The sequence below is a fragment of the Verrucomicrobiota bacterium genome, assembly GCA_016200005.1.
Taxonomy (GTDB): Bacteria; Verrucomicrobiota; Verrucomicrobiia; order Limisphaerales; family PALSA-1396; genus PALSA-1396.
The window spans coordinates 1-55,983 of the sequence record JACQFP010000016.1 but is presented as its reverse complement, the minus strand read 5'-3'; the positions used below and the strand labels follow the sequence as shown (position 1 = coordinate 55,983).

61 protein-coding genes and 3 tRNA genes (1 of these 64 only partly in view) are annotated in these 55,983 nt (G+C 56.6%); 54 read left to right on the top strand and 10 right to left on the bottom strand.

Annotation, left to right across the window (positions count from 1 at the left end; genetic code table 11):
* Positions 1-517, top strand: the 3' portion of a protein-coding gene (locus HY298_05075) for an ATP-binding cassette domain-containing protein (GenBank protein MBI3849648.1). The gene continues 284 nt to the left of window position 1, outside the view; 517 of the gene's 801 nt are visible here — the last part of the coding sequence; its start codon lies beyond the left edge, outside the window; the stop codon is at positions 515-517.
* 206 nt (positions 518-723) lie between these two features.
* A complete protein-coding gene (locus HY298_05070; protein ID MBI3849647.1) occupies positions 724-1,821 on the top strand; it encodes an MCE family protein in 1,098 nt (365 codons plus the stop codon).
* A 207-nt stretch (positions 1,822-2,028) separates the two neighbouring features.
* Here the strand turns inward: HY298_05070 and HY298_05065 are convergent, their stop codons facing one another.
* Positions 2,029-3,804, bottom strand: coding sequence for a hypothetical protein (locus tag HY298_05065; GenBank protein MBI3849646.1), 1,776 nt, complete (start codon positions 3,802-3,804; stop codon positions 2,029-2,031).
* A gap of 335 nt (positions 3,805-4,139) precedes the next feature.
* Here HY298_05065 and rpmI point away from each other — a divergent pair, with 335 nt between their 5' ends.
* From rpmI to HY298_05040, 5 genes are all read left to right on the top strand, one after another.
* Entirely contained in the window at positions 4,140-4,349 is a 210-nt protein-coding gene (gene rpmI, locus HY298_05060; GenBank protein MBI3849645.1) for a 50S ribosomal protein L35, read from the top strand.
* 42 nt (positions 4,350-4,391) lie between these two features.
* Positions 4,392-4,763, top strand: coding sequence for a 50S ribosomal protein L20 (gene rplT / locus HY298_05055; GenBank protein MBI3849644.1), 372 nt, complete (start codon positions 4,392-4,394; stop codon positions 4,761-4,763).
* 148 nt (positions 4,764-4,911) lie between these two features.
* Positions 4,912-5,946 carry a phenylalanine--tRNA ligase subunit alpha gene (pheS, locus tag HY298_05050; protein ID MBI3849643.1) on the top strand — a complete coding sequence of 345 codons (1,035 nt, stop codon included), beginning with the start codon at positions 4,912-4,914 and terminating at the stop codon, positions 5,944-5,946.
* A gap of 61 nt (positions 5,947-6,007) precedes the next feature.
* Positions 6,008-7,210 carry a hypothetical protein gene (locus HY298_05045; protein ID MBI3849642.1) on the top strand — a complete coding sequence of 401 codons (1,203 nt, stop codon included), beginning with the start codon at positions 6,008-6,010 and terminating at the stop codon, positions 7,208-7,210.
* 4 nt (positions 7,211-7,214) lie between these two features.
* A complete protein-coding gene (locus HY298_05040; GenBank protein ID MBI3849641.1) occupies positions 7,215-7,418 on the top strand; it encodes a hypothetical protein in 204 nt (67 codons plus the stop codon).
* A gap of 94 nt (positions 7,419-7,512) precedes the next feature.
* Here the strand turns inward: HY298_05040 and HY298_05035 are convergent, their stop codons facing one another.
* The 3 genes from HY298_05035 to mutY form a co-directional block, all read right to left on the bottom strand.
* The gene (locus HY298_05035; protein ID MBI3849640.1) at positions 7,513-8,397 is read right to left on the bottom strand and encodes a TIM barrel protein; all 885 of its coding nucleotides are present in this window, start codon (positions 8,395-8,397) and stop codon (positions 7,513-7,515) included.
* A gap of 53 nt (positions 8,398-8,450) precedes the next feature.
* Positions 8,451-9,158 (bottom strand): superoxide dismutase, encoded by a 708-nt coding sequence (locus tag HY298_05030; protein ID MBI3849639.1) that lies wholly within the window; start codon positions 9,156-9,158, stop codon positions 8,451-8,453.
* A gap of 144 nt (positions 9,159-9,302) precedes the next feature.
* A complete protein-coding gene (gene mutY, locus HY298_05025) occupies positions 9,303-10,430 on the bottom strand; it encodes an A/G-specific adenine glycosylase (GenBank protein MBI3849638.1) in 1,128 nt (375 codons plus the stop codon).
* Positions 10,431-10,503: 73 nt separating this feature from the next.
* On the opposite strand from mutY, the gene HY298_05020 reads away from it, so the two are divergent.
* From HY298_05020 to HY298_04795, 46 genes are all read left to right on the top strand, one after another.
* Positions 10,504-11,463 carry a ribonuclease HIII gene (locus HY298_05020; GenBank protein ID MBI3849637.1) on the top strand — a complete coding sequence of 320 codons (960 nt, stop codon included), beginning with the start codon at positions 10,504-10,506 and terminating at the stop codon, positions 11,461-11,463.
* 204 nt (positions 11,464-11,667) lie between these two features.
* Positions 11,668-11,743, top strand: a tRNA-Thr gene (locus HY298_05015).
* Between the two features lie 44 nt (positions 11,744-11,787).
* Positions 11,788-12,978, top strand: a complete 1,191-nt coding sequence (gene tuf / locus HY298_05010; GenBank protein MBI3849636.1) for an elongation factor Tu — start codon at positions 11,788-11,790, stop codon at positions 12,976-12,978.
* Between the two features lie 94 nt (positions 12,979-13,072).
* Positions 13,073-13,148 (top strand) — tRNA-Trp (locus HY298_05005).
* 14 nt (positions 13,149-13,162) lie between these two features.
* Positions 13,163-13,252: transfer RNA gene (locus HY298_05000), tRNA-Ser, on the top strand.
* A 22-nt stretch (positions 13,253-13,274) separates the two neighbouring features.
* Entirely contained in the window at positions 13,275-13,523 is a 249-nt protein-coding gene (gene secE / locus HY298_04995; protein MBI3849635.1) for a preprotein translocase subunit SecE, read from the top strand.
* 20 nt (positions 13,524-13,543) lie between these two features.
* Positions 13,544-14,092 carry a transcription termination/antitermination factor NusG gene (gene nusG / locus HY298_04990; protein MBI3849634.1) on the top strand — a complete coding sequence of 183 codons (549 nt, stop codon included), beginning with the start codon at positions 13,544-13,546 and terminating at the stop codon, positions 14,090-14,092.
* A 6-nt stretch (positions 14,093-14,098) separates the two neighbouring features.
* Positions 14,099-14,524: a 50S ribosomal protein L11 gene (gene rplK / locus HY298_04985; GenBank protein MBI3849633.1), complete on the top strand. Its 426-nt coding sequence runs from the start codon at positions 14,099-14,101 to the stop codon at positions 14,522-14,524.
* Between the two features lie 140 nt (positions 14,525-14,664).
* Complete coding sequence (locus HY298_04980; protein ID MBI3849632.1) at positions 14,665-15,363, top strand: 50S ribosomal protein L1; 699 nt, start codon at positions 14,665-14,667, stop codon at positions 15,361-15,363.
* A 26-nt stretch (positions 15,364-15,389) separates the two neighbouring features.
* Positions 15,390-15,902: a 50S ribosomal protein L10 gene (locus HY298_04975; protein ID MBI3849631.1), complete on the top strand. Its 513-nt coding sequence runs from the start codon at positions 15,390-15,392 to the stop codon at positions 15,900-15,902.
* 136 nt (positions 15,903-16,038) lie between these two features.
* A complete protein-coding gene (rplL, locus tag HY298_04970; protein MBI3849630.1) occupies positions 16,039-16,428 on the top strand; it encodes a 50S ribosomal protein L7/L12 in 390 nt (129 codons plus the stop codon).
* A 213-nt stretch (positions 16,429-16,641) separates the two neighbouring features.
* Positions 16,642-20,454, top strand: a complete 3,813-nt coding sequence (rpoB, locus tag HY298_04965; protein ID MBI3849629.1) for a DNA-directed RNA polymerase subunit beta — start codon at positions 16,642-16,644, stop codon at positions 20,452-20,454.
* A 58-nt stretch (positions 20,455-20,512) separates the two neighbouring features.
* Complete coding sequence (gene rpoC / locus HY298_04960; GenBank protein MBI3849628.1) at positions 20,513-24,748, top strand: DNA-directed RNA polymerase subunit beta'; 4,236 nt, start codon at positions 20,513-20,515, stop codon at positions 24,746-24,748.
* 134 nt (positions 24,749-24,882) lie between these two features.
* Positions 24,883-25,290, top strand: a complete 408-nt coding sequence (locus HY298_04955; GenBank protein MBI3849627.1) for a 30S ribosomal protein S12 — start codon at positions 24,883-24,885, stop codon at positions 25,288-25,290.
* Between the two features lie 88 nt (positions 25,291-25,378).
* Positions 25,379-25,852, top strand: coding sequence for a 30S ribosomal protein S7 (rpsG, locus tag HY298_04950; GenBank protein MBI3849626.1), 474 nt, complete (start codon positions 25,379-25,381; stop codon positions 25,850-25,852).
* 66 nt (positions 25,853-25,918) lie between these two features.
* Positions 25,919-28,096 (top strand): elongation factor G, encoded by a 2,178-nt coding sequence (gene fusA, locus HY298_04945; GenBank protein ID MBI3849625.1) that lies wholly within the window; start codon positions 25,919-25,921, stop codon positions 28,094-28,096.
* Between the two features lie 27 nt (positions 28,097-28,123).
* Positions 28,124-28,432 (top strand): 30S ribosomal protein S10, encoded by a 309-nt coding sequence (gene rpsJ / locus HY298_04940; protein MBI3849624.1) that lies wholly within the window; start codon positions 28,124-28,126, stop codon positions 28,430-28,432.
* A 4-nt stretch (positions 28,433-28,436) separates the two neighbouring features.
* Complete coding sequence (rplC, locus tag HY298_04935; protein MBI3849623.1) at positions 28,437-29,093, top strand: 50S ribosomal protein L3; 657 nt, start codon at positions 28,437-28,439, stop codon at positions 29,091-29,093.
* 9 nt (positions 29,094-29,102) lie between these two features.
* A complete protein-coding gene (gene rplD, locus HY298_04930; GenBank protein ID MBI3849622.1) occupies positions 29,103-29,729 on the top strand; it encodes a 50S ribosomal protein L4 in 627 nt (208 codons plus the stop codon).
* Positions 29,730-29,736: 7 nt separating this feature from the next.
* Entirely contained in the window at positions 29,737-30,018 is a 282-nt protein-coding gene (gene rplW, locus HY298_04925) for a 50S ribosomal protein L23 (GenBank protein MBI3849621.1), read from the top strand.
* 13 nt (positions 30,019-30,031) lie between these two features.
* Positions 30,032-30,877: a 50S ribosomal protein L2 gene (rplB, locus tag HY298_04920; GenBank protein MBI3849620.1), complete on the top strand. Its 846-nt coding sequence runs from the start codon at positions 30,032-30,034 to the stop codon at positions 30,875-30,877.
* Positions 30,878-30,888: 11 nt separating this feature from the next.
* On the top strand, positions 30,889-31,170 hold the full coding sequence (gene rpsS / locus HY298_04915; protein ID MBI3849619.1) for a 30S ribosomal protein S19: 282 nt from the start codon (positions 30,889-30,891) through the stop codon (positions 31,168-31,170).
* Positions 31,171-31,174: 4 nt separating this feature from the next.
* Positions 31,175-31,528 carry a 50S ribosomal protein L22 gene (gene rplV / locus HY298_04910; protein ID MBI3849618.1) on the top strand — a complete coding sequence of 118 codons (354 nt, stop codon included), beginning with the start codon at positions 31,175-31,177 and terminating at the stop codon, positions 31,526-31,528.
* Between the two features lie 7 nt (positions 31,529-31,535).
* Positions 31,536-32,204: a 30S ribosomal protein S3 gene (rpsC, locus tag HY298_04905; GenBank protein ID MBI3849617.1), complete on the top strand. Its 669-nt coding sequence runs from the start codon at positions 31,536-31,538 to the stop codon at positions 32,202-32,204.
* Between the two features lie 21 nt (positions 32,205-32,225).
* On the top strand, positions 32,226-32,645 hold the full coding sequence (gene rplP, locus HY298_04900) for a 50S ribosomal protein L16 (GenBank protein MBI3849616.1): 420 nt from the start codon (positions 32,226-32,228) through the stop codon (positions 32,643-32,645).
* A 13-nt stretch (positions 32,646-32,658) separates the two neighbouring features.
* On the top strand, positions 32,659-32,856 hold the full coding sequence (gene rpmC / locus HY298_04895; protein MBI3849615.1) for a 50S ribosomal protein L29: 198 nt from the start codon (positions 32,659-32,661) through the stop codon (positions 32,854-32,856).
* Positions 32,857-32,867: 11 nt separating this feature from the next.
* Entirely contained in the window at positions 32,868-33,170 is a 303-nt protein-coding gene (gene rpsQ / locus HY298_04890) for a 30S ribosomal protein S17 (GenBank protein MBI3849614.1), read from the top strand.
* A gap of 16 nt (positions 33,171-33,186) precedes the next feature.
* Complete coding sequence (gene rplN, locus HY298_04885) at positions 33,187-33,552, top strand: 50S ribosomal protein L14 (GenBank protein ID MBI3849613.1); 366 nt, start codon at positions 33,187-33,189, stop codon at positions 33,550-33,552.
* A 4-nt stretch (positions 33,553-33,556) separates the two neighbouring features.
* On the top strand, positions 33,557-33,835 hold the full coding sequence (locus HY298_04880) for a 50S ribosomal protein L24 (GenBank protein ID MBI3849612.1): 279 nt from the start codon (positions 33,557-33,559) through the stop codon (positions 33,833-33,835).
* A gap of 70 nt (positions 33,836-33,905) precedes the next feature.
* Entirely contained in the window at positions 33,906-34,451 is a 546-nt protein-coding gene (rplE, locus tag HY298_04875; GenBank protein ID MBI3849611.1) for a 50S ribosomal protein L5, read from the top strand.
* 3 nt (positions 34,452-34,454) lie between these two features.
* Positions 34,455-34,724 (top strand): 30S ribosomal protein S14, encoded by a 270-nt coding sequence (gene rpsN, locus HY298_04870; protein ID MBI3849610.1) that lies wholly within the window; start codon positions 34,455-34,457, stop codon positions 34,722-34,724.
* Between the two features lie 4 nt (positions 34,725-34,728).
* On the top strand, positions 34,729-35,115 hold the full coding sequence (gene rpsH / locus HY298_04865; GenBank protein MBI3849609.1) for a 30S ribosomal protein S8: 387 nt from the start codon (positions 34,729-34,731) through the stop codon (positions 35,113-35,115).
* 19 nt (positions 35,116-35,134) lie between these two features.
* A complete protein-coding gene (gene rplF / locus HY298_04860; protein ID MBI3849608.1) occupies positions 35,135-35,671 on the top strand; it encodes a 50S ribosomal protein L6 in 537 nt (178 codons plus the stop codon).
* A gap of 48 nt (positions 35,672-35,719) precedes the next feature.
* A complete protein-coding gene (locus HY298_04855; GenBank protein MBI3849607.1) occupies positions 35,720-36,085 on the top strand; it encodes a 50S ribosomal protein L18 in 366 nt (121 codons plus the stop codon).
* A 44-nt stretch (positions 36,086-36,129) separates the two neighbouring features.
* On the top strand, positions 36,130-36,750 hold the full coding sequence (rpsE, locus tag HY298_04850; GenBank protein MBI3849606.1) for a 30S ribosomal protein S5: 621 nt from the start codon (positions 36,130-36,132) through the stop codon (positions 36,748-36,750).
* A gap of 4 nt (positions 36,751-36,754) precedes the next feature.
* Positions 36,755-37,228, top strand: a complete 474-nt coding sequence (gene rplO, locus HY298_04845; GenBank protein MBI3849605.1) for a 50S ribosomal protein L15 — start codon at positions 36,755-36,757, stop codon at positions 37,226-37,228.
* Positions 37,229-37,252: 24 nt separating this feature from the next.
* On the top strand, positions 37,253-38,629 hold the full coding sequence (secY, locus tag HY298_04840; protein ID MBI3849604.1) for a preprotein translocase subunit SecY: 1,377 nt from the start codon (positions 37,253-37,255) through the stop codon (positions 38,627-38,629).
* A gap of 10 nt (positions 38,630-38,639) precedes the next feature.
* Complete coding sequence (gene map / locus HY298_04835; protein MBI3849603.1) at positions 38,640-39,416, top strand: type I methionyl aminopeptidase; 777 nt, start codon at positions 38,640-38,642, stop codon at positions 39,414-39,416.
* Entirely contained in the window at positions 39,377-39,601 is a 225-nt protein-coding gene (gene infA / locus HY298_04830; protein ID MBI3849602.1) for a translation initiation factor IF-1, read from the top strand. The genes map and infA overlap by 40 nt, the downstream gene beginning before the upstream one ends.
* A gap of 2 nt (positions 39,602-39,603) precedes the next feature.
* Positions 39,604-39,717, top strand: a complete 114-nt coding sequence (rpmJ, locus tag HY298_04825; GenBank protein ID MBI3849601.1) for a 50S ribosomal protein L36 — start codon at positions 39,604-39,606, stop codon at positions 39,715-39,717.
* Positions 39,718-39,723: 6 nt separating this feature from the next.
* Entirely contained in the window at positions 39,724-40,119 is a 396-nt protein-coding gene (rpsM, locus tag HY298_04820) for a 30S ribosomal protein S13 (protein ID MBI3849600.1), read from the top strand.
* 8 nt (positions 40,120-40,127) lie between these two features.
* Positions 40,128-40,754, top strand: a complete 627-nt coding sequence (gene rpsK / locus HY298_04815) for a 30S ribosomal protein S11 (GenBank protein MBI3849599.1) — start codon at positions 40,128-40,130, stop codon at positions 40,752-40,754.
* Between the two features lie 29 nt (positions 40,755-40,783).
* Positions 40,784-41,395 carry a 30S ribosomal protein S4 gene (gene rpsD / locus HY298_04810; GenBank protein MBI3849598.1) on the top strand — a complete coding sequence of 204 codons (612 nt, stop codon included), beginning with the start codon at positions 40,784-40,786 and terminating at the stop codon, positions 41,393-41,395.
* A gap of 162 nt (positions 41,396-41,557) precedes the next feature.
* Positions 41,558-42,577, top strand: coding sequence for a DNA-directed RNA polymerase subunit alpha (locus HY298_04805; GenBank protein MBI3849597.1), 1,020 nt, complete (start codon positions 41,558-41,560; stop codon positions 42,575-42,577).
* Positions 42,578-42,588: 11 nt separating this feature from the next.
* Positions 42,589-43,017: a 50S ribosomal protein L17 gene (gene rplQ / locus HY298_04800; protein MBI3849596.1), complete on the top strand. Its 429-nt coding sequence runs from the start codon at positions 42,589-42,591 to the stop codon at positions 43,015-43,017.
* Positions 43,018-43,157: 140 nt separating this feature from the next.
* On the top strand, positions 43,158-44,546 hold the full coding sequence (locus HY298_04795; GenBank protein MBI3849595.1) for an MFS transporter: 1,389 nt from the start codon (positions 43,158-43,160) through the stop codon (positions 44,544-44,546).
* A gap of 52 nt (positions 44,547-44,598) precedes the next feature.
* Here the strand turns inward: HY298_04795 and HY298_04790 are convergent, their stop codons facing one another.
* From HY298_04790 to HY298_04765, 6 genes are all read right to left on the bottom strand, one after another.
* Complete coding sequence (locus tag HY298_04790; GenBank protein ID MBI3849594.1) at positions 44,599-45,918, bottom strand: MFS transporter; 1,320 nt, start codon at positions 45,916-45,918, stop codon at positions 44,599-44,601.
* 297 nt (positions 45,919-46,215) lie between these two features.
* The gene (locus HY298_04785; GenBank protein MBI3849593.1) at positions 46,216-47,544 is read right to left on the bottom strand and encodes an ABC transporter permease; all 1,329 of its coding nucleotides are present in this window, start codon (positions 47,542-47,544) and stop codon (positions 46,216-46,218) included.
* Entirely contained in the window at positions 47,531-48,217 is a 687-nt protein-coding gene (locus HY298_04780) for an ABC transporter ATP-binding protein (GenBank protein MBI3849592.1), read from the bottom strand. The genes HY298_04785 and HY298_04780 overlap by 14 nt, the downstream gene beginning before the upstream one ends.
* 26 nt (positions 48,218-48,243) lie before the next feature.
* Positions 48,244-50,208 carry an HlyD family efflux transporter periplasmic adaptor subunit gene (locus tag HY298_04775; protein MBI3849591.1) on the bottom strand — a complete coding sequence of 655 codons (1,965 nt, stop codon included), beginning with the start codon at positions 50,206-50,208 and terminating at the stop codon, positions 48,244-48,246.
* Positions 50,192-51,904, bottom strand: coding sequence for a TolC family protein (locus HY298_04770; GenBank protein ID MBI3849590.1), 1,713 nt, complete (start codon positions 51,902-51,904; stop codon positions 50,192-50,194). The genes HY298_04775 and HY298_04770 overlap by 17 nt, the downstream gene beginning before the upstream one ends.
* A 314-nt stretch (positions 51,905-52,218) precedes the next feature.
* Positions 52,219-53,580 carry a PQQ-binding-like beta-propeller repeat protein gene (locus HY298_04765; GenBank protein ID MBI3849589.1) on the bottom strand — a complete coding sequence of 454 codons (1,362 nt, stop codon included), beginning with the start codon at positions 53,578-53,580 and terminating at the stop codon, positions 52,219-52,221.
* 836 nt (positions 53,581-54,416) lie between these two features.
* Between HY298_04765 and ltrA the strand changes: the two genes are divergently transcribed.
* Positions 54,417-55,983 (top strand): group II intron reverse transcriptase/maturase (gene ltrA, locus HY298_04760; protein ID MBI3849588.1); only part of this gene is annotated, 1,567 nt, incomplete at its 3' end.

Genomic DNA, 55,983 nt, shown 5'->3' with positions numbered 1-55,983 from the left:
TGTGTTTGAGAATGGCGGACGCCTGTTCAATCACCTGACCGTGGCGGAGAACATCGCGCTGCCGCTGCGCTACCATCGTGATTTTTCCGACGACGAAATTCAGCAACGCTTGAAAGCCATATTGGATTTGATGGACTTGAACGAGCAAGGCCGCTTGCTGCCCAGTCAAACCACTCGCGCCATGCGTCAACGCGCCGCCCTCGCCCGCGCCCTGGCTTTGCAACCGGATCTCCTGCTCTTCGACAATCCGCTGGGCGGTCTGGATCGGCGCCAGGCGCGCTGGTGGCTCGACTTTCTGGCTCGCCTCGCCGCCGGTCACGAGTTTATGAATGGCAGACCGGTGACCCTCGTCGTCACGACGGAAGACCTGCAACCGTGGTTCGATCAAGGCCGGCAGTTTGCGCTGTTGAAAAGAGGACGCTGGGTGCCGTTGGGCGCTCGCGCCGAACTCGCGGCGGGCACGGGACCGTTGCAGCGCGAATGGCAGGAGTTGGTCGGCGACGGAGAAAAGAATTAAACCAAATTCAACAATGTTGAAACCGCTCCACGGTAAGACTGAGACCGGCCGATTCGTTCGCTCAGACTTCGGCTGCACTCAAGAACCGCGCGATTGGAGCGCGGACAGCCATGTCCGCAAGTTTTTTTTTCGCAGTCCAGATTCACGCGGACAAGGCTGTCCGCGCTCCACATTCCACCCTCCGCCCTCCGCCCTCCGCAGTTGATATGGCGCTGCAAGATCTCACCCCGCAATTGCGCACCCGCCTCAGCAAGGTGGAGCGCGTGGTGGGCTGGTTCGTCATCGTGGCGGCGCTGCTCCTGGTGACCGGGTTCGTTTATTACGTTTATCAAACCGCCAAACGCAAAGGCTGGTTTCTCACCCAGGCACCGTATTACACCTTCGTTCAGTCAGCGGCGGGACTGAAAGTCGGCGACCCGGTCAAGCTGATGGGTTTTGACGTCGGCGAAATCACGGAGATCGAAGCGCAACCGCCGGACGATCCGCTCTTCAACGTCTTCATCGCCTTCCGCATCAAGTCGCCCTACTACGGTTATCTGTGGGTGGATTCCAAAACGCGCATCGCCTCGTCCGATTTGCTGGGCAACCGTTATCTTGAAGTCACCAAAGGCCTGGACGGCCATCCAACCTATCGTGAAGAGACCCGCAAAGTTTTTAATCTGTGGGAGAAAAAAATCCTCACCGGCATCTGGGATATCCCCGGCCAGTACCGACCCATCAGCAAAAAATCAAAAGGCTACTGGCTGCAGGCCGACGAATCGCCCGCGCTCAGCGACCGGATCGATGCGCTGGTGAAAAAAATTGAAGCCGCGCTGCCCAACATCCTCAACCTGACCAATCAACTCAAAGACGTGCTGACCAACAGCACGGAACTGACCGCCAATTTGAATCATCTGGTTTCCGAGACTCGGCCGGTGATGACGAACCTCGCCGTCATCACCGCGCAGATTAGCGACCCACATGGTTCGCTCGGTGAATGGTTGATCCCGACGAACTTGCAAGTGCAACTTCAACAAACGCTCGCCTCCGCCAACACCACGTTGACGAACACCGACGCGAGCCTTACTTCACTCGCGGAGAACCTGGACAAATCGCTCATCAACCTCGCCAACCTGACCAGCAACCTGAACGCGCAAGTGCAGGTCAACACGAATATCCTGAGCGAACTCTCCACCGCCATTGTCCACACCGACGACCTGGTGCAGGGGCTGAAACGTCATTGGCTGTTGCGCTCGGCCTTCCGCAGTTCCACCAACCGCCCGCCGCTGCGTCCCATCGCACCCAAGACTGGTAAGGTGCCATGAGCGTGTTGGTTCATTGAAGATTAAGAATGTCCCTACCTTCCAACCGGATGCCGAGTGCGGCTTCCCGGTCGCCTCTGCTGACGGCAGGCGCGGGTGATCGCAGCGCATCGGGTCAAGGATCCTCTTGCTTCATGGGAAAACGAAACCGGGCGGTGGGCTTCGAGACCACGTCCTTCTTTTTATCTCCGCCGGTCCACCCCCTCGGCCTCATTCACCGTCATACCGATACTTGAATCGTCCTTCGGGCGCGACATCACCGCTGACGAGGAAATCCATGATGTCACCGGGATGCTGGAGGTTGTCGGTCCATTTGAAATCGAGATGCAGACGGGCCGAGTTTTTCTGCAAACCGAGTGCCGCGCGCGGGACGGCCAGTTGCAGTTCGTTCCCTTGCACGCGGAATTTCACCGGCCCGACCTTCTTCCAATTCCACCCGCCGTCATTCTTTTCGAGCCTGGTTTTTCCGTCCGCGTCCACCGTCCGGTTCACGATGAAGTCGAAGCCTTCCCAGCCTGTCGCCGGGTTCTGGTCCGCGTCGATCAACAGCCACATCCAGTTGGTGCCGTTGGAAGGCGTGATGATTTCGCGCGTGCGCACGTAGAAATAAACACTCCTGGTATCGCGCGCGACCTTGGCGGCGACGAAATCGTTGCGCCCGGAATGGTTGGTGTAATGCAGACCGGCGACGCCGTCGAAATCACGCGGGGTTGTATCGCCGACGTGATCCAGAAATTCAGGCGCGACCTCGCGCCACTGATCGAAGCCGGCCGCGACGCGAATCGTCTTCGGCGCTGAAGCTTTCGGCAGCGGCGGCGCGCCTTTGAATCGGCGGACGTTGGCGACCAGTTGCCAGTAATAATTATCGCCGTGCCCGCCTTTCATCGGCTCGATGTCGCGGCTGAACTCCTCGTCGAACTGATCCACAAAAACCAGCGGGCCGCCCGGCTTGCCAAAACGTCCGGCGATCCACTCGTTCCAACCGGTGACCATCGTGAACGGCGGTTTCAGATCGAAGACGCGCTTCCATTGCTCCTGAAAGTTGTAGCCGTGATTCACCGCGCCCGGTGTTGTGTCCTCCTTCCCGTCATGGAAGCTGCGCCCGCGGGCATCGCCGGCGCTCATGTTGGTGACCTTGCCGTCTTTGGCCCGGAGATTCTGCGCGACGGCGACGTTCACCTGCTCGGGCTTTCCCGGATCGTCCGTATAACCGTAGGGCTGCGGGTAGGTCGATTCCCAGTGCCAGGCGAGCGGCGTATTGGTCAGCGTGAACGGCCAGTGAGCGCGCCGCAGCGTGAAAAATTTCCGCAACTCATCGTTTGCGTCCGCCGGGTCGCAAATCATCAACGGCTTGCCTTGCCAGCGAAACCATAACTCCGGGTAAAGTCCCGGCTGGTAAAGATCCTTGTAGATGCGCAGCGCGGTTGCGCCGGCGCTCGTGTTGACCATGAAAGCAATCTGCGGTGTCCGACCGCCGGTTTCGCGGACGTGGCGGAAGACTTCGCAGAGGGCGCGGTAAACGTTTGGATATGACTCGGCATTTGTCGTGTCGAAAATGAGCGTGTCGATGCCCGCGTCCGCGAGCAGTTGCGCATGCCGACGCAGCACCCACGGATCGGTGCTGCGGTAGTAACCGTAGAGCGGTTCGCCCCAATAATGACTTGTGCCGATCCCGCCCCAGAGTGGTGAATCCAGTTTCTTCGCCGCTTCAGGATCCTGCGCGAAGATTTTGGCAATGTCGAAAGGTCCAGGGACGTTCGGACTTTTCCGCGCGACTTCGTTGTGCCAAAGGAAATAGAAAATGCCAACGAAGCGATCGGCTTTGGGCGGCCCAACCTCATCGGGCATGGGCAGCTTGCGTCCCAGCGCGTCGGTCGCCGGCCATGCGGTGGTGGGCTGGTTGGTGCCAAGGCCGGTTTGGGCCAAGGCGACGGTCGTGGCGGTCCCCCAGGCAATGGATAGGAGAATAAGAGGAAGCAGTTTCATGTTCGCGTCGAGTCTCACACAATTCCGTTGCAGCCTCAACCGCGCGTTAACTAAATCTGGTCCCCGTCGTGGCTGGCGACACACGGCTAAGCGGGAAAGGCTTCCCTGAAGTGCCGGTTTCCAAACGGCTCTATCGCCGACTTCCAAGTCGGCAGGGCGACGAAACTCGTGCGGCCCGCGGTTTAGGGAAGCCACGACACAGCAAGCTTGGAAGTCTGCGGTGCGGCGTCGGTGGCAGGTTGGGGGTTTTCGTCGGCAATAGTTCAAAATACCGCTTGATTCGACCTTGAGCGCAACCTATAGTGCGCGCTCTTTTTGAGAGAGAGATTACTATTATGCGACGTCCCAAAGGTATCAAAACGAAAAAGTCCGTGGCGAAACGATTCAAAATCACCGGCACCGGCAAAGGGATGCGGATGCGCTCCGGCAAGCGACATCTGCTGCAGACCAAAAGCCCCAAGCGCCGTCGCAGTCTCGGCACGGCGAAACTGGTTGACCCCACCGACACTTATCGGATCACGCAAAATCTGCCGTTCAGCCACTGATTTTTCTCTCCACCATCAACTCTCAACGCTCAACCATTTAGTATGCGAGTCACCAACGCCACCGCCTCCCGCAAACGCCGCATCCGCACGATTAAAGCCGCCAAAGGCTTTCGGATGCGCCGCTCGAAACTTTACCGCTACGCCGCCGATGCGCTCGACCACGGACGCCAATATGCCTATCGCGACCGTCGCCGCAAGAAACGGGAATTCCGTTATCTGTGGCAGATTCGCATCAACGCCGCCACTCGCGCCGCCGGTCTGACCTACAGTCGGTTCATAGAAGGACTGAAAGCCGCAAAGGTCGCGCTCGACCGCAAAGTTCTCGCTGACCTCGCGGCGACGGATGCCGCTGCGTTCGGCGAACTCATAAAGGTTGCCCAGGACGCGCTCAAGGCCAAAGGCGTGAAGGCATAGGTGCGTTTCAAATCTCGAATCTGCGATTCACGGGCGACCAAAACGGTCGCCCGTTTTGTTACAGAGCGCGAACACAGCAGCACTCCGTGTCTGACAGGAATTTTCTTGGTGTTCATTGCTCTGTGCTGTCGCTAACATTCGGGAAATTATGGCTGGACTGATCGACCAAATTGAACCGCTCAAACAAGCCGCGCTGGCGGAATTGAAGTTCGCGCCCGACCTCGCCGCGCTGGAACAGGCGCGCGTCAACTACGTCGGCACGCACGGCAAATTCACGGCATTGATGAAACAACTCGGGTCGTTGTCGAAGGAGGAACGGCCTGCCGCCGGCAAACTCATCAATCAGGCGAAGACCGAACTGGAAACCGCGCTCGCTGAACGGCGTGACGAATTGGAACTCAAAGCGGCGCTGCCCAAAGAGCCAACCGATTTCACTTTGCCCGGACGCCGCCGCACGCTCGGCAAATTGCATCCGCTCACCCAGGTGACCGAAGACATCGTGCGAATTTTCCGCAAGATTGGTTTCGTGGTCGCCGATGGTCCGGAGATCGAAGACGAGTATCATTGCTTCGACGCGCTCAACACACCCGCCGACCATCCGGCGCGCGACGCGCAGGATACGTTTTACCTCGCGCCCGTTGCTGGCTCTCAACCCTCAACTAAAAACTCTCAACTGTTGCTGCGCACGCACACGACCTCAGTTCAAATCCGCACGCTTGAAACGCAACAGCCGCCGGTGCGCATCGTCGTGCCGGGCCGGGTTTATCGTCGCGACAACGCCGATGCCACGCACAACCCCACCTTCCAGCAAATCGACGGCGTGTATGTGGATAAGAACGTCACCGTCGGCGATCTCAAGGGGACGGTGGAATTTGTGTTCAAGGAATTGCTCGGCAGCGACGTGAAGATTCGTTTTCGCCCGCACTACTTCAGCTACACCGAGCCGAGTTTTGAAATCGATTTCTCGAGTCCGCTCGTCAAGAAGATGGGCAAGGATTGGCTGGAGATCGCCGGTTGCGGGATGATTCATCCCCAGGTGTTTGAAAATGTTGGCTATGATCCGGAAGTCTGGACGGGTTGGGCCTTCGGTTTCGGCATCGAACGCATCGCGATGATTCGCTATGGCATCAACGACATCCGGCTGTTTTACGAAAATGACCTTCGGTTTTTGAGGCAATTTTGAATCAGGGGCGAACATCTCGTCTTGACCGTCCGACTAACAACGGCAACTATTTGCCCACTTTATGGGACTTGCAGAGCGCCGCGCACTAATCGAAGCGATAGAGAAGAAACGTGGATCGAAACTCATCGCCTACGTCACGAGCGACCGCCCTGGGTTTGCAGCTCAAATAGCTGGTGATGTTGTTTCTATCATTCACGATCACATTCTTGGTTTCAACGAAGCCGAGCGAAGCAAATTAGACCTCTTCCTCTACAGCCGTGGAGGGCACAGTGACGTGCCTTGGGCACTTGTTTCGATGTTCCGACAGTATTGTCACAGGGGATCGTTCAGCGTTCTGGTTCCTTATCGGGCGCACAGTGCCGCGACAGTGATCTGCCTTGGGGCAGATGAAATCCTGATGACAAAGAAGGGTGAACTCGGGCCAATCGACGCGACAATGGCCAGTGGCCCTTACAATCCAACCGAGGGAAACACGCCGAATCGCCTGCCGGTTTCCGTAGAAGATGTAAACGGATATTTTGCGCTTCTCGACCGTGTTGGATGCGAGCGCCCGTCGGAAAAAATGGAAGGGTTCAAAGAAATGACGCGGCGAGTACACCCACTCGCACTCGGCGCTGTCAACCGCCTACTCGAAGAAACGAAACTCGTGGGATTGAGACTGCTCAGTACCCGCGCGAAACCTTTCACGGAAGAAGAGAACCACGAGATCATTAAAAAACTCTCGTCTGAAGTGTACTCGCATAGCCACGCGATCAACAGGGCAGAGGCCGTCAAATATTTGGGGTTGAAGCATGTCAAAGACGCAGAGACGGAGGAGCTCGAAACGCCTCTGTGGGATCTATATCTACAGTACCGAGAACTCTTCCAACTCGAAACGCCTTTCTTACCTGAAGAGCATCTGATCGCCAACGGCTTGGAAGAACACTCTTGGGATGACCTGCCATTCGCGATTATCGAGAGCTTGGGCCGTGTTGACACGTGCAAGAAAACCGTGCGTGTTCGACGGCTCAGGGAGATTCCTCCAACACTGAACATCAACCTGACGAATCTGACGTTGCCACCGATAAATCTTGGGAATCTTCAGTTCCCACAACCCCTGGATCAACAACAACTTCTGCAATTAGTTCAACAGATTGTTCAGGCATGTGTGCAGCAAAGCTTGAACTCAGCCGCACAAAATGCTGTAATTAACTTGATACGGTCACTGCCGCAAAAAGGATTCGAACTTGTCCAACTTAATTCAGGGTGGAAAATTGAAAGGTAATTGTATGACTCTTGAGAAGACATGGGCAGCGTCGTCGTTAGAGCAGTCGGAGACCAAGAACACCGATTTGTCCAAACTTGCGGGAAAATGGAGCGCGCACGTGCGCGTCACAATTTCCAACCCTGTCGTCGTGCAGCAAGGCCCCGTCGAGCAACATCTTCATATCAACTCGCAAGTCGTTTCGCATCCGTATAAGCAGCCCGCGTGATATGTGCCGGATTCACGTTTTAGATGAAGGCGCGGCAGCATGCCGCGATTGGCAATGCGGCGCGACGCCTTTTCTAACTTCGGATAAAACAGAATCACACATCGCAAATGTTCACGCCTTGTTTGAGTGAGGCGAGGACATCGGGTCGTTTCGGAACAAATTCCTGCGCGACGTGGCCTTTGAAACCGGTTTCGACAATCGCCTTCATGATCGCCGGATAATTCAGTTCCTGGGTTTCGTCGATCTCGCCGCGACCGGGCACGCCGCCGGTGTGATAGTGCGCGATGTATTGCTGGTTCTGCCGAATGGTGCGGATGACATCGCCCTCCATGATTTGCATGTGGTAGATGTCGTAGAGCAGTTTGAAATGTTCCGATCCGACGCGCTTGACCAGTTCCACGCCCCACACCGTGTGGTCGCATTGATAGTCCTTGTGATCGACCTTGCTGTTGAGCAGCTCCATGCAGACGGTGACTTTGTGCTTCTCGGCAATCGGCATGACGCGCTTGAGACCGATGGCGCAATTCTCCAAACCCTTCTGGTCGTCGAGTCCGCGGCGGTTGCCGGAAAAACAAATGATGTTCACAAAACCGTGATCGGCGACCACCGATGTGGTTCGCTCGAAATATTCCACCAGTTTGTCGTGATTCTCCAATCGGTTGAAGCCGTCGGAGATTCCGCCTGGCACACCGCTGACCATGGCGCAGATGAGGCCGTGTTTCTTGAGCGTGGCAAAATCCTTAACCTCGAGCAGTTCGACAGATTGGAGGCCGATGTCCTTGCCGGCTACGCAGAGGTCTTCGAGGCTGACCTTGGAATAACACCACTTGCAGACGGAGTGGTTGATGCGGCCTTTCATTTTGCCAACGGCGGCATCTGCGGCGCGGAGTCGTGAGGTGAGGCTGGCTGCGGCGCTCATCGCGACGGCGCTACCGGCCATTTTGCGGAGCGCGGAGCGACGGGAAAGTTTGTTACGCATAAAATCATTTTGGATTTGTGTGACGGTGAAGGCCGATTCCGCTTTCCTGGATTTCAAGCTAGTTTTTCAAAGCGCTCGGAAACGAAATCCCAGTTGATGACGTTGAACCAGGCGGCGATGTAGTCGGCGCGCTTGTTTTGGTACTTGAGATAGTAGGCGTGTTCCCAAACGTCGATGCCGAGCAGCATGTGATGGCCCTGGCTTAATGGTGAGTCCTGGTTTGGCGACGACTCAATCTTTACGGCCTTGCCATCCAATACGAGCCATGCCCAACCGCTGCCAAAAACCTTCGTCGCCGTGTCGGTGAGTTTGTCTTTGAACCCGGCGAAGCTGCCGAAGCTCTTGTCGATGGCTTTGGCCAACGCAGCCTTCGGTTCACCGCCCCCGCCTTTCTTCATCATCTGCCAGAACAACGAGTGGTTGTAATGCCCGCCGCCGTGATTGCGGACGGCAGTGCGGATGTTTTGGGGAACGGAAGATAAATCTTTGAGGACTTCCTCCACGGTTTTTTTCGCCAGGTCTGGATGATCGGCGACGGCTTTGTTGAGGTTCATGACGTACGCAGCGTGATGTTTGTCGTGGTGGATCTGCATCGTTTGCGCGTCGATGTGTGGCTCGAGCGCGTCGAACGCATAAGGTAGCGGCGGCAGCGTGAACGGGCCGGCGGCGGTTTGTGCTTGTGCGCTGGTCAGCGACGAACCAACCGCGACTGCGGCAGTGGCGAGTGCGGTCTTTTGAATGGCTTGGCGTCGTGTCATCATAAACAATTCCTTTCAATTCTGTTTGGCTTGAGGGCCAAGGTTTGATTTCGTGCAGCGATTGTGTTGATTGGGAGAATAGTCTGTTCTCAAGCACTCGGCAAGGGCATGTATTTCAAAAAAGTCGGCGTGCGAAACTGCTGAACTTCAGGGTGACAATTGAGCCAGGATTTTTTTATGGGCACTGGCGAAGGCGAGTTGCTTCAGTTCCGTTGGCGCGAGCCATTGATCGGGTTGACGGGTTTTCGTCGGAGCCAACTTTAGTTGGGACTGGTATGCTTCGAGTGTGATGCGATAGCGCGTGATGGAGTGTTTAATGACGCAGAGCGGGCGCAGGTTCTTGGGGGCGAAGCCAAGCGCAGACTTCGCTACGACTTTCAAATCCGATTCGCCGTTCAATTCCAGGTTCGGAAATTCCCAAAGCTGGGCATTGACGACGCCGGAGGGTCTTTGACGGACGAGGAAGTTTTCATTGCATTTGACGACAAAGGCGATGAATCGCCGCCCGGTGGTGGCCGCGCGCCTGGCGAGATTGGGCAGTTGGGCGATGCGATTTTCGCGCCAAGCGATGCAGTGTTTCCTTGCCGGGCAGTCACAGCACCGCGGTGAACGTGGTGTGCAAACGAGCGCGCCGAGTTCCATCAACGATTGGTTGAAGTGGGAGGCGAGTGATGCGGGATGCGGGATGCGGGATGCGGGACGAGAAATATCGGCAGCGGTCTGCACGAGTGTTTCGGCCAACTGCCAGAGTTTGGTGTTCGTCAATTTATCGCGCGGATTTTCCCCGATGCCAAAGACGCGGGTCAACACCCGGATGACATTACCGTCGAGGATGGGAGTGGGTTGATTGAAAGCGATGCTGCAAATGGCGCCGGCGGTGTAGCGGCCAACGCCCGGCAGCGCGAGGATGTCGTCGAACTTTTCGGGAAACTTGCCGGCGTGCATTGCCATGATTTGTCGGGCAGCTTTATGGAGATTAAGGGCGCGCGTGTAGTACCCCAGTCCCTCCCAAAGTTTCAGAATCTTTTCCGGTCGCGCGCGGGCCAAGGATTGTAGCGTTGGCAGTTCGCGCATCCAGCGTTGCCAATATGGAATGACGGTCTTCACTTGAGTTTGCTGGAGCATGATCTCGGAAATCCAGATGGAATAGGGATCCCGAGTGCGTCGCCAGGGGAGGTCGCGCGCGTTTGTTGCGAACCAGGAGAGCAACAAGGGAACGATTGCTTTGCATTTGCGGACAGTGGTGAAACCGGGATGTTTGTGCCTGGCGCTCATTGCTCGACGCCCGAGTTTTTTTCTTGTCACAGTTGCAGAGGATATAGCAACGGCTTACGATGACACGCACTTTGTGAAACCATTAACCTCTTTCACCTGCAAGCTGGACGAAAAACAGGCAGCGGCTTTGCAGGCATATCTTCAGGAACATAACTACAAATTTCGTGACGTGCCCTATGCGCGGTTTGCCGGTGAAAGGGAGAAACTCAACGTGGTGTATTACGAAAGCGGCAAACTGGTTGTGCAAGGAAAGGGAACGCAGGAGTTCGTCGAGTTCGTTTTGGAGCCGGAGATATTGAAGCAGGCGCGTTTGGGTTACGAAGCGGTTCTGAATCCCGACCTGCTGCTGCCGCGGCTCGGTGTGGACGAAAGTGGAAAGGGAGATTTCTTTGGGCCTTTGTGCGTGGCGGGTGTTTATGTAAACGCAGCCGTGGTCAAAGCCTGGCAGGACGCCGGCATCCGGGATTCAAAAAATATTTCAAGCGACAGGAGAATTGCGGAGCTGGCGAAGGTGATTCGCGAGACGCCCGGTTGTGTGACATCGGTTGTTCCGATCGGCAACGAAGCTTACAACCGGCTTTACGGGAAAATGAAGAGCGTGAATACTTTGCTGGCGTGGGGACATGCCCGGGTCATTGAGAATTTGATGGGACAGAAGCATCGGATGAATCCGCCGCCTGTTCGCGCGATCAGCGATCAGTTTGCTTCGAACAAAGAAGTCGTTGCTAAAGCGTTAATGAGTTTGGGGCGAGAAATAGAATTGGTGCAGCGGCACAAGGCGGAAGAGGATGTGGCGGTGGCGGCAGCTTCGATCCTGGCGCGGGATGAATTCGTGAGTCGCTTGACGGCGTTGGGGAAACAATTCGAGATGAGTTTCCCGAAGGGGGCATCAGCGACGGTTGATGCCGTCGCCAAAGATTTTGTCGCTCGGCACGGGGCGGAAAATCTCAAGAAAGTGGCCAAAACGCATTTTCGCACAGCATTGCGGGCGCAAAATTTGCCTGAGCCGCCGAAAGCCGAATGGCGGCGTTGATTCTCGGGTCAGAGTGGCGTCGATAAACTCAACCAAAAAAAGTGCATAAAAACCGTTGACACCCCGCCTCCCTTTTCTTAGTTTCCTCGCGGTTAACGGTCCGTGAATAAACAAAAAATCACAAGCCCCTTTGGTTTTTCTAGTTGAAAGACAGGGGTAGTGGTTTTTTTGTCGTTATGTCAGGATGGCAGGAATCTGGCTTTTGCCCATGTAGCTCAGTTGGCAGAGCGCGTCCTTGGTAAGGACGAGGTCATCAGTTCAATCCTGATCATGGGCTCCAGATTTGATTTAACAAACCGAAACCAAAATTAACCGGAGAATGCAATGGCAAAAGAAGCGTTTCAAAGAACAAAGCCGCATGTAAACGTCGGAACGATCGGTCACGTGGATCACGGAAAGTCCACCCTTACCGCCGCGATCGTGGAAGTGCAGGCGCGTAAGAACCTGGCAACGAAAATCTCCTACGCGGAAATTACCAAGGGCGGCACCGTGCGCGACGAAACCAAAACCGTGACCATTGCGGCTTCTCACGTTGAATATCAAACCGCCACCCGGCATTATGCCCACGTCGATTGTCCCGGCCACGCGGACTACGTGAAAAACATGATCACCGGCGCCGCTCAAATGGACGGGGCGATTCTGGTGGTGAGCGCGGCGGACGGACCGATGCCACAGACCCGCGAACATATTCTTCTGGCACGGCAAGTCGGGGTCCCGGCAATTGTCGTTTTCTTGAACAAGGTCGATTTGGTGGATGATCCTGAGCTGCTCGATCTGGTCGAGATGGAAATTCGCGATTTGTTAACCAAATATCAGTTTCCCGGGGACAAGACCCCGATTATTCGTGGCAGTTCCAAAGCCGCCATGGAAGGGAAACCGGAAGGCGAGAAAGCAATTGCCGACCTGCTCGAGGCGGTGGATACGTTTATCCCGGTACCGCAGCGTGAGATTGATAAGCCATTCCTGATGTGCATCGAAGACGTGTTCAATATTGAAGGACGCGGCACAGTGGTCACGGGTCGTGTTGAGCGTGGTGAATTGAACAAGATGTCGGATGTTGAAATCGTCGGTTTGAAAGAAACACGGAAAACTGTCGCGACGGACATCGAGATGTTCCGCAAGCTGCTCGACAAAGCCAGCGCGGGAGACAACGTCGGCGTGTTGCTGCGCGGCACCAAGAAAGAGGAAGTGGAGCGGGGCATGGTGTTGGCCAAGCCTGGCACCATCACGCCGCACACCAAGTTCAAAGCGGAAGTTTACGTCCTTTCCAAGGACGAAGGCGGGCGTCATACGCCGTTTTTTACGAATTATCGTCCGCAATTCTATTTCCGCACGACGGACGTGACCGGCACCGTCAAACTGCCGCAAGGCGTGGAGATGGTGATGCCAGGAGACAACGTTTCTGCCGACATCGAACTGATCGCCCCGGTGGCCATGGAAAAAGGCCAACGCTTCGCGATTCGCGAAGGCGGCCGCACCATTGGCGCCGGCCGCGTGAGCGATATTGTTGCATAAAAGACTGACTACAGCATCCGGAGTTCGGGGAGAAACATCCTCGGCTCCCTTTTTCGTCTAATAAACAATGATAGTGAACACCATTTTTGAGAGTAGGGCGGTAGCTCAATTGGTAGAGTAGCGGTCTCCAAAACCGTCGGTTGGGGGTTCGAGTCCCTCCCGCCCTGCCAAACGAATTAAGCCCGGAGGGGTGGCAGAGTGGTCTAACGCGGCGGTCTTGAAAACCGCTTTGGCTTAACGGCCAACGGGGGTTCGAATCCCTCCCCCTCCGCCAAAATGATTTTGTGAGTAACGATCTGGTCAAAATATTTATCTGGGTTGCGGTCGCCGGTGTGGTCTTTGCCGTCTTGTGGCGCAAGGGCCAACTCGAGCGGTTCGCCAATTACATGCGCAGCACGCGCGAAGAATTGAAGCGCTGCACCTGGCCTACGCTGGCCGAGTTGCAAGGTTCGACGGTCGTGATTTTCGTGTCAATCGTGCTGCTGGGCGGGTTCACCGTGGGCGTGGATTTTGTGATCAACCTGCTGTTGCAGTTGATCACCTGAAAAAGCTTTTATCTTATCGCATGCAAAGTCAGTGGTTCGTCATCCACACCTTGTCTGGCCAGGAGCAGAAGGTGAAAGAAAGCATCGAGCGGCGCATCAAAGCCGAGGAGATGGGTGAATACATTCGCGAGGTTCTGGTACCGATCGAGAAGGTCGTTGAAGTGCGCAATGGCAAGAAGACAGTAACGACACGCAAGCTTCATCCCGGCTACGTCTATATCGACATGGTGCTGTTGGACGAAAACCGGCGCGTATTACCCAAGCCCTATTATTTCGTGAAAGAAACGCAGGGCGCGATTGGGTTTGTGGGCGGCGACAAACCGGACACGGCCTCAACCGAGGAAATCGAGCTGATCAAGGGTCAGATTTCCGCCTCGGAAGAGTTCGAGAAGCCCAAAGTCAATTTTGAAGTCGGTGAAACGATCAAGATCAACAACGGTCCGTTCCTGAACTTCAGTGGTGTGATTGAAGAAATTGAACCGGACCGCGGCAAATTGAAGGTCACGGTGAACATTTTCGGCCGCAACACGCCGGTGGAACTGGAATACTGGCAGGTCGAAAAGGCTTAAAGATTTATGGCGAAGAAGATTACAGGACAGATCAAACTGCAGATTCCGGCCGGGCAGGCCAATCCTGCTCCGCCCGTGGGGCCGGCGCTCGGTCAGCACGGCGTCAACATCATGGCCTTCTGCAAGGAATACAATGCGGCCACGAGAGACCAGGCGGGCATGGTGATTCCCGTGGTCATCACCGTTTATCAGGACAAATCATTTACGTTCATCACTAAATCGCCGCCCGCCTCCGGCCTGCTGAAGAAGGCCGCGGGCATTGCCACTGGTTCTAAAACGCCGAACAAGGAAAAAGTCGGCAAGGTCACGCGCAAGCAGGTGATGGACATTGTGAAAATCAAACGGAAGGACTTGAACGCCACCAGCGACGAGGCGGCGTTCCGCTTGATCTCCGGCACGGCCCGCAGCATGGGCATTGAAGTAGTCGAATGATGAAACAGGAGATTAAGAATATGATGAAGATTAAGATTATTACTGCGAACCGGTCGTCTCTTAATCTTACTCATAATCTTGATCTGCATTAAATAAACCGCGGGAGAGCTGATAACTCGTTTGCACCGCAACCAAAACGAATGCCAAGTAAAAAATACAAAAAAGCGCTCGAACTGGTGGATGGAAAAAAAGTCTATCCGCTTAAGTCGGCAGTCGAAGTGTTGTCCAAGTTTCCGAAAGCAAAATTCAACGAGTCCGTTGAAGTTGCTTTTCGGTTGGGTGTGGACCCGAAACAATCGGACCAGATGGTTCGTGGTTCCGTTCCACTGCCGCACGGCAGCGGAAAAACCGTCCGCGTCCTCGTATTCACGCGGGACGGCAATGCGGCGGAAGCCGCCCGGGCTGCGGGTGCCGAATTTGTTGGCTTCGAAGACATGATCAAGAAGTGTCAGGAAGGCTGGACAGATTTCGACGTGGCCGTGGCTACGCCCGAAGCGATGGCGGAAGTCCGCAAGCTTGGCAAAGTGCTCGGGCCACGCGGCCTGATGCCCAACCCCAAAACCGGCACCGTGACCGATGACACGGCCAAAGCAGTGAAGGAGGTCAAAGCCGGTCGCATCGAGTTCAAAGTGGACAAGGCGGGCAACGTCCATGTGCCCGTCGGCAAGGTGTCCTTTACGTTGGACCAGATCGTTGACAATGCGCGGGCGGTGATCGAGGCGGTCATCAAGGCGCGTCCCGCCAGCGTGAAAGGCCAATTTGTCCAAAGTTGCACTCTTTCCGCGACCATGAGCCCGCCGGTGCGGGTGGACATCCGCGAATTCCTGGCCACAACTTGATTTCAATACTAACTGAGATACCTGCCATGCGTGCTGAAAAAAAGAACATCGGTGATGAATATATTGCGCGGTTGAACGCTTCGCCGTTCTTCTTTGTCGTGGACTATACCGGGTTGAAGGTCGGGCCGATCACCGAGTTGCGTAAACGGTTGATCCAGGCGGGCGCGGAAATTCATGTTGTTAAAAACACGCTTTTCCGTCGCGCGGTCCAGGAAGCCGGTGTCGCCGACTTGGGCGCCGCCTTGTCCGGCCAATTGGCGATGGTGACCGGGAAACGCGATGTCTCCGTCGCCGCCAAAGTCGTCAAAACTTTTTCCGCTGAATTCGACAAACCGAAAATCAAATTCGGCTACTTGAACAATGAACGCCTGGAAACCAAGGACATCCTGACGCTGGCGGATTTGCCGTCCCTTGATGTCTTGCGCGGCAAGTTGCTGGGCGTCCTCAAAGCGCCGGCGACAAAACTGGTCGCCTTGATCAACACACCCGCGAGCCAGTTGGTGCGAGTGCTTCAGGCACACGTGGAAAAAGGCGCGTAGAATTTAAGACGATTTCATCCTCGTTTAGATGCGGGGATGGGAAAACAAAAACATAACAACAAAGTAAATCGTCGGTTCGCGGGCCGTGAACTGAAACCATCCGTGGCCACGGATGACGACGAGACTGAAAGGTAACATGGCAGACTTAACTGGATTAGTGGAACAATTGGGGAAGCTGACGGTGGTGGAAGCCGCCGACTTGGTGAAACAACTGGAAACCGCCTGGGGCGTGACGGCGGCGGCACCGGTCGCGGTCGCTGCGGCGGGTACGCCGGCAGGTGGCGCGGCAGTTCCGGCGGCGGAAGCCAAAACGGAGTTTGATGTGATTCTTGTCTCGGTGCCGCCGGAGAAGAAGATCGCCGCCATCAAAGCAGTGCGTGAAGTCAAGGCCGGTCTGGGTCTGGCGGAAGCCAAGAAGTTGGTGGAAGAATGCCCGAAGCCGGTGTTGGAAGGCGCCAACAAGGCGGATTCAGATGCCGCCAAAAAGAAGCTCGAAGAAGCGGGCGCCAAAGTGGAAATCAAGTAAACGGCGCTTTTGGGGTCGGCGGGAGAGTTCCTGCCGGCCCGCTTCGCCCAAACGAAATCGAAGAACGCAGGTTGGATATCAGGACAACGAACCCTGAAAACTTTCGGGGTTGGGTTGCGGCAAGTTCGCGGCTGAATACCGCGTGCTTGCCTTGTGTCGTTTAGCAAAACAAAGGGTTTGGCGCAGTTCGCCAGCCAATGATCAAAGGTCAAAATGCCATCGCGAGCCAGTGAACGTATAAATTTCGGTAAAATAAAAGAGATCATCGCGCCGCCGAATCTGATCGAGTTGCAGACCAATTCGTATCGGGATTTTCTCCAGGCCGACACCGCGCCATCCAAGCGCAAGAACCTGGGCTTGCAGGCGGTGTTCGCCGAGGTGTTCCCGATCGAGAGTTACGATGGCAAATGTGTGCTGTCCTTTGACAGCTACGCCATCGGTCCGGCCAAGCTCGATTGGCTCGAATGTCTGCGCGAAGGCGTGACCTACGGCGCGCCCCTCTACGTCACCTTCCACCTCAAGGAAGAAAAAGGCACGAAGGAGGAAAAAGTGTTCATGGGCGAACTGCCGCTGATGACACCGCAGGGAACTTTCGTCATCAACGGCGCCGAGCGCGTCATCGTCAGCCAGTTGCATCGCTCGCCCGGTCTGGCGTTTGAGGCCACGCAACACGCGAACGGGAAAATCCTGCATTCCTTCCGCATCATTCCCGATCGCGGTTCGTGGTATGAGGCCCAATTCGACACCAGTGATTTGCTCTACGTCTATCTCGACCGCAAGAAACGCCGCCGCAAATTTCTGACCACCACCTTTTTCCGCGCGCTGGGTTACGGCTCGGATGCCGACATCCTGAAACTGTTTTATGACATCGAGCAGTTGACGGTCAAAGAAGCCGAGAAACTCGAAGACCTCCAGAACAAGGTCCTCATCGAAGACGTGACCGACGAGGAAAAGGGCATCGTCGTCGCGCGCGCCTTCGAGCCGCTCTCCAAGGCCGTCGTCAAACAAATCGCCGAGCTGGGCGTCACCAAAATTCGCGTCGTGGACACCACGCTGGACGAAGGGATCGTCATCAAGTGCATGAAAAAAGATCCCGCGAAGAACGAGGAAGAAGCCCTCAAGGACATCTATCGGCGCCTCCGTCCCGGCGATCCGCCCACCGCCGCCAACGCCCGCGCCCTCATCAAGCGCCTCTTCTTCGATCCCAAGCGCTACGATCTGGGCCGCGTCGGCCGTTACAAGATCAACCAGAAACTCGGCCTCAAAGGCGGCGAATCCCGCATTTTGACCAAGGAGGATCTGGTGGCCGCCACCAAATATCTGCTCCGCTTGAAAAAAGGCGAGGGCAGCCTCGACGACATTGACCACCTCGGCAGCCGCCGCGTGCGCACCGTGGGCGAACTTCTCGCCAACCAATGCCGCGTGGGCCTGGCCCGCACCGAACGCCTGGTGAAGGAACGCATGACCCTCTTCGATCAAGGCATGGAGAGCATGTCGCCGCAAAAACTCATCAACCCCAAGGCCCTCTCCGCCGTGATCCGGGATTTCTTTGGGCGCAGCCAGCTCTCGCAGTTCATGGATCAGATCAATCCGCTCGCCGAACTCACCCACAAGCGTCGTCTGTCCGCGCTTGGGCCAGGCGGCCTCTCGCGCGACCGCGCCGGCTTCGAGGTCCGCGACGTGCACCCCTCGCACTACGGTCGCATCTGCCCGGTGGAAACGCCCGAAGGGCCGAACATCGGGTTGATTGCGTCGCTCGCCACGTTTGCGCAGGTCAATGATTTTGGTTTTCTGGAAACGCCCTATCGCAAGGCGGAGCATGGGCGCGTGACCAACCACATTGATTACCTGACCGCCGACCGGGAGGAAACGTTTGTGGTGGCGCAGGCCAACGCGCCGATTGACGACAAGGGCCGTTTCCAGACCGACCGCGTTCCCTGTCGGGGCAAGAGCGATTTCATCGACGTCGAACCCGCGCGGGTGGATTACATGGACGTATCGCCCAAGCAACTGGTGTCGGTGGCGGCGAGTTTGATCCCGTTTTTGGAGCACGACGATGCGAACCGGGCGTTGATGGGCTCGAACATGCAACGGCAGGCCGTGCCGCTGCTGGTGACCGAGGCGCCGCTGGTGGCCACCGGATTGGAAGACCGCGTTGCGCGGGACTCGTGCGCGGTGCTGGTGGCGGAGGAATCCGGCAAAGTCGCCTCCGTCACCGGCAATCAGGTCGTCATCACGTCGGACGGCCAACTGCCGGAAGGCAAAAGGAAGCTCAAACACGACCCGGCCAGCGGCATTTACGTCTATCCCATCCGCAAATTCATGCGGTCGAACGCGGCCACGTGCATCAACCAGAAGATCGTGGTGCGCAAGGGCGACGCGGTGAAGCAAGGCCAGGTGATTGCCGACGGCCCGTGCACGCAGGGGGGCGAACTGGCGCTGGGCCGCAACGTGCTGTGCGCCTTCATGCCCTGGAACGGTTACAACTTTGAAGACGCCATCCTCATCAGCGAGAAAATCGTCAAGGAAGACATTTTCACCTCCATTCACATTGACGAATTCGAGGTGGTGGCGCGGGACACGAAGCTTGGCCCGGAAGAGATCACGCGGGACATACCGAATCTTGGGGAAGAAGCGTTGAAGAATCTGAGTGCCGACGGCGTGATCCGGATTGGGGCGGAAGTGAAGCCCGGGGACATATTGGTGGGCAAGATCACGCCCAAGAGCGAGACCGAGCTTGCGCCCGAGGAACGTCTGTTGCGGGCCATCTTCGGCGAAAAAGCCGCCGATGTGAAAGATACCTCGTTGAAAATTCCTTCCGGCACCTATGGCATCGTGATGGATGTAAAAGTCTCAGCGAAGAAGGAAGCCGATCGCGAAATCAAAACTCAGGCCAGTGAAGAGAAAAAGCATTCCCGGCAGGTCGAGGAGGAACATCGTAAAAAGATGGACGAGTTGCGCGAGCAACTAACCGAAAGTCTGAGCAACATCCTCCTCGGCGAAAAAATCCCCCTGGATGTGGTTAATTCCGAGACCGGCGAGATCATCATTCCCGCCAACCGCAAGATCACCAAGACGCTCCTGCGAAAACTGGCGACCGTTTACGATCGCATCGAGATTGATCCCTCGCCCATCCGCAACAAGATCAATGAGATCATCGGCAGCTTCAAAAAGAAGTTTGACGACCTGCAGCTTCAACACGACCAGGACCTGGAACGCGCGGAGTCGGGCGACGATGTCGATACGGGCATCATCAAGTCCGTCAAAGTTTATGTCGCCTCCAAGCGCAAGCTCTCGGTCGGCGACAAGATGGCCGGCCGCCACGGCAACAAAGGTGTTGTGGCCAAGATCGTGGCGGAGGAGGACATGCCGTTCCTGGCGGACGGAACTCCCGTCGAAATTGTTTTGAATCCGCTGGGTGTGCCGAGTCGCATGAATGTCGGCCAGGTGTTGGAGACGCACTTGGGCTGGGCGGCCCAACTACTCGGCCTGAAATTTGCGACCCCGGTCTTCGACGGCATCAAAGAGAAAGACATTCGTGGTTATCTGAAGCAGGCCAATCTGCCCGAGCACGGCAAAACCATCTTGCATGATGGTCGCACGGGCGAACCGTTCGACCAGGAAATTGTGGTCGGTTACATCTATATGATGAAGTTGGGCCACCTGGTCGCGGACAAGATTCATGCCCGGGCGGTGGGGCCGTATTCGCTGGTCACGCAGCAGCCGCTGGGCGGTAAGGCGCAATACGGCGGTCAGCGCTTCGGCGAAATGGAAGTGTGGGCGATGGAAGCCTACGGCGCGGCGTACACGCTTCAGGAATTGCTCACCGTCAAGTCCGACGATGTCCAGGGCCGCACGCGCATTTACGAAAGCATCGTGAAGGGCGACAACAGTCTTGAAGCCGGCGTGCCGGAATCCTTCAACGTGCTGGTCAAGGAAATGCAATCATTGGGCATGGATGTGAAAGTCGGCTATGTCAACGCGCAAGACCAGCCCGTGGAGCCCACGGTTTTAACGGCCAGTTGAAAATTGAATCAAAATAACATTTATGGCGAGTGGTCTCGCCGAAACGCCAAATCGTATGATGAGCACCAAAGATAGCGCCCGCGAATTGCTCGGTCTGGACAAGGTGAACCAGGTGGAACATGTCGCCATCTCGCTCGCCTCGCCCGACGCCATTCGCTCCTGGTCCAAAGGGGAAGTCAAGAACCCCGAGACCATCAACTACCGCACCTTCAAGCCGGAAAAAGGCGGCTTGTTCTGCGAACGCATTTTCGGTCCGGTCAAGGATTGGGAATGCTCCTGCGGCAAGTACAAACGCATCAAGCACCGCGGCGTCGTCTGTGATCGCTGCGGCGTCGAAGTCACCCTGGCGCGCGTCCGCCGTGAGCGCATGGGTCACATCGAACTGTCGGTGCCGGTCTCGCACATCTGGTTTTTCAAATGCATGCCCTCGCGCATCGGTTTGGTGCTCGATATGACGGCGCGCAATCTGGAACGCGTCATTTATTACGAGGATTACATGGTGATCGATCCTGGCTCCACGCCGTTGACCCAACACCAGTTGTTGAGTGAGCACGAATATCGTGAAGCCAAAGAAACCTACGGTGCGGAGGCTTTCGTGGCCAAGATTGGCGCCGAAGCCGTGCGCGAAGCTCTCGCCAAAGTGGATTTGGCCAAACAAATCGCGCAGTTGGAAGTCGCCATGACGGAAACCAAGAGCAAACAAATCCGTAAGAAGATTGCCAAGCGCACCAAGCTGCTGCAAGCGCTCCTGGCCTCCAAGAGCCGTCCCGAATGGATGGTGCTCATCGTGTTGCCGGTCATTCCGCCTGATCTGCGACCGCTCGTCCCGCTCGAAGGCGGCCGTTTTGCGACGTCCGACCTCAACGATCTGTATCGCCGCGTCATTAACCGCAACAATCGATTGAAGAATTTGCTGCAACTCAAAACGCCGGAAGTCATCGTGCGCAACGAAAAACGCATGTTGCAGGAGGCGGTGGACGCCTTGTTCGACAATGGTCGTCATGGTCGTGCCGTGACCGGTGCCGGAAACCGTCCATTGAAATCGCTCAGTGACATGCTCAAAGGCAAGAGCGGTCGCTTCCGCCAGAATCTATTGGGCAAACGCGTGGATTACTCGGGCCGTTCCGTGATTGTTATTGGTCCGGAACTCAAACTGCACCAATGCGGTTTGCCGAAGAAGATGGCACTGGTGCTGTTCGAGCCGTTCATCATCCGTCGCTTAAAAGAACTCGGTTACGTTCACACGGTTCGCTCGGCGAAAAAGATGATCGAACGTCAATCTCCGGAAGTCTGGGACATTTTGGAAGAGGTGACCAAGGGCCATCCGGTGTTGCTCAATCGCGCGCCGACGTTGCACCGTTTGTCAATTCAGGCTTTTGAGCCGCTCCTGATCGAAGGGGAAGCCATTCGCATTCATCCGCTTGTTTGCACCGCTTACAACGCGGACTTCGACGGCGACCAAATGGCCGTGCATGTGCCGTTGAGCGTCGAGGCGCAACTGGAAGCGCGCCTGCTGATGATGGCGCCCAACAACATCTTCAACCCGTCCAGCGGCAAGCCGATCATGACGCCCACGCAAGACATCACGCTGGGTTGTTACTATTTGACCGTCGAACCGAGAGGAGTCAGCGGCCAGAAGTCAGAAGTCAGAAGTCCGGCCTCCGACCTCCGGCCTCCGGCCTCCGACCTCCGACCTCCGACCTCCGACCTCCGACTTCCGCTTTTCGGGAGCAAGAGCGAGGTGGTGTTTGCGCACGACGATGGCGCCGTGACGACCCATGAGCGAATTCGCCTGGCCAATCCCGACTTCGGCAAAAAAACCGTTTACGGCGATTCCGAAAAGAAAGTCATCGAGACCACGGTGGGCCGTGTCATTTTCAGCGGCATCTGGCCGGCGGAACTCGGCTTTCCCAACAAGGTGATCGGCAAGACCCAGCTCGGCGAGTTGATCTGGAATTGTCATAAAATTGCCGGCCAGGAAAAAACCGTGGTCATGCTGGACCAGCTCAAGGAACTCGGCTTCAAGGAAGCGACCGGTGCGGGCGTTTCCATCGGCATCGACGACATGATCATTCCGAAGGAAAAGGATCAGGAAATCGAAACGGCGCAGAAGCAGATCGCCGAAGTGGAAAAGCAACATCGCAAGGGCGTCATCACTTCCGGCGAACGCTACAACAAGATTATCGACATCTGGACGCATTGCACGGACCAGATCGCCAACGTCATGTTGCGCACGTTGGATCACAACCACGGGAAGCGGGAATACAATCCGGTTTCGCTGATGGTGCATTCGGGTGCGCGCGGCAATCGTCAACAGGTGCGGCAACTGGCCGTGGTGCGGGGGTTGATGGCCAAGCCCAGTGGGGACATTATTGAGAAGCCGATTCTGTCGAATTTCCGGGAGGGGTTGACGGTGTTGGAGTATTTCATTTCGACGCACGGGGCGCGCAAAGGGTTGGCGGACACGGCGCTCAAGACGGCTGATTCGGGTTACATGACGCGCAAATTGGTGGACGTGGCGCAGGACGTGATCATCCGCGAGGCGGATTGCGGGACATCCAACGGCATCTGGGTTCAATCCATTTACGAAGGGGAGGATGAAGTGGTGAAGCTCAACGAGCGTCTGGTGGGGCGGTATTCGTGCGACGACATTGTTGAGCCGGCGAATCCGAGGAACAAGTTGGTGGGGGCGAACGAGTTGATCGACGAGGTGAAAGCGCGGCAGGTTGAAGCTGCCGGAGTGGAGAAGGTGAAGATCCGTTCGGTGCTGACATGTGAGAGCAAGGCGGGGGTGTGTGTGTGTTGTTATGGTCGGAATTTGGCGACGGGCAACCCGGTGAAGTTGGGGGAGGCGGTGGGGATCATCGCGGCGCAATCCATCGGTGAACCGGGCACGCAGTTGACGATGCGCACGTTTCACATTGGGGGGACGGCGTCGCAGGTGTTCAAGCAGCCGCAGATCAAGGCGAAGTATGACGGGGTGGTGCATTACAACGAATTGCGCCTGGTCGAACTCGAAGACGGCAACAACATCGTGCTGAACAAGAATGGGTCGGTTTCCATTCTGGCGGAGGATGGGCGAGAGTTGGAGACGCACAACCTGGTGATTGGCGCGGTGATTTCTGCGCCCAACGGTGGCCGGGTCAAGCGCGGGGATACGTTCGTGCAGTGGGACCCTTACAACGTCCCCATCCTCTCCGAAAAAGCGGGGCGCGTGAAATTCCATGACATCATCGAAGGGGTGACGATGAAGCAGGAGGTGGATGAAACCACGGGCCAGGAGGCGATGGTGATCATCGAGCACAAGGAGGATTTGCATCCGCAGATCATCATCACGCCGGCCACCGACCTCCGACCTCCGGCCTCCGCCGACGTGCTGGCCAGCTATCCGATTCCGTCCGGCGCGCACATCGTTGTGGGTGAAGGGGACAAGATTGTGGCGGGGACGTTGATGGCCAAGACGCCGCGCAAGACGTCCAAGACGCGGGACATCACGGGGGGCTTGCCGCGGGTGGCGGAGTTGTTCGAGGCGCGGCCGCCGAAAGACGCGGCGGAAATTTCCAAGATCGATGGCGTGGTGGACTTTGGTCCGAGTGTGCGGGGCAAACGCTGCATTCTCATCAAGGATCAGCAAACGGAGTTGGAGGAGGAGCACCTGATCCGGATTGGCAAACACGTTATTGTGTTCAAGGGTGACTACGTGAAGAAGGGGCAACAGTTGACTGAAGGGCCGATCAACCCGCACGAGATTCTGGATATTTGCGGGCCGCAGGAATTGCAGGAGCATCTGGTCAATGAGGTGCAGGAGGTGTATCGGTTGCAGGGGGTGACGATCAACGACAAGCACATCGAGATCATCGTGCGGCAGATGTTGCGCAAGGTGCGGATCACGGAGCCGGGGGACACGTCGTTCTTGTGGGGCGAACAGATCGACAAGATTATTTTTGAAACCGAGAACTTGCGGGTGGAGAAGATGGGGGGCAAACCGGCGGAGGCGCAGCCGGTGTTGCTGGGGATCACGAAGGCGTCGTTGGAGACGGAGAGTTTCCTGAGCGCGGCGAGTTTCCAGGATACGACGCGGGTGTTGACGGAGGCGGCGACGTTGTCGCGGGTGGATTATCTCACCGGGTTCAAGGAGAATGTGATCATGGGTCACATCATCCCGGCGGGTGCGGGGTTTGATTATCATCGTAATGTGCGCCTCAAGCCGCTGGTGGAGATCGAGGAAGAACCGGTGGTGGAGAGCCGCCCGGAAGGCGAGTCCGGACAGCCGTTGTCAGGGCTGGCCAGTTAACGTGAACCCCGACCGGCGATGTCGGGGTGAAGGAAAAAATCAAATACTAGTTGCAACGGAAAATGCGTCTGATAACATCCGCGCTCCGTTTGCCCTGAGCAGGGGCGGAGACGGTCAAAAAAGCGACAGTTGTCATGCCGACTATTAACCAACTCGTCCGAAAAGGGCGAAATAAAATACGCAGCAAGTCCAAGTCACCGGCGTTGGAGAACTCGCCGTTTCGGCGCGGGGTGTGTCTGCAGGTCATGACGCGCACGCCCAAGAAGCCCAATTCGGCGATGCGCAAGGTGGCGAAGGTGCGGTTGACCAACGGGTACGAGGTGATCGCTTACATCCCGGATGAGGGGCATAATTTGCAGGAGCACTCGATCGTGCTGGTGCGGGGCGGGCGCGTGAAGGATTTGCCGGGCGTGCGCTATCACATCATTCGCGGAACGCTGGACGCGGCGGGGGTGGAGAAGCGCAGAGTCAGTCGCTCCAAGTACGGTGTCAAGCGACCGAAGGCAGCCAAGGGCGCGGCGGCCAAACAGGCGGCGGCTTGAGGGGTTTGATGATGCGATGATGCGATGATGCGATGATTTAAAGAATTAACGAATTCAGGGTTTAACGAATTAACGATTTAACGAACACATGTCCCGACGCCGACAAGCTGATAAAAGACCGCTGACTGAAGACGCGAAGTTTCACAGTCCGCTCGTATCGCGACTGGTGAACACGGTGATGAAGTGCGGCAAGAAAACCGTCGCGCAGCGCATCGTGTATGGCGCGTTTGACCAGATTGGCGCCAAGAATCCGACCGGCAACCCGCTGGAGATTTTGCAGCGCGCGGTGGAGAATGCCAAGCCGCGTCTGGAGGTAAAGGCGCGGCGCGTGGGCGGCGCAACTTATCAGGTGCCATCGGAGGCTTCGTCCGACCGGCAACTGACTCTGGCCATTCGTTGGCTGGTGAATTTTGCTGACGCCCGGAAAGGCGTGGCGATGAAGGAAGCGCTGGCGGCGGAAATCATGGATGCGTATCAGGGTCAGGGGAACGCCATCCGCAAACGCGATGAGGTGCATAAAATGGCGCAGGCCAACAAGGCTTTTGCGCATTTTCGCTGGTAGTTGAAAACATATTGAACGCGCCCCGAAGGCGAAGGCATCTCGGGGCGTTTTTAGTCTCGAAATCAGATGGAAGCTGTAATGGAAAAACCGAAATCCGTGAACTCGCCGAACCGGCGGTACACGATGGAGCGCACCCGCAATATCGGGATCGCGGCGCACATCGATGCCGGCAAAACGACGACGACGGAGCGCATTCTCTTTTACACCGGCCTCATCCACAAGATGGGCGATGTCGATGACGGGAATACCGTGACGGATTGGATGGAGCAGGAGCGCGAACGTGGCATCACCATCACTTCGGCGGCGACGACCTGTTACTGGACGCAAAAGGACGACGGCATCAAGAAGTCGTTCCTCGGCATTCCGCATCGCGTCAACATCATCGACACTCCCGGCCACGTGGATTTCACCGCGGAAGTAGAACGTTCGATGCGCGTGCTCGACGGCGCGGTGGCAGTCTTTTGCGGCGTTGCCGGCGTGCAGCCGCAATCTGAAACTGTCTGGCGCCAGGCCACCAAATACAAGGTTCCCCGCATTGCCTTCGTTAACAAAATGGACCGCACCGGCGCGAATTTTGAAAACGCGGTTAGTGAAATGCGCAAGAAGCTCGGCGCTTATGCGTATCCGGTTTCGATTCCGATCGGCAAAGAAGACTATTTCAAAGGCGTCATCGACGTGGTGAATCAGAAGGCGATTATTTACGATGATAAAGACGAAGTCGGTTTGAAATATACCGTTGCTGAAATCCCCGCCGAAGACAAGGAACGCGCCCAGGCCGCGCTGGCGGAACTGATTGATGCTGTTTCCAACAAGGACGATGAGATAGCTGAAATGGTCATCGAAGAGAAGCCGATTGACGCGCTCGTGCTCAAAGCCGCCATCCGCCGCCTGACGTGCAAGATTGAGTTGGTGCCGGTTGTCTGCGGTTCAGCTTTCAAGAAAAAAGGAGTGCAGCCGCTGGTGGATGCGGTCATCGATTATCTGCCGTCGCCGCTGGACATCCCGCCCGCGGTCGGGCATGAGCCCGGGAATCCGGAAAATCTGGTCGAGGTGCCCACTGATGACAACGCCAAGTTTTGTTCGCTCGCGTTTAAACTTTGGCGAGACCCGTATGTTGGCAAGCTGGTTTTCTTCCGTGTTTACAGCGGTCAACTCAAGAAGGGCGATCTCATTTACAATCCGCGCACGCGCAAGCGGGAACGCGTCAGCCGCGTCATGATGCTGCAAGCCGACAAGCGCATCGACGTTGAAACAACTTTTGCGGGCGACATCGCCGCGCTGGTTGGTTTGAAAAACATCACGACGGGAGACACACTTTGTAATGAGGAGTTTGATGTCTCGCTCGAGCCTCCCACTTTCCCTGAACCGGTCATTTCGATGGCAGTCGAGCCGAAGACCAAGGCCGATCGCGAGCGGATGGGCGAGGGTTTGCAGCAACTGGCCGAGGAAGACCCGACCTTCCGTTGCTTCACCAACGAGGAAACCGGCCAGCTCATCATCGCCGGCATGGGCGAGTTGCATCTGGAGATCCTCCGCGACCGGTTGTTCCGCGAATTCAAAGTAGAAGCCAACGCCGGCGCGCCGCAGATTGCCTATCGTGAAACCATCACCAAGGCGGCTGAAGGTGAAGGCAAATTCATCCGTCAATCCGGCGGACGTGGTCAATACGGCCACGCACTGGTGAACATTGAACCGCTGCCGCGAGGCAAAGGGGTTGAAATCGAAAACGAAATTGTCGGCGGTGCCATTCCCAAGGAATTTATTCCGGCGGTCATCGACGGCATCGAAGAAGCCATCGCGGGAGGCGTGCTGGCGAATTATCCCATGGTGGACCTGAAGGTGGCCGTGGTCGATGGGACGTTCCACGAAGTGGACTCCAGTGAACTGGCGTTCAAAATGGCGGGAATTTTTGCGCTCAAAGACGCGGTGAAAAAGGCCCACGCGATTTTGCTCGAACCCATCATGAAGGTTGAAGTCACGACGCCGGACGAGTATCAGGGCGATTTGCTCGGGGACATCAACCGCCGCCGGGGTAAAATTGTCGCCATCGAAGCAAAAAACAACGCCACGTATCTTTATGCCGAAGTGCCGCTGGCCGAACTGTTCGGGTACGCCACGGCGATTCGTTCACTGTCCAAAGGGCGCGCCTCGTACTCGATGGAGCCGCTCGCGTTCGAGCAGGTGCCCAACAGCATCATGGCCACGATTTTGGACTCGATCGTGAAGAAACCGGCACGCACCTGAAGTTAACCTTTTACTTGCTCTTTTTATATGGCTGGACAACGCATTCGCATTCGACTGAAAGCTTACGACCATCGGGTCATCGACCAGTCCACGCGCGACATCGTGGACACGGTCAAGCGGACGGGCGCACGGGTGGCCGGCCCGATCCCTTTGCCGACGCGCATCGAACGCTTCACCGTGCTCCGTTCGCCTCACTCGGACAAGAAATCGCAGGAGACTTTTGAACAGCGCACGCACAAACGTCTGCTCGACATCATCGAGCCGACGGCCAAAACGGTGGACGAATTGAAGAAGTTGAATCTGCCGGCCGGTGTGGACATCACCATCAAGATCTGATTTTATGCTTGGGTTACTTGGAAAAAAACTCGGTCAGACGCGCGTCTATGACGACAAAGGCGTCTTGATCCCGGTCACCATTGTGCTCGTCGGTCCGAATCGCGTCATCCAGTGCAAAACGCAGGAGACCGACGGTTACAATGCGGTGCAACTTGGTTTTGGCGATCAAAAGGAACAACGGCTCACCAAGGGATTGCTCGGTCACATCAAAAAGCACAATGCCGCGCCGGTGAAGCGCATCCAGGAATTCCGCGACTTCACTCTCGCCGTGAAACCTGGCGATATCCTTGGGCCAACCGTTTTTGCGGCCGGCGATTTTGTCGATGCCATCGGCGTCACGAAGGGGCGCGGTTTTGAAGGTGTGATGAAGCGACACAATTTCCGTGGTGGTGACGCGTCGCACGGGGCGAAGGGTTGGCGTCGTCGTGGCGGTGCCATCGGCCAGCGTTTGTTTCCAGGCACGGTCATGCGTGGGATGCGGATGCCCGGCCACATGGGGCGGGTGCGCCGCACGACCCAGAATTTGCAGGTGATTCAAGTGCGGGAAGCCGACAACGTCTTGCTGATCAAAGGTGCGATCCCGGGCGCAAAGGGCGACTACGTGGTGATTCGCGAGTCCAAGAAAAATCCCAAAGCGGCGGCCGCGGCCGGCAACAAATAACGGACTCCCATGAAATTGACAGTCAAAGACACTAAAGGGAACAGCCAGGGTGAGTTGGAAGTGAAGTTTCCGCTCATCGAAAATGGCAAGGGCACGCAGGCGGTCCATGACGTGGTGGTGGCCTATCAGGCCGCCCAACGCAGCGGCACGGCCTGCACCAAAAACGTCGGCGAAGTGGCGGGCACCAACAAGAAGCCGTGGCGGCAGAAGGGCACGGGTCGCGCGCGGGCCGGCTCGTTCCGTTCTCCACTCTGGCGCGGTGGCGGCGTGGTATTCGGTCCGAAACCGCGCGACTTCAGCAAGAAAGTTTCGCGCTCCACCAGGCAACTGGCTTTGCGCAAGGCGCTCACCGAACGGTTGAACGCGGGCGATGTTTTGGTGGTGGATGAGTTGAATCTTTCGTCGCCCAAAACCAAGGAATTCATTGGCCTATTGTCGGCGCTCCAAATCAGCGGCACGGCGCTGGTGATTTCGCCGGCCGTGGATAAGAATTTGACGCTGGCTTCCCGCAACATCCCCACCGTCGAACTGACGACCAGCGATGCGCTGAATACTTATCAGGTGTTGCGTAACGACAAGTTGTTGTTCACCCGGGGCGCGTTTGAAAAAATCGAGGCCCGCTTGAACAAGGAATAATTTCGCCATGAACTCATTTGAAATCATCAAGACCGTTCGCCTGACCGAAAAGGGAACGCTCCAGGGCGAAAAGCTGAATCAATACACCGTGGTGGCTGACCGGCGGGCGAACAAGATCCAAATCCGCCAGGCCGTGCAGGAACTGTTCAAGGTCAAGGTGCTTCGGGTGAACACGCTGAATGTGCGCGGCAAATTTCGCCGCCAGCGAACGTCGCAGGCGGGCCGGGCGCCGGACTGGAAAAAGGCGATTGTGACCTTGAAGGCCGGCGACAAAATCAGCCTGACCTGAACAATTTGATGTTATGCCAGTAAGAATTTTCAGACCACTGACGCCCTCAACGCGATACATCACCATCGCGTCGAACGACGACATTACCAAATCGCGGCCGGAAAAAAGCCTGGTTCAGATTCGCAAGAAGACCGGCGGCCGGAACAGTTATGGGCGCGTGACCAGTCGCGGCATCGGCGGCGGCCACAAGCAAAAATATCGGCTCGTGGATTTCAAGCGCAACAAGCGCGGCGTCGAAGCGACCGTGGCCGCGATTGAGTATGACCCCATCCGCACGGCGCGTCTGGCGTTGCTGGAATACAAGGATGGTGAGAAGCGATACATCATCGCGCCGAGTGGCATTCAAGTTGGGGTTAAAGTAATGAGCGGACCGGGTGCGCCGCCAGAAATTGGCAACGCGCTCCCGTTAAAATCAATCCCGATCGGCATTCCGATCCACAATCTGGAGATGATCCCGGGCCGGGGCGCGCAAATGGTCCGGACCGCGGGCGCGGCGGCTTCGGTGATGTCGCGCGACGAAGGCTATGCGCTCGTGCGCCTGCCGTCGGGCGAAATCCGCCGGGTGCATGAGGATTGTTACGCCACCATCGGTCAGGTGGGCAACACTCAGCATGAAAATGTGGTGTTGGGCAAGGCGGGCCGCAGCCGGCATCGGGGCATCCGGCCATTGAGTCGCGCGGTCGCGAAGAATCCGGTGGACCATCCGATGGGCGGCGGCGCCGGCAAGACTTCCGGCGGCGGACATCCCGTGACGCCGTGGGGCGTGATCACGAAGGGTTACAAGACCCGCACCCGGAGCAAGTGGACCAATCGATTCATTCTGGTGCGGCGCGATGGGCGGCCAATGAAACAGAAATAAATTTTCAGACTATGGGACGTTCAATTAAAAAAGGGCCGTTTGTCGATGGCCATCTGATGGAGAAAATCCAGAAGCTCAATGCGGCTGGCGCCAAGAAGCCGATCAAGACGTGGTCGCGGCGGTCGATGATCACGCCGGAGTTCGTGGGGCACACGTTCAACGTGCACAATGGCAAGATTTTTAATCCGGTGTTCGTCACGGAAAACATGGTGGGCCATCGACTCGGTGAGTTTTCGTTGACCCGCATATTCAAGAAACACGGCGCTCACACGGCCAAGGCCGAAGCAAAATAATTTTATGGAAGTTCAGGCCATCACCAAGAACGTGCGCATGTCGGCGCAGAAGATGCGCGAAGTCGTGCGCCAGATTCAAGGGCTGCCGGCCCGTCAGGCACAGTCGATCCTCGCTGCTGTGCCGCGCAAGTCCGCCCGCTTTGTCGCCAAGACCTTGAAGTCGGCAATCGCCAACGCGGACGACCTCAAGGAACACAAAGAAGAATACCGGGATATGGATACGGACAGCCTTTGGATCAAGGAAGCCGTGGCAGGCACAGCGACGACGATCAAACGCATGATTCCCAAGGCGCGCGGATCGGCGGGTCCGATCTTGAAACGGAGTTGTCACATCAAAATCATTTTGTCAGACGAATAACTGAACTATGGGTCAAAAAACAAATCCAGTCGGCTTTCGCCTGCCCGTTACGCGGGACTGGCGTTCCAAGTGGTTCGCCGAGAAAAAAGAATTCGGCAAGCTGCTCTCGGAAGATCGCCAGATTCGCGACGTTCTCAAGAAGAAGCTTGAATCGGCGTCCGTCCCGCGCATTCAGATCGAACGCGCCGCCAATCGTTGCCGCATCACCATTTTCACCGCCCGCCCCGGCGTGGTGATCGGCCGCAAAGGCGCTGAGATTGACAAGCTCAAGGAAGAATTGAGCCGCATGACCGGCAAGGAAGTTTATGTGGACATCCAGGAAATCAAGCAGCCGGAACTTGACGCGCAACTCGTCGCGGAAAATGTCGCGCTGCAGTTGGAGAGGCGCGTTTCTTTTCGTCGCGCCATGAAGAAAGCCTTGCAAACCACGATGGATTTTGGCGCGGAAGGGGTCAAGCTGCGTTGTGCCGGCCGATTGGGCGGCGCGGAAATCGCCCGGGTGGAGCAGTATCATCAAGGCCGCGTGCCGCTGCATACCTTGCGCGCGAACATTGACTACGGTTTTGCCGAAGCCAACACCGTTTACGGCAAACTGGGAATCAAATGCTGGATCTGCAAAGGTGAACACAAGGAGGAAAAGCCTGCCACCTCAATGACCGGTGAAACCGGCAGTTGATTTTATTGCGAAGGATTCTTTATGCCATTGATGCCCGCCAGAGTTAAGTATCGCAAAATGCACCGCGGCAGTCGCACGGGGATGGCCTCACGCGGCCAGACCGTGGCGTTCGGCGAGTACGGCTTGCAGTCGCTGGAGCGCTGCTGGCTCGACACGAAGCAGATTGAGGCGGCGCGCGTGGCGATCAACCGCAACATGAAGCGACGCGGCAAAATGTGGATCCGGATTTTCCCGGACAAATCGTACACTAAGAAGCCACTCGAAACGCGGATGGGCAAAGGCAAAGGGCCGCTGGAATCGTGGGTGGCGGTGATTCGCCCGGCCAATGTGCTGTTTGAAGTGGATGGCGTGACGGAAGCGGTGGCGCGCGAATCCTTGCGGCTGGCGGCGACCAAGCTGCCGATCAAGACCAAGTTTATTTCGCGCCACAAAATCGGTTAGTCTGGAGTGAAGCATGAAGATGTCGGAACTGAAAGATTTGACGCCGGTCGAATTGACGGCCAAGAGCCGTGATTTGCGGCAGGAGATGTTCAACCTGCGGTTGCAACAAACCGGCGGCCAGTTGGAAAAGCCGAACCGCCTGCGGCTTTTGCGCAAGGACATTGCGCGGATCGAAACGCGTATGACCCAAATGCGGAAGCAGGCGGCGTGAGAAAATTGTCTATGGTAGAAACTGCAAATACAGAGCCAGTAAAGCGCGGCCACCGCAAGGAGCGCGAGGGCAAGGTCATCTCCAACAAGATGGCCAAGACCATCGTGGTGGAGGTGGAGCGCCGCTTTCAACATCCGCGCTTCAAGAAGGTCGTCACCGGCTACAGCAAATTTTACGCGCACGATGAGAAGAACGAAGCCGGCGTGGGCGACCACGTGCGGATTCAGGAAACCCGTCCGATGTCCAAAACCAAACGCTGGCGTCTGGTGGAAGTCATCGGGCGCAATACTGATGCCGCTCCGGTGGTAGGCTGAGCGATTCGGGAAATTTATGTTACAAATCCGTTCCATTTTAGATGTGGCTGACAATACGGGCGCAAAACGCGCCGCGGCAATCGGCGTGATCGGCCGCAATCAGGCCTATGCCGGCATCGGCGACGTCATCAAGGCCCACATCAAGGAAGCGTCACCGGATGGCACCGTCAAAAAAGGCGAAGTCGTGGATGCGGTGGTGGTGCGCACGCGCCAGCCGATCCGCCGCAGCGATGGTTCGTATCTCCGGTTCGACAGCAACGCCATTGTCATCATTGACCAGGAAAACAATCCCCGGGGAACGCGCATTTTCGGCCCGGTCGCCCGCGAGTTGCGGGACAAAAAGTTCATGAAAATTGTTTCGCTGGCGCCGGAAGTGATTTGAAGTTATGACAAGATTTCATGTAAAAAAAGGCGATGAAGTGGTGGTGATTGCCGGCACTGAAAAAGGCAAGCGCGGCAAGATCATCACCATCCTGGCCAAGAAGCAACGCGTGATTGTGGAAGGCGTGCAAATGATCAAGAAGCACATGCGCAAGAGCCAGCAACATCCGCAGGGTGCCATCATTGAGCGTGAAGGCTCGGTTCACATATCCAATGTGATGAAGGCGGAAAACTTTGATGCGCGCGCGGCCCGACACGGCACCGCGGTGACGGCAGAGGCCTGATTAAGATTCAGATTAAGATTACGATTAAGAAATAGGAAAAACGCTCCGGCAAAATCCGGGAAACAGCGAAATGAAACCAAGACTTTACGAAAAGTACATGAACGAAGTGCGGCCGGCTTTGATCGAGAAGCAGCGGTACAAGAATGTTAACCAGGTGCCGCGCATTCAGAAGATCGTCGTCAACATGGGCGTGAGCGCTTCGTCGGAAAAGGGCGCCGTCGAGGACGCCGCGAAAGACCTGAGTGTGATCACCGGGCGCAAACCGGTCATCAGCAAGTCGCGCAAAAGCATCGCGAACTTCAAATTGCGCGAGGGCCAGGCCATCGGTTGCCGGGTGACGTTGCGACGCGAAGTCATGTATGAGTTTTTTGACCGGCTGATCGCCGTGGCGTTGCCGGGCATCCGCGACTTTCGCGGCATCTCAACCCGTTCATTTGACGGACGCGGGAATTATTCGTTGGGCGTCTCGGATCAGACGATTTTTCCGGAGATTGAACTGGACAAGATTAAACGGCAACAGGGCATGGACATCACGATTGTGACCAGCGCTCGCACCGATGCGGAAGCCTTGGACCTGTTGAAAATGATGGGCATGCCGTTTGCCGAAGGAAGATGATTTATGGCCAAGCAAGCATGGATAGAGCGCAACAAGAAGAAGCGCGAAACCGTTAAAAAGTACGCCGCAATGCGGGCGGAGTTGAAGGCCAGGCGGGATTACGCCGGGTTGAGCAAACTGCCGCGCAACGCCAGTCCTTCGCGCGTCGTGAATCGCTGCGAGATGAGCGGACGGCGACACGGGTATCTGCGCAAGTTCAACTGTTCGCGCATGACGTTCCGCGAAGCGGCGATGAATGGTTTGATTCCCGGCGTGACGAAAGCCAGTTGGTGATTTTATGACAGACACGATTTCCGACATGTTGACCCGCATCCGCAACGCCAACAGCGCGTTGCTGCCCGTCGTTGAACTGCCGCATTCCAAGATGAAGGCAAGCATTGCGAACATCCTGAAGCGGGAAGGTTACATCGCCGAAGTGGCGGTTGAGGGGAAACCCTTTAAGAAGATCAAATTGAAGCTCAAATATCAGGGCCGCAAGGGCGTGATCGAGGGATTACGCCGCGTGAGCACGCCAGGTTTGCGCCGGTACGTCGGCGCCACCGAAATTCCCCGCGTGTTGGGGGGCATGGGCATGGCGATTGTTTCGACATCGCAGGGCGTCATGACCGGCATCGAGGCCCGCAAACAAAATCTCGGCGGCGAGTTGCTCTGCTACGTTTGGTAACTTTTTGTCCTTAGTTTTTATGTCAAGAATTGGAAAACAGCCGATTGTCATTCCGCCCAAGGTGAAAGTGGATGTCAAAGGCCAGCGTGTGCATGTCGAAGGGCCTAAGGGAAAACTCGATTTTGAATTGCCGAGCCGCGCGTCGGCCAAAGTTGAAGGTGCCAATGTGGTTGTGAGTCGCCAAGGCGAGGCTGCGCAGGACAAGGCGCTCCACGGGTTGAGCCGTTCGATTCTCAACAACATGATAAAAGGTGTGAGTGAAGGGTTTTCCAAGCAATTGGAGATTCAGGGCGTCGGTTTCAAAGCTGCGGTGCAAGGGAAGAACGTCAACCTGAGCCTCGGCTTCTCGCATCCCATCCTTTATCAAATACCTGACCAGATCAAGGTGACAGTGGTGGAAAACACAAAGTTGACGATCGAAGGTCCGGACAAACAGGTGGTGGGACAAGTGGCGTCGGAAATTCGCAGCTTCTATCCGCCTGAACCGTACAAGGGCAAAGGCGTGCGCTACGTAGGTGAGAAGGTCGTGCGCAAGGAAGGCAAAACGGTTCAATAACAAGATTTGCAAAGTGAAAAGTCATGGCCAAACCCGTGACCCATTGAAATGAGAACGGAAACAAAACAAAGATTGGCGAAATTGCGTCATTGGCGCATTCGCAAGAAAATCGTTGGCACGAAGGAACGCCCCCGGATGAGCGTCCGCTTTACCAACAAGAATATTTGCGTCCAGTTTGTGGATGACACGGCGGGTGTGACGCTGGCCTCGGCGTCGACAGTGAGCAAGTCGATACCCGACCGGGACAAACTCCGCGCGAATGTAACCAGCGCCAAGCGCATCGGCGCGCTGGCGGCGGAAGCGGCCCAGAGCAAGGGCATCAGACAAATCGTGTTCGACCGCAGTGGCGCGCGTTTTCATGGCAAGGTCAAAGCCCTGGCCGATGCGGCGCGGGAAGCCGGATTGCAATTCTAATTTAACCAGGAGATACATCTGTGGCTGAAATAAACAAAGACAGCATTAGCGGCGGGCGCGGCAGCGGCGGACGCGGTGGCGGTGGCCGGGGTCCGCGTCGCGGCAAAGGGCCGCCGGAGGTTGCCGAACTTTTAATCGACGGAAAACCGGCGGCTGAGGTTTCCGAAAAGGTGGTTTTTATCAACCGCAATTCCAAAGTCGTCAAAGGCGGCCGCCGTTTCAGCTTCAGTGCTCTGGTGGTGGTGGGGGACAAGCAGGGCAGCGTCGGCATCGGTTTGGGCAAATCGAGCGAGGTGGCGGATGCCATCCGCAAGGGTGGCGAGTTCGCTCGTTCGAATATGGTGAAGATCGCCATCAGAGACAATACCATCCCGCACGAAATCCAATCCCACTATTGTGGCGCGCATATTTTATTGCGTCCCGCTTCTCCCGGCACCGGAGTTATTGCTGGCAAGACGGTCCGGGCCTTGCTGGAATCCGTCGGCATCAAGGATGTATTGAGCAAATCCCTCGGCTCAAGCAATCCGGCCAATGTCGTCAAAGCGACGCTCACCGGTCTGCAACGACTTCGTCTGCGGGAGGAAATTTATCGTGGTCGCGGCCTGTCCCTGAAGCGACCGGAGAAAATTGAGAAGACTGAGGAGACCGCGGCGACCACCGCCTGAATTTATGCGCTTACACGATCTTAAACCCCGTCCCGGCGCCAAGCACCGTCGCAAGCGGCTTGGCCAGGGTGAATCCAGTGGTCACGGAAAAACCAGCGGTCGCGGTGGCAAGGGTCAGACTGCGCGATCTGGCAGCTCGATCCGCATCGGTTTTGAAGGCGGTCAGATGCCGTTGATACGGCGCATTCCCAAGCGCGGCTTCAACAATGCCCGCCATACGGTGAGCTACATCCCGGTGAACGTGGGCGACTTGAACAAGTTTGACGACGGCGCGCGGGTGGATGAAACGGCCTTTCGCAGCGTGGGTCTGGCAAATGGCCGCGGCGCGGGTGTAAAAATTCTTGGCCAGGGCGAACTCTCAAAAAAACTGACCGTCAATGCCCACGCCTTCAGCGCCTCGGCTCGCACGAAGATCGAGGGGCTGGGCGGAACGTGCGAAATCGCCGGCCGCAAGAAGGACGAACCGACTCCGGCCTAGCGATCCACTCCTCCTGCACCGCGCATGTTATCCGCCATCGCCAACACCTTTCGGAATTGTTTCAAGATTCCGGAACTCAAATCGCGGATTATTTTTACGCTGGCGGTTTTGGGAATTTGCCGGTTGTCGGCGTTGATTCGGATTCCCGGATTGGATGGAGCGGCACTGACGGAATATTTCAAAACTGCGGCCAAGTCCGGCAACTCGCTGCTGGGGATGTACAGCATGTTCACCGGAGGTGCGTTGGAACATTGCGCCGTCGGTGCTTTGGGGATCATGCCCTACATCAGCGCCACGATCATCATTCAATTGCTCACGGCTGTCGTTCCCACGTTGAGCAAACTGGCGCGCGAAGAGGGAGGCCGCGCCAAAATGATCCAGTACGGACGCTATTTGACGGTGATTCTGTGTCTTGGGCAGGGGTTGGTGATGGCGATTGGTTGGGAAAACCCGGCCAGTGTTTTTCCCGGCTTCGTTGGCAAACTCGTGATGTACGACAGCATGCTTTGGTATCGCATTCAGACGGTATTGATACTGACTACTGGTACATTGCTGTTGATGTGGTTGGGGGAACAAATCACCGACCGCGGCATCGGCAATGGAGTTTCGCTGGTGATTACAATCGGTATTCTGGCGCGTCTGCCGCAGGCGGTAGTGGGCGTGAAGGACATGTTTTTTCCCGGCGGCGGAATGGAATCGAAATTCAACCTCGGTCACGCCATCGCGTTGGTACTGCTTCTGGCTGGAGTGATTGCTGGCGTCATCGCCGTGACACAAGCGCAGCGGAAAATTCCCGTGCAGTACGCGCAACGCGCGGTAGGGCGCAAGGTTTACTCCGGCGGCAGTTCGTTTCTGCCGTTGCGGGTGAATTATGCCGGCGTCATGCCGGTTATTTTCGCACAAGCCATCCTGATGTTTCCGCAGAAAATATTTCAATTCTTGGGACAAAGTCTGAATTTGAAATTCCTGGTGGACATTTCCCGTTACCTGCAAGAGGGAGCTTTTGTGTATATTTCATTGTACGCTCTGATGATTCTGTTCTTCTCCTATTTCTGGGTGGCGACGCAGTTCAACGAATTGCAGATCGCCGACGACCTGAAGAAAAACGGCGGCTACATTCCGGGCGTGCGACCGGGGCAGGGCACGAGCAATTTCCTGCACAATTCAATGCACCGGATCACGCTGGCGGGCGCGATCTTTTTGACGGTCATTGCGGTGATCCCGATTCTGTTGTATCGCGAGATGACGGTGCCCTACCCCGTGGCGCAATTCTTTGGCGGCACCAGCATGTTGATCACGGTGGGTGTGTTGTTGGATACGATGCGGCAGATGGAATCGCACCTCTTGATGCGGCATTACGATGGGTTCTTGAAGAAGGGTCGTCTCAAGGGTCGGTTTTAGGCCAGCGACCATGATCATTCTAAAAAGCGAACGGGACCTTGCGGCGATGCGACCGGCTTGCGCCGTCGCCAGCACGGTGCTCGAGGAAGTTTCGGCGTTCATCCGACCGGGAGTGACGACGCGACAGATCGACCTGTTCGCTGCTGAACGGATTCGAAGCCACGGCGCGAAGAGCGCGTTTTTGGGTTATCGAAAGTTTCCGTGCAACATGTGTATTTCCGTGAACGAGCAGGTGGTGCACGGCCTGGCTAATGAACGGCGGGTGACGTTCGGGGACATCATCAGTCTGGATGTGGGCGTGGTTTACAACGGGTTCATCGGCGACACGGCGCGGACGGTGGCGGTGGGTGGCTGCGGCGTTGCGGCACAGCGGTTGATGGACGTGACGGAACGGGCGTTGTACGAAGGAATCGCCCAGGCCGTTCCGGGCAAGCGGGTTAGTGATATTTCCCGCGCCATCCAGAGGTTTGTCGAAGGCAACGGATACAATGTCGTCCGGGAATTCGTCGGTCACGGGGTGGGGCGTTCGATGCATGAGGACCCGCAAGTGCCGAACTATGTGGACAGCAAGGCCAATCAGAAGTTGCAACCGGGCATGACGCTGGCCATTGAGCCGATGGTCAACGCGGGGACGGCAGCGGTAAAAGTCCTAAATGATGGCTGGACAGTGGTGACGCAAGATGGTTCACTATCCGCCCATTTTGAGCATACGGTTTTGGTGACGGAATCAGAACCGGAGATTTTGACATGGCCCGAGAAGATGCCATCCGCCTTGAAGGTGCGGTAGTCGAAGTCCTCCCGAACACGATGTATCGGGTGGAATTGTCCAATGGACATCGGGTGCTGGCGCATGTGTCGGGTAAAATGCGACTGAACTTTGCGCGGTTTGTGCCCGGAGACAAAGTGACGTTGGAAATGTCGCCTTACGATTTGTCGAAAGGCTGTATTACTTTGGAACAGAAACAAATTTAAGTATGAAAGTTCGCGCGTCGGTCAAAAAACTTTGTGAGCATTGCAAAGTCATCAAACGCAAGGGCGTCATTCGTGTCATTTGCACGAATCGACGCCACAAACAACGACAGGGATAAGAGTTTATGGCACGCATCATTGGAGTAGAGATTCCCGGAGAAAAGCGCATCGACATCGCGCTCCGTTACGTTTACGGCATCGGTCCCAGCAACGCGAAGGTCATTCTGGAGAAAGCGAAAATTGACCCCAGCATCCGCGCCAAGAACCTGGACGAACAACAGTTATCCCAGATTGTGCATGCCATCCAGGACGGCAAGTACGTCATCGAAGGCGATTTGCGCCGGGAAATCGGCATGAACCTAAAGCGGCTGCAAGGCATCAAGAGCTACCGCGGCATCCGGCACTTGCGCGGCTTGCCCGTGCGCGGCCAGCGCACCTCCACCAATGCCCGCACCCGCAAAGGCCCGCGCAAGACCGTCGGCGTCCAGCGCAACCCTGAGGCTAAGACAGGCATCCACTAATTATTATTATGGCTGAAGAACCAAAAAAGAAGTCGCCGTCAAAAAAAGAGGGCAAGCCCGCTCCGGCGGCCGCTGAAGAAAAACCCGTCGAAAAATCCGGTGCCGATGGAGCCGCCCCCAAGGCGCAAAAGAAAGGCGCACCGCCCGTCGCAGGCGCGGAAGCGAACAAGCCGGCGGAACCAGTAGCAGGCGTTGCCCCGGCTGCGGCAGGTGTTGCCCCGACCGCGGCTGAGTTGCTCGCCGACGACCTTGCTGGCAAAAAAGTCATCAAGGCAAAGGGCGCTAAAAATATTACTTCAGGGATCGCGCATATCCTTGCCACTTTCAATAACACCTTGGTAACCATCACCGACCTCCACGGGAATCTGTTGGGTTGGTCGAGTGCCGGCCGGGTTTCCTTCAAGGGTTCGCGCAAGAGCACCGCCTACGCCGCGCAACAGGTGGCGCAGGACGCCGCCCGGCAGGCCATGTCGCACGGCATGAGGGAGATTGAAGTCCGTGTCAAAGGCCCGGGTTCAGGTCGCGAATCCGCCATCCGCGCCTTGCAGGCGATTGGTCTGGAAATCACCACCATCAAGGACGTCACACCGGTGCCGCATAATGGGTGTCGTCCCCGCAAGAAACGCCGCGTGTAACACTCAACACTCAACTCTCAACTTTAAGTATGGCTCGTTATACAGGTCCTCGTGTTCGCATCAGCCGTCGTTTCGGCACGCCGATCTTCGGCCCGTCAAAATATCTGGAACGTAAAAATTACGGCCCGGGCGTGCATGGTCCCAAATCCGCGCGCCGCAAGCACACGGATTACGGTTTGGGTCTGATTGAGAAGCAGAAGCTGCGTTACTACTACGGTTTGATGGAACGCCAGTTCCGCGGCGTGTACGAACGCGCGCTGAAGCGACGCGGCGTCACTGGCGAGACGATGCTGCAGATTTTGGAGACGCGATTGGATAACGTCGTTTTTCACTTCGGATTTGGTAATACCCGTGCCGCAGCGCGACAGATGGTCGGTCACGGTCACGTCAAGGTGAATGGCCGCAAGGTGAGCATTTCGTCTTACGCGCTGAAGGTGAATGATGTGGTCGAAGTCAAGGACTCCACCGTCTCCCGGCAACTGGCGACCAAGAGTTTGGAAGTCGCCACCAGCCGCGCGGTGCCGGATTGGCTCTCGTTGAACAAAGACGCGTTCAAAGGCGTCGTGATGCGCATCCCGTCCCGTGACGAGATCCAACCGATTGCCAACGAGCAGGCCGTCGTCGAATTTTATTCCCGCTAATCAAATGAAAACGGAGTGTTGGAATGTTGGAATCTTGGACTGTTGCCGGCGCAATGCTTCATTGTCCCATCGCTTCTTCACCCCAAACAATTATATGGGTTGTTCCGGCACGCGGGAATAACGAGCCGGAAGAATCAGTTTAAAATTGTTGAAAGGAAAACTATGCCAGTACGTCTAGGTCGTTTCGAAATGCCCAAACGGTTGACCCGGGAAGATTCAACCGCCACTGAAACCTATGCCAAGTTTGTCGCCGAACCGTTTGAAACCGGTTACGGCTACACCATCGGCAACTCGCTCCGCCGCGTGCTTTTGAGCTCGCTCGAAGGCGCGGCCATCACTTCCATCAAAGTGGACGGCGCCATGCACGAGTTCGCCACCATTGACGGTGTGGTGGAGGATGTCACCGATATCGTGTTAAACCTCAAAAAAATTCTGTTCAAGGCGCATTCCCGCGAGCCGCAAACGCTCCTGCTTTCCGCCAACAAGGAAGGCGCAGTGACCGCGGCGGACATCCAGTTGAACCAGAATGTCGAGCTGGTCAATCCCGACCAGATCATTTGCACGCTGGACAAGAAGAAAAAGTTTGAGATGGAACTCGAGGTCAAGGTCGGTCGCGGTTTTTGTCCCGGTGATGAGAACAAGAAACCCAACCAGGCCATCGGCGTCATTGCCATCGACTCCCTCTTTTCACCCGTCACTCGGATACGATACGAGGTGGAAAACGCCCGCGTCGGCCAGCGGACAGATTACGACCGGTTGCTCCTGGAAATCTGGACGGACGGACGCATCACGCCCGACGATGCGCTGACGCAGGCCTCCGCCATTTTGCAGCATCACCTCGACGTATTTGTCGGGTACGACAAGAACGCGGTTGAGTTTGAAGAAGTCGTGGACAAGCAGGACGAGGAAAACGTGCGCATGAAGAAGCTGCTCAACATGAGCGTCAACGAAATCGAACTCAGCGTGCGCGCCGCCAACTGCCTGAACAACGCCAACATCACCACCGTCGGCCAGTTGGCGATGAAGACCGAGGCGGAGATGCTCAAGTACCGCAACTTCGGCAAGAAATCACTCAACGAAATCAAGGAAAAGCTCACGACCCTGGGCCTGACCTTGGGCATGAGTTTCCCGCCTGAATTGCTCGAAGCGCCCAAGGATGAAGTCAAGCCGCCGACTGAGTAACGAAACGTTTTATGCGACACCTTAAGCGAACTGCCAAACTGGGCCGCACCGGCGAGCATCGCAATGCGATGCTGGCCAACCTGGTTTGTAGTCTTATCAAGCAACGGCGAGTGACTACCACGCTCGCGAAGGCCAAGGCCGCCCGTTCCGTGGCGGAGAAAATGGTCACGCTCGGGAAAAAGGGAACCATCCAGCATCGCCGTCTTGCCGCCGCGCGGTTGCACCAGGAAGATGCCGTCAAAATCCTGTTCAACGAAATTGCTCCCACGCAAAAGGAGCGGCGCGGCGGTTACACTCGCATCGTCAAATTGCATCAACGTCAGGGCGACGCCTCACAACTGGCGATTCTGGAATGGGTGGATGTTCCCTTTGAAGCGACTCCTGAACCGGCGAAAGCCGAGGGCGCGGCGGAAACCAAGACCACGGACGCCGCAAAGTAAACGGAGTTTGAATTATCGCACGGCCCGTTCGCAAGAACGGGCTTTTCTTTTTCAAATTACATTCTCTCTTGGAGATAAATCTTGGATTTGGTGCCGATCCTGTGTAGGCAGTGTACGCTCAAAATTTCACAGCAACTATGATGAACCTTGATCTGCCTCCAGCCGCTGCTGCTCCATCGACGCTTCCTGATTCTGCACCGTGGTGGCGTTCTTTGAATAGTTATCACTGGTTCGTATTGATGATGGCTGCCTTGGGATGGCTTTTTGATTGTCTCGATCAGCAACTATTCAACGCGGCTCGCGTTCCAGCGATGCGCGAATTGCTCGGCACTGGCGACATGCGCCAGATTGCCGAGTATGGAGGATATGCCACCTCCATTTTTCTGATGGGCTGGGCGACCGGAGGGTTGGCTTTTGGAATCATGGGCGACCGGGTTGGCCGGGCGAAAACCATGTTGCTCACAATTTTAATCTATTCGCTTTGCACGGGCTTGAGCGCCCTCTCGGTTGGCTTTTGGGATTTTACCATCTACCGGTTTGTGACCGGCCTGGGTGTGGGCGGGGAGTTTGCCGTCGGAGTGGCGCTGGTGGCCGAAGTGATGCCGGACCGCGCGCGCCCTTACGCGCTGGGCTTGCTACAGGCCCTTTCGACGGTGGGCAACGTCACTGCCGCGCTCGTGAGTATGAGCATCGGGTATCTCGAACAGGCTGGCACCATTTCGCAGGCGAACGGGTGGCGCTGGATGTTCGTGGTCGGTGCCGTGCCAGCGATGCTTGCAGTCCTGATCCGGCGGCGATTGAAAGAACCGGAACGCTGGAAAGCCATCGTGGAGTTAAAGAGCGGCAAGAAAATGGGTTCGTATTCCGAGTTGTTCGGAAATCCGCGCTGGCGAAAGCACGCCATCATCGGATTTCTTCTGGCGTTTGTGGGCGTCGTCGGCCTGTGGGGCATCTTGTTTTTCAGTCTCGATTTGATCCGCTTCGTGCTTCGCGCATCATTTGCGGCGCAGGGATTCTCCCCGGCAGTCATTTCGGGGAAACTCGGCGTCTGGGTGGGAGTCAGCTTGATCATGATGAACATCGGTGCATTTTTTGGTTTGTATTGTTTCGGTCCGGTGGCTCAGCGCCTTGGCCGCAAGCCCACCTTCGCCATTGCATTCATTTTGGCCATGCTGAGCACGGCGGGTGGATTCTGGTTGCTGGATGACATCACCGACATCTTTTGGATGATCCCAATTATGGGCTTCTGTCAGTTTTCTCTTTTTGCGGGATACGCGATTTATTTTCCCGAGCTGTTTCCCACGCGGCTGCGGAGCACAGGCACCTCCTTCTGCTACAATGTGGGCCGTTTTGTGGCGGCTCTGGGTCCGTTGACGCTTGGCCTCCTCACCAGCAAGGTTTTCAGCGGTTATCCTGACCCGCTGCCGTTGCGTTACGCCGGTCTGACGCTCTGCTCAGTCTTTTTGATTGGCTTGCTGACGTTACCTTTCTCGCCGGAAACCAGAGGACAGCCCTTGCCGGAAGACTGACGTTTGTTGGTTTCGGAAAAAAACCACGGCTCGTCCACTTTCCGCATGGCTGTCAGCCTTCCGGGAGCGGTTGGTCCTTCGTTTCCGGCGCCCAAATCAAGGCAATGATTCCAACGAGGTAGATCAGCGACATGACCATCGCGGCGGTCCGAAATGACATCACGGTGCTCAGATAGCCGAGCAGCGTCGGTGCCGGTGCCGCGAGATAACGCACGGTGTTGTAGCAGAAACCCACTCCGGTCCCGCGCAACCGCGTGGGAAACAGTTCGGGAAAATAAATCGAGTATCCGGCGAAGACGGCCAACTGCGCGAAACCCATCATCGGCAGCATCCAATAAGCATCCGATGCCGAGTTCAGCGAATTGAACACGAACATCGTCGCGCCAAGGCAGAGGATGAATGCGCCGAGGAACGCCACGCGTCGGTTCAGGAAGGAAGCGACCAGGGTGAACGTCATCATGCCGAGAAACGAGCCGACATCCTGGAGTGCCGTGCCCCAACCGCGCACGCTGTCAATCGTCGTTTGCGGCGCGCCTTTCAACGCAGTGGAAATCAATTCCGGTGAAAAGAAACCAATGCCCCAAAGTCCAATCATGCCCGAAATGCCCAGAAACAAACCCACAATGGTATTCCGTCGCCAGCGAACATCACGAAAGAGTTCCAATGGAGAGCCGACGTTTTTTTGCCCATGCCCCGTCTTGGCCTCGGCCTTTGCCTTCTTCCACGCCTCTGGTTCTCTTAACACAAAGATGATGGGAATGACCAGAAGCGAGGGCAGGATTCCAACAAGAAAAAGAACGCGCCACCCGGAGAATTCTCCCAGGAAATTCGCCGCACCCGGCTGAATCTGCAGACTGATCAGTGACCCGATGATGTTGCCGGTCGCCGATAGCGCCTGCAGTGACCCCAACGCGACGGATCGAAACTGGCCCGGCACGCTTTCCGCCACCAGGGTGGTGGCCGCTCCGAACATGCCGCCAACTCCCAGTCCCACGAGAAAGCGGTAGATCGTGAAATCAACCCAGCTTTGCGCAAATCCCGACAGGCCGGTGAATCCTGAATAGACGATCAGCGTGGCCACCATGGTTTTGACCCGTCCGATCTTGTCGCTCATCATCCCGAAGAAAATGCCGCCGGTCGCCCAGCCGAGGATCATCGAAGTGGTGGCATAGCCGATGTATTTCTTGAGTGCGAGCAGCGCGGCCGCGTCATTGGCGAGCAGTTCCTTCAAGGCCGATTCGCGAGCCAGGACAAATAGCCGTTGATCCATGCAGTCAAACAACCAACCGCAGGAAGCAATCACCACCACCAGCCAATGATAGCCGGTCACTCCTTCAAATATATTTCTTTTCTGAATTGCTGAAGTTTCCATGTGGTCTGGTTCGTTGGTTGAAATGAATGTGACGACAGTCGATTGATTGCGGGCACGACCTCATTCTCAGAAAGATTCACGGCGCGTGTCAAGTTATGTGTTCGGCGGGGTCGCCAGAAAAATAGACGACGGAGGTTCAAGTGTTCCGAGTTTGAAGCAAGTCAGCCGGTCTTCACTGCGCAGACTGAGAGTTTCGCACGGAACACACATCAAGGAGCGGGATATAAGCGGGGTGCAAGCTTGGCCTCAAAATGTCTGTATCACAAGTCAAGCAGTAGTCTCGCTTGCGGACCCGGGTCATTCATGACGCAGGGCCTCCACCGGGTCCATGTTCGCCGCGCGGAAGGCAGGATAAAGTCCGAAAATAACGCCTACCAAGCCTGAGATCGAGAAAGCGACGAGCGGCGACCAGAGCGTGATGATCGTAACCATGCCGGCAAAGTAGCTGACCAAAAAGGGAATGATCACTCCAAGGACGACTCCCAGCAGTCCGCCCGCCCCGGACAGCATGACGGTTTCCACAAGGAATTGGACGATGATATCGCGTCGCTTCGCGCCGAGCGCGCGGCGGATGCCGATTTCGCGCGTCCGCTCGGTCACGCTGGCCAGCATGATGTTCATGATGCCGATGCCGCCCACCAGAAGCGAAATCGCCGCTATCGAGCCGAGCACGATGTTGAAAATCTGTTTGGTGCGCTCCGCACGCTTCAATAATTCGAGCGGCACGATGATGTCGAAGTCTTTTTTCTTGTGGTTACGCTCCATGACTCCCTTGATGGCGTCGGCGACCGCCCGAACTTGCTCCGGGGTGGCGACTTTAACGGTGACCTCATGCAACTGCACCCGTTCCTGCTCGAAACTCCCGCTACGCACCTTCCGCAAAACTTCACCATAACGGGTCTTCGCCGTTTCCAACGGGATGAACATCCGATTGGCGGCGGGCTTTACGTTGTCCTGAGTTTCGTCCGCCTTAGCAACTTTGCCGCTCGGTTCCATGACGCCGATCACTTGGTAATAATCGCCGCCGACGCGGACCTGTCTGCCGAGTGGCGAATCGAGCGGGAAAAGCGTGTTCACCATTCCGGCGCCGAGCACACAGACGTTGGCTTTGTCGTCCATTTCGTTTTCGGTGAAGAAGCGACCACGAGCGACGCGATGGTTGCGCATCTGGGGATACCAGGGAACGGTGCCCATGATTTCGCAATCGACACGGCGGCTGATGTTCCAGACGTACTCGCGCATGATGCGGCCCGGAACGATGACGGTAACGCCGGGAATCGTGGACTTGATCCGTTTAATGTCCTTATAGGTCAGGCCGTATTGCAGGACATAACTCTGGCTGCCCTTGTCGGAAACCTTCTGCTCTTCCGGCGGTTTGACACTGCGGAGAATGATGTTCTGGCTGCCAAGACTCTTGATCGTTTCTTGCGCCTCGAAGCTGGCACCTTCGCCGATTGCCAGCATCGCGATCACAGAACAAACGCCGAACACAATGCCTAGCACTGTCAGCAGCGACCGCAAGCGATGCAGCCAAAGGCTTTTGACGCCGAGCCGCACGACGCGCTTCAAGTGCGAACTCAGAAAGTCGTGTCGAATAAAATGAAAGATGGATTTAGTGTCGGACATCGCTTTCGATTTCGCCGTCGCGGAGACGAATCGCGCGGGCGGCGTGGCGCGAGATGTTCCCGTCGTGCGTGACCAGGATGATGGTTTTCCCCTGCGCATGCAGGTCGTCAAAGATTTTCAAGATTTCGACGCCCGAAGCGGAATCAAGGTTGCCGGTCGGTTCGTCGGCCAGAATGATCAAGGGTTCGTTGGCCAGGGCGCGCGCGATGGCCACCCGCTGCTGTTGGCCGCCGGAAAGCTCGAACGGCTTGTGGTTGGTCCGATCTTCCAGCCCGACGAGCGTGGCGAACTTTTTCGCCAACGTCCGGCTCTCATCTTCGGGGCGGCCTTGGTAATAAAGTGGAATCTCGATGTTTTCCAAGACGGTGAGTTGCTGAATCAGATTGTAGGATTGGAAGATGAAGCCGAGCCGCGCACCGCGAACCGTCGAAAGGGCGTCGTCATCCAGTTGCGACACGTCCTGGTTGCCGAGCAGATAACGACCGGACGTGGGCCGGTCGAGGCAGCCCAGCAGGTTCAACATCGTGGATTTGCCGCAGCCCGATGGTCCCATGATGCTGATGTATTCACCCGCCTGAATATCAAGCGAAACGCCGCGCAAGGCTTCCACGGTAATAAGGCCCATCTGGTAGGTCTTGCGGACGTTGTCAAAGTGAACGATGGGCGAGGGCATTGGTGGATTTGCGCTGAGCTTTTGCCTCAACCCACTTTGGCTGGTGGCGCGGCCTTTTCGATTGGCTTCGGTTTTCCGTTGTTGTCGCTGCCTGGCTTCTTCTCTTTCTCGCCGGTGTCCGGCTCGGTCCCTTCGGGAACGCGAAGCGAAACTCTTTCGCCCTCCTTCAATCCCTTTTTGATCTCAATGAACTCGTCGTTGAACTGTCCGATTTCGACCTCGCGTCGTTCCGGCTTGAAGCCGCGAACCACGTAACAGATCTGTTTGCCTTCGCTCGGCACGACCGCCTGGATCGGCACGTAAACCACATCATCAAGATGATCCACCAGAATCTCGGTCTTCGCGCTCATGCCGGGTTTGATCCAGTCGTACGTCCCGTTGATGGTGATGGTGGTAAGATAGACTTTCATGTCGGGATTCATCCACCGGTTTTGGGAATCGGGCAGCACGCCGACCTTGGTGACCTCTCCCTCCATAATTGTGTCGGGAAAAGCGTCCACCGTAATGCGGACTTTTTCCCCTTTCTTGATTTTTTTGATGTAGCTTTCGTGGATTTTCACCTTCACGGACATCCGGGTCATGTCGGGGATGGTGATGATGGCCTGGCGTTCGCGGACCGTGGCGCCCTCGCGGATGGGTTCCTGATTGCCGTAATAATACATCTCCTCACCGCCGGCGCCATAAACAACCAGCCCTGTCTTCTTCGCTTTCAAGATGCACTTCTCCACCTGTTCGTTAAGGTCATTGCGCTGACGCAACTGCACGTTGTATTGCCCTTGGGCTGATTTTAATCGGGCTTCCGCCTGGGCCAGCTTCGAAACGGCCGCTTTCTTCGCGCGATCCAGCTCGCGCATGGCTTCCGCGTGCTTCGATAACGACTCCTCGGCCGACTTTGTGAAATCGTACTTCAGGAACAGGTCGCGCGCGGTTTCCGCGGTCTGAACTTTGAGTCGCGCATTTTCGTAGGCAATTTCATCACGCGCCAGGTCGGTCTTGGTCACAAACCCTTTGTCAAAAAGTCGTTTGGTGCCTTCCAGGGTGGATTTGGCCTGGCCCAATTCTTTCTGGGCGACTTGCAGGTCGTCCTCGAACTTGCGGAGCTTTTGCTTCGCCTCACCGTCGCCCAACGCGTCAATGGTCGCGTATTTGGAAAAATCAAAGACGATGGGCTTGGGCGGCGCGTTGGCGGGCGCGGTTGGTTCCACATTCGGCGTGATCTGCGGCCTGGCCGGTTTCGTAGTTGGATCGGTGGGGAGCAGTAATGCCGCCGCAAGTGGCGCAGGTTTTTTTTCGGTGCTTCCGGCCAGTTGTATTACCGGCAGCGTGTCGCTTGCAACGCCGCGCGCCACGAGGAGAGCGTTGTTGGTTTGGACCGGCGAGGCCGACGATTTGGGAGGCTCACCCACGCTTTCGAAGGACTTGGTTCGTTCCGCCGCCAGTTCCGTTTCCAAGCCAAGCTGCTCCACAACGTCCTGCGCGACGGTGGCACCAAGGAACTTATCGAAGTCCAGGCGCGCGAAACGCGCCTTCTGTTCCGCCGCCTTGATGTCGCTGATGTTCTGGTTCAACTGGATGTCATAACCCTGTTGCGCGTCGGTCAATGAAGCCACGGCGGATTGGTACTGAATTTCCTGCTGAACGATTTGTTTCTGCAGGTCCGAGGAGTCGAGTTCGACCAACACCTTGCCATTCTTCACGTCCTCCTCGGTGACCTGGTAGCCCTCTTCCACAATCTTCAAAATCTTCGTGCCTTGATAGCCTACGCGCACTTCGCATTTGATCTCCTGCGATTCGAGCGCCTGGATGCTGCCGCCTTCGAGCACACTGATGTCGAGCGGGCCGCGTCGCGCGGTGAAGGTCGCGCCTTTGCTGGCGGACTTGCCGCTGCTACTGATCCAAACGACGGCCAGTACGAGGATGAGAACGGCGGCGGCAATGCGCCAGCGCGGTTGTTGTTCGATGAAGGTTAGAATTTTATTTGGAATTGGCATGGTTGATTTCCTCCCATTGGCCCTGGTCTTTGATGTAGAGAATGCCCAGGTTGACCCAGAACTGCAGCCGGGCAATCGTGTGACTCACCAGCGCCTGCGTGCGCTGATTCTTGGAACTGATCAAATCGTTTTGCGCGTCCACCTGGTCCTGGGCTTTGGCGCGACCCAGTTCGGCGAGCAGGTTTTGCTCTTCCACGCGCCGCTCTGCGAGTCTGACACCGATCTCGCTGATCTCGTAATTCCGTTTGGCCTGGTCAAGCGTCCGCCAACTATCGCGCACCTGCAGCTTGATCTGATCCTCCTGCTGCTCCTGCGCGCGTTCGGCCTGCCGCTCATTGATCAACGCCGTCCGATAGCCGTTGCGTTCTGCCTTGCGATCCAATCCCGGATCCAAGTTCAGCCCGGCGCTCCAGTTGTAACGATTGATGTCCGGCACGGGAAATCCGGTGCCGCTCTCCTGTTTGCTGTTGAACCCGGCCGACGCGACAAGGTCGAGTTGCGGCTTCAGAAAATTGGCGGCCAAGGCAGTGCGCCGGAGGGTGTCGTCATGACGGTCTTTGAAATTCTTAAAATCCTGCCGCGCGGTCAGCGCCACGCTGATCGATTCCTCCACGGCGATTTTGGGGTCGCGGATTTCCAATGCGTCGAGTTCCTTGTCGTCCAGAATCAGCCGCGTGTCCACGGGAATACCCAATTGATTCAGTTTGAAGTCATCGAGTGTTTGTTTATAGCTGCGGATGGCGTTGTTCCAGTCGCGTTCGGCGGCCAGTTCATGCTGCTGGAGACGACCGAGATCGGACTGGGTCACACGCCCTTCCTTGGCCAGTTCGCGCGTGCGTTCCGCGTTCTTGCGCGAACTTTGCAGGTTGAGATAGCTGTTTCGCACGGCGTCCCGGTTGCCCAACACAGCGTAGTAGGCGCTGGCCACTTGCACGCTGAAACTCTTTCTATACTGCACGAAATCACGGAGGTCGTACAGCAAATCACGTTCGGCCTGGGTCAGGTTCTCCATTTCCTGCTTGAAGCCCGCATTGCGCAGCAACGGGCGGAAGAACGTCGCGCCAACCTGGGACGACGTCAGTGTGCGCGGATCACCCGTGACGAAGCGCAGAAAGTCAGTCGTGAAGGACGTGGTAATGCGGCCAAGGTCACGGATGAGCCAACTGGCATTGACGTTGCCGTTGGCAGTCACGCGTCGTTGCTCGACGAGATTGTCGCTGAGCAGTACTTTAGGTTCCTGCGTGATGGGGTCCACGATGACATCCACCGCCTGTTCCGTCTGGCCGATGATCCGGGCGCTGCCGTTGCCTGAAAAGATGGGAGTGAACCGGTGTCGCGCCAGGGTCAGGTTCAAGGCCGAGAGATACAACGTCTCTTTGCGCGACTGGTAGGCGCGATTCTGTTTCGTGGCAATCTCCAGGGCTTTTTCCAGCGAGAGAACGTGCGCGCCCGTTTCCTTGTGGTCATCGGCTCCAAGGAACTCGCTGACGTTCGTCATCATGGGCAGACCTCCGAGCGATACCGTATTCGTTTGCTCGATGGTGAAGTGTTTGTCCATGTTTTTGACGCGGGTCGTTTTTTCGGCGATGGTGCGGTAAGCTTCGCGGTCCGCTGATTTTCGATAATGCGCGGAGGAGCAACCAGCCAGGAGGAGAGCGGAAGCAAGCAACAGTGCCCAGATAGTTCGCTCGGTCATCGTAATCGCGGTAAACCAGTTTTTGTGAACCAACTCATGCGCCAGTTTGCGCCTGCACTCTGCGTCATCCGGTGGCACTTTCGGCTTCAACCGAAGACGGTCACAACTCATCACAAACGGGTCGCAACGATTGTTGCATCGTATCTTAAACCCCGGGCCTTGCAAATGGTTTCAGCATGGTTTCAGCATGGCCACATTCGGCGTTTGACCGTGCGCTGCTCCCCATTTGACCGATCAAACCTCGAATCCTCACGCGGCGACAGGGCATCGATTCGGGGCGGCCGACGGGACGCCTTTGAGGTGGAACGCGAACGTTACTTTGCCAGACTGAGACAGATCAGCCGGTCTTCGCTGCGCAAGTAAAGTCTCTTTCGCGACAACACGGGCGCTGCCCAACAGGGATAGTGCAGTTGGGGCACCTGCCAGTGACAGATCTCTTCAGGCTGCTTCGGGTTCAACTTGAACAAACCGAGCAAGCCGCCTTCGCCAAGCGCAATCAGTTTTCCATCGGCCAGAATCGCTGAGCCGCGACCGTAAACCTTCGGTTGCGGCGTGCTGTGGGGCGGCCAGCTTTCATCGCGATCCCACAACACCTTGCCGGTCTTGAATTCGACGCAGCGAAAGCGCGCGTCCGGTTCGTTGCGACCGCTGAAAGCGTAGAGATTGCCGTCGTAATAGATTGGCGTGTTCCAATGGATTTCCAGCGATGTGCCGCGCCAGACTTCGTCCACGCTTTTGCCGTCGGGCTTCACGCGCAATACCACCGAACCGACCTTGTAGTACGCTCCGGAAATGAAAACCAGTTCATCCACCACGACAGGGCTGATGGCGTTGACGGAATCGTTGGCGGGCGATCGAAACCAGAAACTGAAATTCACTTCACCGGTTTTGGGATCAACCGAAACCAACCCCTGTCGCGTCAAACACAGAACGTGTCGTCTGCCGTGAATCGTCGCGGCCACGGGCGTGGAGTAACTGGCCTGCTTTTCCCAACGTGGCCAGTTCACCTTGCGTTCGCCGGGCCAGCCGATCATCGGCTGGCCCTGCCAGTTTTTTTCGCCGACACTTTCCCAAACGGTTTTTCCTGTCTTTGAATCCAATGCGACCATGCCGGAGTTCGGCTGGCCGCCCACCATCACAAGTAACAGGTCGCCTTCGAGAATCGGTGTGCTGCCAACGCCGAAGAAAGCCGCGGGCACGTGCCAATCGATGCCGGTGTCGCGCTGCCAGATCAGTTTGCCGGACTGGAGTTCCAGACAGACCAGTTTGCCTTCCGCGCCGAAAGTGTAACAACGATCTTCGCCCTGTGGAGTTTGGGATTCGGTGACTCCACGGGGCGAGGTGAGCAACGGAGTGCATCGCGGGCCGTTGTTGTAACCGTAGGGGTCGATGAATTTGCTGGGGTAGGCGTGACGCCAGGCTGGTTTGCCGGTGGCCGCCTCAAACGCCTCCACAATTTCTTCGTCCTTCAAGCGATGGTGCAACACCAACAGCTCACCACGGACGGAAGGCGCGCTGTAACCCGTGCCGATGCTTTTTTCCCAAAGCAATGGCGGTCCACTCTCCGGCCACTTATCCAGCAAGCCTGTCTCCGCGGAAATCCCATTGGCGCGCGGCCCTAGAAAACGCGGCCAATCTTCGCCCGTAGTGTCGGCGCAACGCCCGGACAAAACCATCAGCCAGCAGGTGGGCAGCAACAAAGTTCGGGCGAACCAGAGGCGGCGATGGAAGGTTGCGGCAGCTTTCACGGACGAAGAGTATTGAACAATCTGCGTCGCGTTAGCAAGGGTGTTGACCTCACAGCAGACTTCCTGAATAAACCGGGGCGACATAGCTGGGGCAGTCGCATCCATGACCGAAGGCGATCCGGGCGTTGCGAGTGAAAAACCTCCTACAACGTCCTTGGTTAACCGGGACAGCGCCACGAGGCGGGCAAGGCGTTTGGATGTTCAGTCTGACGCAGGGTGCGACATGAAGTCACAACAATCACTGCTTAACATGGACAGCTCTTGATTAAGCCCTGTGTTTCGCCACAGGTATTCTACGGAAGCAGGCGCAAGACGCGCAGCGTCTCTGGGTCTGAAGCCTTCCGGACATTGGTGCGAACCTGAGAGTCTCAATTCGGGGGAGCACCAGAATCGGATGACACGGTTAAAACAAAATGAACGCCCGCAAGCATCGTAAAGACTGACAAGCCAAAGAGACTGTCAGGCTTGCACCAAAAGGTGAGCAGTCAGGTTCGGACACTCCTACATGACCCGACGCGAATGCAGCACTGCCGGTGTAGAGGGCGAACCTAAATCATCCACTCGGGATTGTTGTGGAACATGGAAAAGTTGCGCGCTCGCCCGGTTCGCACCGGGCAGACCTCACCGCAAGGCGGGTTAAGAGCCGTAGCATGGAGACGACCGAAGAAGCCAATGCCGGTGTGTAATGCGCTGGATACGCCCACGTCGGTCTGGTCTCTCCTGGCAAGAAAACAAGCAGAACCATCGTGAAGAAAGAAAAGCAAATGACAGTTCCTCCCGGAACTGATGCGTCTTTCGACCTGCCAAGGAACTGGAAGGACATCCATTGGAAAGCCCTCTGGTCACAGGTGCGACGGCTGCAAGTGCGTATTGCCAAGGCAATCAAATTCGGCAACTACCGCAGGGCTTCGGCTTTGCAGTGGCTGCTGACACATTCGCGTGCCGCCAAATTACTGGCGGTGCGGCGAGTGACAACCAACCGGGGCGCGAAAACGCCCGGGGTAGATAACGTAACATGGCAAACTGACAGACAGAAACTCCAAGCCGCAGACAACCTCAAACGTCATGGATACAAACCCCAACCCTTACGCCGGATCTACATTCCGAAGAAGAACGGCAAACTTCGCCCGTTGAGCATTCCCACCCTGCACGACCGCGCCATGCAAGCACTCCACGCGCTGGCCCTCGCGCCCGTAGCTGAGACCTTGGGTGATCCAAACTCCTACGGCTTCCGTGAAGGACGCTGTTGTGCCGATGCTCTGAGACACGTTCACAACGTGCTCTCCCGCCAGTGCTCACCCCAATGGGTGCTGGAGGGCGACATCAAAGCCTGCTTCGACGAAATCCGCCATGAGTGGCTGCGACACCATGTCCTCATGGACAAGCAGACACTCCGCAAATGGCTCAAGGCTGGTTACTGGGAAAAGGGACACTTGTTTCCGACCTGTAAAGGCACGCCCCAAGGCGGGGTCATCTCACCCATCCTCGCGAACCTCGCGCTGGACGGGATGCAGAAGGCCATCAGCCAAGCCGTATCCAAAACGGGCGATAAAGTCAACTTCGTGCGTTATGCTGATGACTTCATCGTGACGGGCGCAACCAAGGAACTACTCGAACAGAAAGTCAAACCCGCACTGGCGGCCTTCCTCCATCCGCGAGGTCTGGAACTCTCAGAGCAAAAGACCGTCATCACCCCCATCAATAAAGGGTTCAACTTTCTGGGGCACACCGTGCGCAAATTTGGGGACAAACTGCTGACCTATCCCGCAAAGAGTAACGTGAAAGCCTTGCGGGAGAAAATCAGCCTCTGTATCAACTCCGCCTTGGGACTCTCCCAAGAAGAGCTCCTTCGCCAACTCAACCCGCTTATCCGGGGTTGGGCCAATTATTACCGACATGGAGCCTCCAAGCGGACCTTCAACCGGCTGGACAATCACGTCTTCTGGCAACTACTGCGCTGGGCCAAACGACGCCACCCCAAACAGACCGCTGCTTGGAGACGGCACAAGTACTTCTCGGCAGCGGTTGGAAAGGGAATCTTCAGCGTCCGGCTCACCAAGGAGAAAGGCACAAGCCAAGTGCTTGCCCTTTACTCGGCCACCAGCACCGTAATCCGTCGCCATGTTAAAATCATTGGGGCTGCAAACCCCTACGATCCACACTACACACAATACTTCGAGCAACGCCGCCGAGAGAAATTTCCAAAAGTTGTGGACGGCGGGGGGTGGAAAAAAGGCATCCTGAGGGGGACAAAAAAACCTGCTGCCATCACACGATGGCGGCACAACCCTCAGGACACCTATGGAACAGAAGAATGTAGTCGGTCTGGAA

What these genes read in the sequence shown, in the direction of transcription:
- HY298_05070 (MBI3849647.1), top strand. Translation starts at nt 724, where the DNA reads ATGGCGCTGCAAGATCTCACCCCGCAATTGCGCACCCGCCTCAGCAAG.
- HY298_05065 (MBI3849646.1), bottom strand. Translation starts at nt 3,804, where the DNA reads ATGAAACTGCTTCCTCTTATTCTCCTATCCATTGCCTGGGGGACCGCC.
- rpmI (MBI3849645.1), top strand. Translation starts at nt 4,140, where the DNA reads ATGCGACGTCCCAAAGGTATCAAAACGAAAAAGTCCGTGGCGAAACGA.
- rplT (MBI3849644.1), top strand. Translation starts at nt 4,392, where the DNA reads ATGCGAGTCACCAACGCCACCGCCTCCCGCAAACGCCGCATCCGCACG.
- pheS (MBI3849643.1), top strand. Translation starts at nt 4,912, where the DNA reads ATGGCTGGACTGATCGACCAAATTGAACCGCTCAAACAAGCCGCGCTG.
- HY298_05045 (MBI3849642.1), top strand. Translation starts at nt 6,008, where the DNA reads ATGGGACTTGCAGAGCGCCGCGCACTAATCGAAGCGATAGAGAAGAAA.
- HY298_05040 (MBI3849641.1), top strand. Translation starts at nt 7,215, where the DNA reads ATGACTCTTGAGAAGACATGGGCAGCGTCGTCGTTAGAGCAGTCGGAG.
- HY298_05035 (MBI3849640.1), bottom strand. Translation starts at nt 8,397, where the DNA reads ATGCGTAACAAACTTTCCCGTCGCTCCGCGCTCCGCAAAATGGCCGGT.
- HY298_05030 (MBI3849639.1), bottom strand. Translation starts at nt 9,158, where the DNA reads ATGATGACACGACGCCAAGCCATTCAAAAGACCGCACTCGCCACTGCC.
- mutY (MBI3849638.1), bottom strand. Translation starts at nt 10,430, where the DNA reads ATGAGCGCCAGGCACAAACATCCCGGTTTCACCACTGTCCGCAAATGC.
- tuf (MBI3849636.1), top strand. Translation starts at nt 11,788, where the DNA reads ATGGCAAAAGAAGCGTTTCAAAGAACAAAGCCGCATGTAAACGTCGGA.
- nusG (MBI3849634.1), top strand. Translation starts at nt 13,544, where the DNA reads ATGCAAAGTCAGTGGTTCGTCATCCACACCTTGTCTGGCCAGGAGCAG.
- rplK (MBI3849633.1), top strand. Translation starts at nt 14,099, where the DNA reads ATGGCGAAGAAGATTACAGGACAGATCAAACTGCAGATTCCGGCCGGG.
- HY298_04980 (MBI3849632.1), top strand. Translation starts at nt 14,665, where the DNA reads ATGCCAAGTAAAAAATACAAAAAAGCGCTCGAACTGGTGGATGGAAAA.
- HY298_04975 (MBI3849631.1), top strand. Translation starts at nt 15,390, where the DNA reads ATGCGTGCTGAAAAAAAGAACATCGGTGATGAATATATTGCGCGGTTG.
- rplL (MBI3849630.1), top strand. Translation starts at nt 16,039, where the DNA reads ATGGCAGACTTAACTGGATTAGTGGAACAATTGGGGAAGCTGACGGTG.
- rpoB (MBI3849629.1), top strand. Translation starts at nt 16,642, where the DNA reads ATGCCATCGCGAGCCAGTGAACGTATAAATTTCGGTAAAATAAAAGAG.
- rpoC (MBI3849628.1), top strand. Translation starts at nt 20,513, where the DNA reads ATGAGCACCAAAGATAGCGCCCGCGAATTGCTCGGTCTGGACAAGGTG.
- HY298_04955 (MBI3849627.1), top strand. Translation starts at nt 24,883, where the DNA reads ATGCCGACTATTAACCAACTCGTCCGAAAAGGGCGAAATAAAATACGC.
- rpsG (MBI3849626.1), top strand. Translation starts at nt 25,379, where the DNA reads ATGTCCCGACGCCGACAAGCTGATAAAAGACCGCTGACTGAAGACGCG.
- fusA (MBI3849625.1), top strand. Translation starts at nt 25,919, where the DNA reads ATGGAAGCTGTAATGGAAAAACCGAAATCCGTGAACTCGCCGAACCGG.
- rpsJ (MBI3849624.1), top strand. Translation starts at nt 28,124, where the DNA reads ATGGCTGGACAACGCATTCGCATTCGACTGAAAGCTTACGACCATCGG.
- rplC (MBI3849623.1), top strand. Translation starts at nt 28,437, where the DNA reads ATGCTTGGGTTACTTGGAAAAAAACTCGGTCAGACGCGCGTCTATGAC.
- rplD (MBI3849622.1), top strand. Translation starts at nt 29,103, where the DNA reads ATGAAATTGACAGTCAAAGACACTAAAGGGAACAGCCAGGGTGAGTTG.
- rplW (MBI3849621.1), top strand. Translation starts at nt 29,737, where the DNA reads ATGAACTCATTTGAAATCATCAAGACCGTTCGCCTGACCGAAAAGGGA.
- rplB (MBI3849620.1), top strand. Translation starts at nt 30,032, where the DNA reads ATGCCAGTAAGAATTTTCAGACCACTGACGCCCTCAACGCGATACATC.
- rpsS (MBI3849619.1), top strand. Translation starts at nt 30,889, where the DNA reads ATGGGACGTTCAATTAAAAAAGGGCCGTTTGTCGATGGCCATCTGATG.
- rplV (MBI3849618.1), top strand. Translation starts at nt 31,175, where the DNA reads ATGGAAGTTCAGGCCATCACCAAGAACGTGCGCATGTCGGCGCAGAAG.
- rpsC (MBI3849617.1), top strand. Translation starts at nt 31,536, where the DNA reads ATGGGTCAAAAAACAAATCCAGTCGGCTTTCGCCTGCCCGTTACGCGG.
- rplP (MBI3849616.1), top strand. Translation starts at nt 32,226, where the DNA reads ATGCCATTGATGCCCGCCAGAGTTAAGTATCGCAAAATGCACCGCGGC.
- rpmC (MBI3849615.1), top strand. Translation starts at nt 32,659, where the DNA reads ATGAAGATGTCGGAACTGAAAGATTTGACGCCGGTCGAATTGACGGCC.
- rpsQ (MBI3849614.1), top strand. Translation starts at nt 32,868, where the DNA reads ATGGTAGAAACTGCAAATACAGAGCCAGTAAAGCGCGGCCACCGCAAG.
- rplN (MBI3849613.1), top strand. Translation starts at nt 33,187, where the DNA reads ATGTTACAAATCCGTTCCATTTTAGATGTGGCTGACAATACGGGCGCA.
- HY298_04880 (MBI3849612.1), top strand. Translation starts at nt 33,557, where the DNA reads ATGACAAGATTTCATGTAAAAAAAGGCGATGAAGTGGTGGTGATTGCC.
- rplE (MBI3849611.1), top strand. Translation starts at nt 33,906, where the DNA reads ATGAAACCAAGACTTTACGAAAAGTACATGAACGAAGTGCGGCCGGCT.
- rpsN (MBI3849610.1), top strand. Translation starts at nt 34,455, where the DNA reads ATGGCCAAGCAAGCATGGATAGAGCGCAACAAGAAGAAGCGCGAAACC.
- rpsH (MBI3849609.1), top strand. Translation starts at nt 34,729, where the DNA reads ATGACAGACACGATTTCCGACATGTTGACCCGCATCCGCAACGCCAAC.
- rplF (MBI3849608.1), top strand. Translation starts at nt 35,135, where the DNA reads ATGTCAAGAATTGGAAAACAGCCGATTGTCATTCCGCCCAAGGTGAAA.
- HY298_04855 (MBI3849607.1), top strand. Translation starts at nt 35,720, where the DNA reads ATGAGAACGGAAACAAAACAAAGATTGGCGAAATTGCGTCATTGGCGC.
- rplO (MBI3849605.1), top strand. Translation starts at nt 36,755, where the DNA reads ATGCGCTTACACGATCTTAAACCCCGTCCCGGCGCCAAGCACCGTCGC.
- secY (MBI3849604.1), top strand. Translation starts at nt 37,253, where the DNA reads ATGTTATCCGCCATCGCCAACACCTTTCGGAATTGTTTCAAGATTCCG.
- map (MBI3849603.1), top strand. Translation starts at nt 38,640, where the DNA reads ATGATCATTCTAAAAAGCGAACGGGACCTTGCGGCGATGCGACCGGCT.
- infA (MBI3849602.1), top strand. Translation starts at nt 39,377, where the DNA reads ATGGCCCGAGAAGATGCCATCCGCCTTGAAGGTGCGGTAGTCGAAGTC.
- rpmJ (MBI3849601.1), top strand. Translation starts at nt 39,604, where the DNA reads ATGAAAGTTCGCGCGTCGGTCAAAAAACTTTGTGAGCATTGCAAAGTC.
- rpsM (MBI3849600.1), top strand. Translation starts at nt 39,724, where the DNA reads ATGGCACGCATCATTGGAGTAGAGATTCCCGGAGAAAAGCGCATCGAC.
- rpsK (MBI3849599.1), top strand. Translation starts at nt 40,128, where the DNA reads ATGGCTGAAGAACCAAAAAAGAAGTCGCCGTCAAAAAAAGAGGGCAAG.
- rpsD (MBI3849598.1), top strand. Translation starts at nt 40,784, where the DNA reads ATGGCTCGTTATACAGGTCCTCGTGTTCGCATCAGCCGTCGTTTCGGC.
- HY298_04805 (MBI3849597.1), top strand. Translation starts at nt 41,558, where the DNA reads ATGCCAGTACGTCTAGGTCGTTTCGAAATGCCCAAACGGTTGACCCGG.
- rplQ (MBI3849596.1), top strand. Translation starts at nt 42,589, where the DNA reads ATGCGACACCTTAAGCGAACTGCCAAACTGGGCCGCACCGGCGAGCAT.
- HY298_04795 (MBI3849595.1), top strand. Translation starts at nt 43,158, where the DNA reads ATGAACCTTGATCTGCCTCCAGCCGCTGCTGCTCCATCGACGCTTCCT.
- HY298_04790 (MBI3849594.1), bottom strand. Translation starts at nt 45,918, where the DNA reads ATGGAAACTTCAGCAATTCAGAAAAGAAATATATTTGAAGGAGTGACC.
- HY298_04785 (MBI3849593.1), bottom strand. Translation starts at nt 47,544, where the DNA reads ATGTCCGACACTAAATCCATCTTTCATTTTATTCGACACGACTTTCTG.
- HY298_04780 (MBI3849592.1), bottom strand. Translation starts at nt 48,217, where the DNA reads ATGCCCTCGCCCATCGTTCACTTTGACAACGTCCGCAAGACCTACCAG.
- HY298_04775 (MBI3849591.1), bottom strand. Translation starts at nt 50,208, where the DNA reads ATGCCAATTCCAAATAAAATTCTAACCTTCATCGAACAACAACCGCGC.
- HY298_04770 (MBI3849590.1), bottom strand. Translation starts at nt 51,904, where the DNA reads ATGACCGAGCGAACTATCTGGGCACTGTTGCTTGCTTCCGCTCTCCTC.
- HY298_04765 (MBI3849589.1), bottom strand. Translation starts at nt 53,580, where the DNA reads ATGGTTTTGTCCGGGCGTTGCGCCGACACTACGGGCGAAGATTGGCCG.